The sequence below is a fragment of the Rossellomorea aquimaris genome (assembly GCF_020171925.1).
Classification (GTDB): domain Bacteria; phylum Bacillota; class Bacilli; order Bacillales; family Bacillaceae_B; genus Rossellomorea; species Rossellomorea aquimaris_F.
Genome location: NZ_JAIVAR010000001.1, coordinates 173,015 through 230,685, shown reverse-complemented (window position 1 = coordinate 230,685; position 57,671 = coordinate 173,015). Strand labels below are relative to the sequence as shown.

The following is a 57,671-nucleotide window of genomic DNA, read 5'->3' as shown; positions in this document are numbered from 1 at the left end:
AGGTGACTTCAAGGAAGCCGACTCAGCAATGTAATCCGTACGATCCGATCGATCGGTCAATACATCACGTATGATGGAGTTTGTTACGTGTAACGCAATGTAGTTCATCATGATCGTGACGATGACTTCATGAACGCGATACTTTGCCTTCAATAATCCAGGGATGAATCCCCATAAGGCACCTGCTAGTGCAGCTGCAATGATTGCCATAGGCAAATGAATGATTTTTGGCAGATCATCAAAAGCGACCCCGACCCATACAGAAGCCATCCAACCTACAATCAATTGTCCCTCTACACCAATGTTGAAAAGTCCAGTTCTGAATGCGAAGGCCACAGCCAGTCCAGCTAGGATATAAGGTGTCACCTGTCTGATGGTTTCACCTACATAATAAATATCACCAAAAACCCCGAGCCATAAAGCTTTGTACCCTTCTACAGGATTATAACCGCTGACAAGCATGATGATTGTTCCAACTATGATGCCTAAAAGGACAGAAATGACCGGGATTAATATGTTTGTTAATCGATTAGACATGTGCGTTTTCCCCCGTTCCCTTTCCTTTTGAACCTGCCATCAATAGACCGAGTTCCTGTTCGGTTGTCTCTTTCGGGTCTACGATGGCAACGATTGTACCTTCATAAATGACGGCAATACGATCACTGACATTCATGATTTCGTCCAACTCAAATGAAAGCAACAATACCGCTTTCCCATTATCCCTCTGTTCTATCAACCTTTTATGAATGAATTCTATTGCACCGACATCCAGTCCACGTGTCGGCTGGGCAGCAATTAACAGATCCGGATCACGGTCGATTTCCCGGCCGATGATCGCTTTTTGCTGATTACCGCCTGACAATGCGCGTGCCAGCGTGTATTCGGTCGGTGTACGTACGTCAAATTCGCCAATCAGTTTCCTTGCCTGATTATAAATGTTTTTATAATTCAAAATCCCCTTACTTGAATATGGCTTTTGATAGTATGTCTGAAGAACCATATTCTCGCCAATAGGAAAGTCGAGTACCAATCCGTGTTTATGACGGTCCTGAGGAATATGTCCCAGTCCGGCTTCGTATATATTCCTTGGCTTCATGTTCAAGATTTCCTTGCCATTGAGTTTGATTGATCCACTATCCGCTTTGTGCAGGCCAGTGATTGCCTCGATCAGTTCGGTTTGACCATTGCCATCCACCCCGGCAATCCCTAGGATCTCTCCTGCCTTGACTTCCAGGCTCAAGTCTTTGACGATCGGCACATTCCGATTATCCTTCACGTTCAAGCCTTTCACTTCAAGAACATTCCCGGCAGGTGATGCGTCCGTTTTTTCTGTCTTGAATGTCACTTCACGCCCCACCATCAGGCTGGCAAGATGATTCGGATTCGTTTCAGAGACTTTCACTGTCCCGATCCCTTTCCCCTTCCTGATAACGGTTACATTATCACACACTTCCATAATCTCTTTTAGCTTATGAGTGATGAGAATGATTGATTTCCCCTCTTTGATCAAGGTTTTCATGATTTGAATAAGTTCTTTGATCTCCTGCGGGGTCAAGACTGCAGTCGGCTCATCGAAGATCAGGATGTCCGCTCCCCTATATAACGTTTTAAGGATTTCGACCCGTTGCTGCATACCAACTGAAATTTCTGAAATTTTCGCAGAAGGATCAACCTTCAGTCCGTATCTTTCGGATATTTCCAATATATCTTTTTCTGCCTTCTTAATATCGACGGATGCTCCAGATTTAGGTTCACGTCCAAGGATGATATTTTCCGTGACCGTAAATGTATCAACAAGCATAAAATGCTGATGCACCATCCCAATTCCGAGATCATTCGCGATGTTCGGGTTGGTGATATTCACTTTTTCACCTTTGACTCTGATTTCACCTTGCTCCGGCTGATAAAGTCCAAATAAAACGTTCATAAGCGTTGACTTACCTGCACCGTTTTCACCAAGAAGCGCGTGAATTTCACCTTGTTTCAGCTGGAGGGTGATATTGTCATTTGCCACGATGCCGGGGAATTCCTTACGGATGTTCAACATCTCAATTACATAATCCATTGCTTTCACTCCTTGCTTTGGCTGGGGATAATACATTTAGTAGTTAGAGGTCAGACCTTGATTCTTCATAAAAAAAGGGGTATCCCCTTTTAAAACTCTAAATGAAAGATAGAAGGAATCTTCTATGCTTCAATTAAAGTTTTAAACTTTTAAAATTCTACGAAACCATCCCATTCGGATTAGTTCGAAATATCCAGGATCTTTCTAAAGAAAAAGGGATAAGAGGCCGGCATTCCATGGCCCGCTTATCCCGGTTTGTGCTATTTGAGGATTACTCTGCAGAGAAAGATTTCGCTTCATCTAGAGATTCTGGAACTTTGATATCTCCGCTTGCGATTTTTTCTTTCCACTCATCCACTTTCGCCATAACTTCATCTTTGTTTGAAAGTTCAGTGTTAAGTTCAGCAAGACCTACACCATCTTCGTTAAGACCGTATGAAATGACTTCGCCACCAGGGAAGTTACCTTCCTTTGCCTTATTTGAAAGGTCTAGAACTGCGTTATCAACACGTTTCAAAGAAGAAGTCAATACGATGTTATGGTCTCCAACTTTACCTTCAGCGGATTGATCAGAGTCAACACCGATCGCCCAGATTTCACGGGATGGATCCTTTTCCTTTAAGTCACGTGCTTCTTTGAATAAACCATTACCAGTTCCACCCGCTGCGTGGAATACAACATCTGCATTTTGAGAATACATTTTAGAAGCGATTGTCTGACCAAGTTCAGCTTTATCAAAAGCACCAGCATAATCAGAAATAACTTCAGCATCAGGATTAACGGCTTTTACACCAGCTAAGAAACCAGAGTGGAAGCGCTCGATTACAGGAATCTCCATCCCACCGATGAATCCGATTTTGTTTGTTTTAGTCGTTAGGCCAGCTACCACACCAGCAAGGAAAGATCCTTCCTGCTCTTTGAATGTGATGCTTGCAACGTTTGGCTGTTCCACTACAGCATCCACAATCGCAAAGTGTGAATCTTTTTGCTGCTGCGCGATATCATTGATTGCGCCTTCCATTAGGAAGCCAATTCCATATACTAAGTCAAAATCTTGACGAGCTAATGTGTTTAAGTTTGTAGCATAGTCTGCATCAGATTGAGATTGAAGGTAATCATAACCTTGTTTCCCTTTTTCCAACCCGTTCTCTTCACCGAAAGCTTTTAAACCTTCCCAAGCTGATTGGTTGAACGATTTGTCATCTACTCCACCAACATCCGTAACCATTGCTACTGTGAATTGATCTTCTTTACTCTTGCCTTCACCAGATGAACCTTCTTCTTTATCACTTGAACCACATGCACCTAAAATCGTACCTGCTGCAAGAACGAAAGACAGCGCTAAACCAAATTTACGCTTTTTCACCGAGAGTACCCCCCAAAAAGTTTGTTGTAATAAATTAGTAGTAAGATTGATTGCTAGACACGCTTTCTTAAGACATGGAAACTGAATTTGTCCGACCTGAAATAATTCACTGAATATAGAATCGGCTCATCATTCTCGTCAAAATGCATTTGTTTGAGAACGAGTAAGGCCGTTTCAGGTTCACAATGAAGGATCGGGGAAATCTTATCATGATAACCAAGCGGTTCAATCTGCGCGACAGCATGTGTGATCCTTCTATTCTCCCGTTGTTCCAATACAGAGAAGATCGAATTATCTTCGTGTGTGAAATTGCGGGTCAGAATCCGCTCGGGGATTTTGTCCACACAATACACGACTGGTTCACCATTTGCTGTTCGAACACGTTCAACCAAAATCATGTCTTCCTCTTCCTCGAGTTGAAACCTCTTCAGATCATCCTCAGTTGCGTCTTGAGTACTTGAGCTTAAGAAAATGGTTCCTGGCTCCATCCCAGCCTGTATGATCATGTTGGATACACTGTTCAACTGCTCAATCCCTGATGTGAACAGGGGTTTAGCGTTTACAAACGTACCAACACCATGTCGGCGGATTATGACACTTTCTTCCTCAAGTATCCTCAGCGCTTCCCTGAGGGTCGCCCTGGAAACACCCAGCTGTTTGGAAAGGTCAAATTCTGAAGGAAGTTTTTCTTTTTCTTTATAAACCCCTGCATCAATATCCTTTTTCAAACGGTCAATAACTTGTAAGTATAAATGTCGATTGTCTGTTTTTATCGTCACTGGAACCACCACCAATTTTTCTCAAGACATCAGACCTCTGATGTATATCTTTCCTACTAATCGAAAATACTATAACACTTTTTATTTAATAAATAAATAGCATTATGTGATTTTGTCGAAAAAAAAGAGCAATATGGCAATTCAGAAAACTATATTGGTAAATAATAGGCTAAAAATCCTATTTTTTTAAAGTAAACATGAAGATTTTTTCAATAACTTTACATAAACAGCCTTTTTCACGATTTTGTTAACAAAAACGAAACAATCAGTCACTATATGTAAGCGCTTTTATTAGTATAACACATTAGTGGATAAACTGAATTGGAATCTTTTGCAATCGTTTTCCTTTCTTCCAAAACCGCCTGATTACCTCTGTTTTTTTTCATTATGCCCCATAATTTTTTGGTCCTTTTCTCACCTTTCATCGAACGACATATTTTCACAGATTCCATCAAAAAAAGTGAAGCTCCACCTGGAACTTCACTTTCTAAGCTGTTTATATCATGCATTTTGTTCTTCTGAAGGTTTCCCCACCAGGACGGTTCTCGGCTTACTGCCCTCATAAGGTCCAACGACCCCTCTGACTTCCATCTCATCAATCAATCTGGCAGCCCTTGTATAGCCGATCCTGAATCTCCTTTGAAGCATGGAAACAGACGCGGTCTGCATCTCTGCAATCAATTGGACAGCATCTTCATACAATTCATCCTCTGCTTCCCCACTGCTAGCTTCTTCTGGAATATCATCCGGGATCATTTCTTCCTGATACTGCGCCTTTTGTTGTGAAATAACGAAGTCCACCACTTCTTCCACCTCTTCATCCGATAAGAAAGCACCCTGAACCCTTGTCGGCTTTGAGGCACCTACCGGCATGAAGAGCATATCACCACGACCCAATAGTTTCTCGGCACCTCCCGAGTCAAGTATGGTCCTTGAGTCGGTTTGGGATGATACGGCAAACGCGATCCTTGAAGGGATGTTCGCTTTGATCACCCCGGTGATGACATCCACTGATGGCCTCTGGGTAGCGATAATCAAGTGGATACCAGCTGCACGGGCCATTTGGGCCAGCCTGGTGATGGCATCCTCGACATCGTTTGAAGCCACCATCATCAAATCGGCCAATTCATCGACGATAACGACAATATATGGAAGCAGGGGCTGCTTCTCTTCATTTTCGATATTTTGTCTTTTCACATAATCATTATACCCTTCTATGTTCCTCGTACCTGTGTGGGAAAATAATTCATACCTCCGCTCCATCTCACTGACTACTTTCTTCAATGCCTGTGATGCTTTCTTCGCGTCGGTCACAACAGGTGCGAGCAAATGCGGTACTCCATTATAAACATTTAGCTCGACCATCTTAGGGTCGATCATCATCAGCTTAACTTCATGGGGTTTTGCCCGCATCAGGATGCTTGTTATGATTCCATTGATGCAAACACTCTTTCCACTTCCGGTTGCTCCTGCCACAAGAAGATGGGGCATCTTATTCAGCTCTGCGAGTACAGCTTCCCCTGTTATGTCCCTACCCAGTCCTATCTGCAGTTTCGAGTCAGGCTTATCATGCTGTTTTGACTCGAGCACTTCACGTAAAGAAACCATCGCAACTTCAGAATTCGGCACTTCGATCCCGATAGCTGACTTTCCTGGGATCGGTGCCTCGATTCGGATATCTTTAGCTGCCAGTGCCAATGCCAGGTCATCACTCAAGTTTACAATCCGGCTCACCTTTACGCCCACATCCGGATGGACTTCGTATTTGGTGACGGCAGGGCCCAGGTGGACCTGAGTGACTTTTGCTTTCACACCGAAACTTTGGAAAGTCCTTTCAAGCTTAGCTGCATTTGCATGGATCAACTGATACTCATTGCTTTGGTCCGTTTGTTTAGGACTTTTCAATAATGCAAGGGATGGAAGCTTGTAATCTTTATTTTCCACTTCAGTGAACGTGATTGGAGGAGCTGTATCCACTTCACTCTCTTCATCCTTCATATTTTGAGCTGATGCTTTTTTCTCGTCTTGCCCGTTTGAAGGGGTCAGGACCTCTTTCTCAGGGGTTGTTCCCCCATAAGCTCTTTCTGCGAAGTTCGAAATAATCGGTTCCACTTTTTTATCTTCCTGTTGATCAGGTAGCTCGAGCGCAGGCTCTTTCTTCACTTCATCTTTACCTTTTGGTTTTTGCGGTTTTTCTGCCTTTTTCTTTTCTTTCGATTCCTTCCATTCATTCATATCATTTTTGAAGGCCTCCCACTGGCCTCCCAAAAACTCACGGAAACGGATCCCAAATTTACCAAGTACCTCACCGAGTGACTTCCCTGTTACCAGGATGATCCCGATGATGATGAACGTCGCACTTACGATTCTCGCTCCTTGTGAATCGAACAAAAAATAAGAAACTGCGAACAGTACGCTTCCAATCATGCCTCCACCGAGGTCCGACGTACTGGTTTCACCATTGACATCCATCCAAAACAGGTCCCACGTATTCATGATCACACTTGGGTTATTAAACGACCCTTCATTGGATAATAAATCGAATAATTTCACATGGCTCAATAGTAAAAAGCTTGCGATAATAATATAAAGTCCAATTAAACGACGGCTGAACAACAGCGGTACCTCACGCTTGATCATCAAATATCCAGCAATATACAGTACCCATAATAACGCAGCCATATACCATTCTCCAAGAAAGAAACGAAAGAAGAACACGAATGCCTTTCCTACCGCTCCCAGTTCAATGATCGAAATCAAACTCAAGGCTACCAGGGCAAGGCCAGTGATTTCATACTTAATTGTTTTCTTCAGGGTCGTACTTGTTGTGGAACGCTTCTTTCTCTTTTTTCGTTTTGCCAATTGCTTCACCTAAATTCTTTAAGTTCTTGGTTGTGCTATGTAATTGAAGAAAGGGCTGATCACTTGCGGCATTTCACATTGCCTAAGGTGTCAGACCCTTCACGTCAAAAGTATGTTTGATGGTACGAATATGTTTCTTCCACATTTATTATAGCATATCCAATATTTACAGAGAATCCTCTTTATTTCTTAAAACGTGATATATTCACCTGGACAAATTGTCCCGTCCAGATAATGGGCCGGGTCACTACTCATGATCCGGACGATTCTGTATCGATCATCAGCTTTCTGCACCAGCATGGGGATCCCCTGATGTTCCATCATCATCTGTCCAGTGAATTCTGATGCATCGGTCGGATAGATCTGTTCTTGAGGAACGGTCGTATATAAAATCATTGAATCAACCCTTCTTTTTCATCGCTTTGCTTCTTGATTTCAATCAATTCATTCAGTTTCTTAATGGCAGCACCAATTCCCCCGATTCCGTCAATCAAGCCATATTCGACTGCATCATCACCGACTACATTCGTTCCTATATCACGTGTCAGGTTGCCTTTGGCGAACATCAGGTCCTTGAATGCTTCTTCAGAAATATTACTATGTTTTGTGACGAAGCTAACAACGCGTTCCTGCATTTTGTCAAGATACTCAAACGTTTGCGGTACACCGATGACTAGACCAGTGAGACGCACGGGATGAATCGTCATCGTCGCCGTGCTGGCAATGAAAGAATGGTCACATGAAACAGCGATCGGCACCCCGATGCTGTGCCCTCCTCCCAAGACGACGGATACAGTTGGTTTTGAAAGGGAGGCAAGCATTTCCGAAATGGCAAGTCCCGCTTCCACATCTCCGCCGACTGTGTTGAGGATGACCACTACCCCTTCGATCTTAGCATTTTGCTCTATGGCTACAAGTTGAGGAATCACATGTTCATATTTTGTTGTCTTATTTTGTGGTGGCAGCTGCATATGTCCCTCAATCTGCCCTACGATGGTCAGGCAATGAATATTGGAATCCTGTGAAAGCTGAGGTACATTCGTCTGTCCCAGCTGCTGTATCTTTTCCATCAGTCCGGATGGTTTGTCTTTACCATCCTCTTCTGCTTTATTTGGCTGATCCTGATTCATGTTTACATGATTCTCCTTCATGTCGTCATCTCCTTTTTATTCCACATCTCTTGTTATTATTCAAAGAAGAGACCTTTTTCATACTATCAATCGTACCCTCAAGAACAAAGTTCCCACTTAAAAATCAACGTCCACATCTCCCTTCGTATACCGCTTTCGATCATATATCTGTACGCACCCAAAAATAAAAAGCTATTTGCTTAAAAAAGCAAATAGCCTTTTATCCTGTATCAATCGAACCGTTTCTTTTTATACTTCCATGATGATCGGTAAAATCATCGGTCTTCTTCTTGTTTTATTGAATAAATAATAATTTAACTGATCCCGGATATCCTGTTTAATCGCAGACCATTCAAACGACCCTTTCTGGAGATACGTTTGGACGACGTCACTGACGATTCCCGCAGAACCTTCAATCAAAGCCTCAGATTCACGGACATATACAAAGCCACGGGAAATGATTTCAGGTCCTGCTACGATGGATTTCGACCTGCGATTGATCGTCACTACAACCGTAAATACACCGTCCTCTGAAAGCAACTTCCGGTCGCGGAGGACAATATTGCCTACGTCCCCTACTCCACTTCCATCAATAAGGACATTCCCTGCCTGCACTCTGCCACTCATCTTCATTCTTCCATCTTTGTACTCCAGCACATCTCCCTTATCCAAGATGAAAATCCGTTTGTACGGGAGCCCTATATCATGTGCGAGCTTTGTATGCGCAACGAGCATTTTGTACTCACCTTGGATTGGGACAAAATGCTTCGGTTTCATGATATTCAGCATGAACTTCAAATCTTCTTGACTGCCATGACCGGATACATGCACCCTTTTATTGGCGGTCAGCACTTCTGCACCTGCCCTGAATAACATATCTACCGTACGCCCTGCGATGACTTCCATCCCAGGAGAAGGTGTCGCTGTAATCAGGACGGTGTCTCCTGATTGAATATTCACGAGCTTATGTGATTTCTTGGCCATACGCTGCAAAGCTTCAAATGGTTCCCCCTGAATGCCTGTCGCTATTATGACAATTTCATCTTCTGGATGATTCGCAATATCATCGAGAGGAATGATGATTTCATCACGTGTATGAAGGTAGCCAAGTTTAAGTGCAACATCATATACCCTCTTCAGACTTTTTCCTACTACTGCCACTTTGCGGTTATTTTGTTCCGCAGCATCGAAGACCTGTTGCAGCCTGATCAGGTTGGATGCAAAGCACCCTACAATGATTCTCCCTTTAGCAGTCCGGAAAGTGTCTGTTAACTGGTTGGCTATGACGGCTTCAGATGTCGTATATCCAGGTCGTTCCGCTTCAATGCTATCCGACAGTAGGCACAGGACGCCCTTCTCTCCGATTGCCGCCATTTTCCCAAGGTCCGGTCTGTAAAGATGCTTGGCTGACTGGTCAAATTTAAATTCACCTGTATGGACAATCACACCTTCTGACGTGTGGATACATACACCGACAGAGTCTGGAATACTATGTGTTGTCCTGAAGAACGATACCTGCACACCATCAAATTTCAGGAAACTGTCGGAATGAATATTGAAGAATTTCGGTTCTTCATGCATCTGTTCGTCTTTTAAACGGGCCTTCACCAAAGCGTTTGTCAGTTTCGTGCCATAGACAGGTGCCTTGATCCTCCTTAACACGTATGAAACAGCCCCTATGCTATCTTCATGTCCATGAGTAAGGAAGATCCCCTTCACTCTTTCTTTATTCTCGATGAGGTATTGGATATCTGGAATGACGATATCAATGCCCAGCATTTCGTTTTCAGGGAACATCAGACCTGCATCAATGACGAAGATCTCGTGGTCGACCTCCACCACGTACATGTTCTTCCCTATTTCTCCTACCCCGCCTAAAGGGATTATACGGATAACTTCATTTTTTGTCTTACTCACAATTATGTCCTCCTATGTTGTGCTTCCCCGATCTAATATCAGTCAGATCCATTATACTTCATAGCGATTTTTCATTACAACCAATTTTATCCTCACAAGGAATAGATAGGTACCGCAATGTTCTACTGGAAAAGTCGAAGTTTGCATCAAATTACTACATAACTATTTCGATATGACTTTATGAATTCCTTTATTTTATTATGTATTTTTATTAAGTTTGGTCTCACAACCATTGCTCTTGTCGATTTGCCAACAATATACAAGCCTCACTCCGTTAACTAGTGGAACCTTCTTAATTCAATGCGCGTTCTGATAGGGGCCATTAAAAAAATCCGAACGTATTTGAATTCTGTAAGAATCTCAAATATGTCGTCCGGATTTTTAAATCGACTAAGACCGTATTCTCTTAAAGCGTCTTAAGCAAAGAACTAAGCTTGCTTCTCTCCGCTTCGGTCAGTGGAATTAACGGTAGACGTACCGAGCCTACATCAAGGCCCTTCAATTGCAGTGCAGTTTTGACCGGTGTCGGGCTAGGGCTTGTAAAGAACCCTTTCATCACTGGTAATAGCTTTTGGTGGGCTCTCGCAGCTTGTGAGATATTGCCGTCGAAGAAATATTGGATCATTTCCTGCATTTCTTTCCCTACAATATGTGAGGCAACGGATACAATACCGTTTCCGCCGATTGATAAAGTTGGGAGAGTCAGCCCATCGTCACCACTGTATAGCGCAAAGTCGTCTGGCGTGTTAGAAATGATCTCTGTCATCGCATCCAAATCACCACTTGCTTCCTTGACAGCGATAATATTATCAACCGCGGATAATCGGATGATTGTTTCCGGGGCTACGTTCACGGAAGACCTGCCTGGTATATTATAAAGCATGACGGGCAAGGAAGTTGATTCCGCGATCACTTTGAAGTGCTGATACAATCCTTCTTGGCTCGGTTTATTGTAGTATGGGGCCACGAGCATGATTGCATCCACACCAGCTTCCACTGCTTTTTTCGTCAATTCGATGGATGCATGGGTATTGTTGCTTCCTGTTCCTGCAATCACAGGAATCCTGCCATTGACGGCTTTTACCACATGACGGAATAAAGCAACTTTCTCTTCTTTCGTAAGCGTTGGAGATTCTCCGGTTGTACCTGCTACCACAAGGGAATCGGTACCATGATCAATCAAATAGTTGATAAGTTGAGTCGTTTTTGCAAAATCGATGTTACCTTTATGATCAAACGGCGTGACCATAGCGGTTGAAACACGGCCAAAATTCAAGCTGTACACTCCCCTTTATATAAATAATTCTATCCTACTTTAAATGTGCTATGGGGCTTTTCTAATTGAAACGTATCATGAAGTACATTCACTGCACGCGTCAAATCACTTTCTTTAACAAGCACCCAAATCGTCGTATAACTATCGGCAGATTGAAGAATACGGATACCATTATCCGATAAGGACGTAACGATTGCTGAGGTGACACCAGGAACACCGGTCATCCCTGCTCCTACGATGGATATCTTCGCACATTCTTCTTCTATAACCGGTTCATATCCCTTTTTCCTTAATATCTTAATCGCCTTTTCAGCAAGCGATGAAGCGACGGTGTATACGACTCCCCTTGGTGAAATGTTTATGAAGTCCACACTGATCCCTTCAACAGCCATTGCTTTGAACACTTCTGATTGTAAATTATACTGATCCTTTTTGGCGAATACTTTAATTTGCGTCAATTGATTCACATGAGCAATCCCAGTGACGGGATGGTTCCTGAATCCCTTATGTGCCCTCGTATTTTCAGCAGAGGTCACCAACGTTCCTTCTTCTTTTGAATAGGTAGAACGAATACGGATCGGGATATTTGAGTTCATGGCGATTTCAACGGCTCTGGGATGGATGACTTTTGCACCTTGATAGGCCAAGTTACAGACTTCATTATAAGAGACCACGGAAATCGGCCTTGCTTTTGTAGAAATCCGGGGATCCGCCGTCATGATCCCTTCAACATCCGTAAAAATATCAATATAATCCGCCTTTAGCGCAGCACCTAGGGCAGAAGCTGATGTATCGCTTCCACCTCTGCCGATTGTTGTGATATCCCCGTCTTTCGTCGCTCCTTGAAACCCCGCCACAACGACAGCATCGTGGGTTTGGAGTTCATTTGAAAGACGAGTACAGCGCATTTCCAGTATTTTAGCGTTGTTGAAATCACGGTTCGTGATGAATCCTGCCTGAGCACCGGTCAACGCAGTAGAATTGATGCCACTTTCAAGCAGCATATTGGAAAATACAAGACTGGAGATGATTTCTCCACATGAAAGCAATAAATCCTGTTCACGTTTGCTGACCCTTGTATCTGCCCCTCCAATTAATGATAATAATGAGTCCGTGGCATAAGGTTCTCCCCTTCTTCCCATTGCAGAGACAACCACCACTACCTTATATCCGTTCTCGATCGCGTCTTTAATATGTCCAAGTGCCTTCTTACGGCTTGCTTCATCGCGTACGGATGTTCCACCAAATTTTTGAACGATCACTTTCATGACTACACCTCATTGTCAATGTTCAAGAGGTATGGAAGGAACGAATGGCATGATTATAGAATGCGACTAGTAGCACGATCCTCTTTAATTATTTCACTAATCCCAGCTTTACTAAACTTTCTGCGATCTGCACAGAATTCCATGCAGCACCCTTTAACAAATTATCCGAAACGATCCACATATGGAACCCTTTATCTTCATCCAAGTCTTTACGAACCCTTCCGACAAACACATCAGGCTTTCCAACTGCGTAAGCAGGCATTGGGTAAACCTGCTCCCCTGGCACATCTTCAAGCGTCACACCAGGCGCATCAATCAACAACCTATGCAGATCTTTGACTGTGACGTCTTCATTGTCTATTTCAATATATACACTTTCAGAGTGACCTGTTACAACTGGAAGCCTCACACATGTTGCGGAAACTTTAAGTGTTGGCATGTGCATGATCTTCTTTGTTTCATTGATCATCTTCATTTCTTCAAACGTAAAGCCATTCTCCTCGAACTTATCAATCTGAGGTATCGCATTGAACGCAATCTGGTAATGCTTTTCATCCGATTTTACAGGAAGTACCGCGGGACTGAACGATTCTCCATTCAAAATGGCCTGAGACTGTTCGTGAAGTTCATCAATTGCTGCCGCACCCGCTCCTGAAACTGCCTGATAGGTGGAAACGATCACTTTGGATAAACCATATTCTTTCCTGATTGGTTCTAGCGTTGCCACCATTTGGATTGTCGAACAATTCGGGTTGGCAATGATCCCATTATGGAGTTTAATGTCTTCTTCGTTTACTTCCGGAACGACTAGAGGGACATCGGGATCCATTCGGAAGGCGCTAGTATTATCCACTACGATTGCACCTCGTTTAACTGCTTCTGGAGCAAGTAGCTTTGAAACGCTTCCCCCTGCACTGAATAACGCAATATCCACACCTTCGAAGCTTTCTGGCTTTGCTTCTTCCACTGTCCATTCTTTTCCTTTAAACGTGACGGTTGAACCTGCAGAACGCGCAGAAGATAGCAATGTCAATTGTTTGATTGGGAAATCCCTTTTCTCTAATGTGTTGAGCATCTGTTGTCCGACTGCTCCAGTGGCACCAACCACTGCTATATGAAAACCACTTGTATTCAAAATTCTTTCTCTCCTTCCAACCGATATGTTTCTCATAGTAGTCATAAACGTTTTAGTCATTTACTATAATAAAGGTTATTTTAACATAAACAATTATTTGACAATAGTGGTTTTTTGGATGAATTTATTCGACTGCATGAAAAGAAGGCCATCTGACGAAGAGATGATAGCCTTCTTTTCATTTAATCTAAGAACCTTTCGATAATGACTGGCTGCAATTGTTTTCCTTCAATAGCTGCCTCTATCGTTTCCTGGATGAGAGTCATCCTTGCCACCATCGATTTTGGTTTACCTTCTGGAGCATCTTGGCCGAATGGGATGAAATAGATATCCTTTGTGGACATTAACCGCATAAGATTCATTCCATTTAAGCCGAGTGCATCATTTGTAGAGATTCCCAGTACGACCGGCCTGTGATTGCGGAGTGTCGCTTTCGCTGCCATCAGCACAGGCGAATCTGTCATGGCATTCGCGAATTTACTCATTGAATTACCCGTCAATGGCGCTATGACCATACAATCGAGCGGGATCTTCGGACCCAGGGGCTCTGCCTTGACAATCGAATCAATCACTTTATGTCCAGTAACATTCTCGATTCGCTTTATCCAGTCTTCTCCCTTTCCGAACCTGGTTTCTGTATTCATTACAGTTGAAGTAACGATCGGCATGACTTCCGCCCCGTTATTCACCAGTCTTTCAATTTCTGGGAATACAGCATCATAGGTACAGTGTGAACCAGTCAATCCAAATCCGATCCTTTTCCCTTTCATACTCAATCTAAGCTCTCCTTTCCAGAATCAAAATCTTCTTCAAGAAGCTGTGCCAAAACATTGGCTAATATTTGTCCGGCAGATTTCGGGGCTACAATTCCAGGCAACCCTGGTGCAAGCAGCGCTTTAATTCCACGTTTTTCTGCATATCTGAAATCTGTACCGCCGGGCTTCGACGCCAAATCAATGATCAGTGTATGTGGAGGCATTTTGGCAATGACATCTGCTTTAACAATGGGTGTGGGAATTGTGTTGATGCAAATATCACAGTCTTCTACCTCTTTTGATAGTTGATTAAGATGGAATGCTTCCAATCTCATTTCCGTAATCCTGGCCAGATGCTCACTCTTTCGTGCACCAACTTTCACTTTCGCACCTAGGTTACTGAATGTTCTGGCTACACTCATTCCAACTCTTCCAAGTCCCAAGACGACGATGGTCGAGCCGTGTAAAGTGAAGTCCGTATGTTGAATTGCCATCATAATGGTCCCTTCGACTGTAGGAATGGAATTATAAATGGCGACATCGTCTCTCTCAAATAATTGAACAAGCTTCCGGTTTGTTGAATCTACTACTTTATCCAAGTATTTATTGCTAATTCCTGAATAGATCGTACAGTGCCCTGGCGTTTGAGATACGATTTCTTCAGTCAGAAAAATCTTCTCATTCGAAAAGATCGTATCGATTTCTCCTTGTAGATTCGTGCCGGGTACAGGTAAAATAATGGCGTCTATTATGGAGAAGTCTAATTCATCCAACTTTTCCTTTGTTGCCCCTGTAAAGGCATGATCTAATTGTTCAAATCCAACCAGAGAAATCTTCGCATCCAGCTCAGTGAGCTTGCGAATGATCTCCAGCTGACGAGCATCTCCGCCTAGAACTGCGATCTGCATTCCGGTCAACATCACTGCTTTCACCTTCTTTTTACATAATCGCTATTCTAAATCCCTTTTCACTTCAACAGTGTATGTTATCGAGTATGAATGGGTGAAAAGAAAAGCGGAGGGGCTTTGCACAGAGGCGTGGGGCATAAGACGAAGTGGCCATGAAGGCGCTCTTTGCCTTCTTGGACGGTTTGGCTTATGACCTGTGCCTCTAAGCCCCGGAGCTGGACAAAAGAAAAGCGGAGGGGCTTTGCCCAGAGGCGTGGGGCATAAGACGAAGTGGCCATGAAGGCGCTCTTTGCCTTCTTGGACGGTTTGGCTTATGACCTGTGCCTCTAAGCCCCGGAGCTGGACACTAGAAAAGCGGAGGGGCTTCACCCAGAGGCGGGCGAATCCGTATTTTTCCCAAACAAAAAAAGAGGAAACGGGATATTCACCCGTTCCCCCCCTTTTCTATTTTTAACGCTTAGTCGTTTGAGACTTCCAGAATGATCATGTCTGTGCCAATTGTCCGGATGTGATGCCACGGGACCTTGATTTCCCCTCCCTGCTTACGCATCCACTTGCCAGTCGGGATGACAAGAGCATGGATTTGCCCTGTTTGATCATTGAACTCTAAATCGGTATGACCGAGCACTCCCAATCTTTCAGCTTTCCGATAATCTACAATCTCTTTACCACTTAGCTCGCTTAACCTCATTGAAATCAGTCCTTCCATACGCTCTGTAGTACAATGTATACATTGTCCATGAATTTTAGAAGGCTTTCTTTCCATTTCCCTCTACCTGCCCATACTGAGGTTATCACACAAAAAAACAGAGCAGGCTGCCGCCTGCTCATCGAAATGATTATTGTCTGATATTCTTAGGTAGATTCCCGTCAGGACTGATTAATGAAACAGCATAATCATCTGTAAAGATCTCCATTGCAAGACGGTTCACTTTTTCCATCGTCACTCCATCGATTTCCTCGACGATTTCATCCAGGCTCCGGTGACGTTTCAATAATAGTTCGTTCTTACCATTACGGCTCATGCGGCTATTCGTGCTTTCAAGGCTTAGCATCAGGTTGCCTTTCAACTGTTCTTTGCTGTTGGTCAACTCTTTGGATGTGATGCCTTCTGCTTTTAAGTCCTTCAATGTTCCATTGATTGTGTCGAATAACTGATCCAATTGATTCGCACCGGTTCCTCCGTAAATGGTTACCATACCGCTGTCTTGATAGGCTGAATGATAAGAAAATACCGAGTATGCCAATCCTCTTTGTTCCCTGACCTCTTGGAATAAGCGGGAGGACATGCTTCCACCGACGATATTATTCAATACAATCAGATTATAGATATCACTGTGACCGATTTGAAGACCGTCGAACCCTAGGCATAGATGAGCTTGTTCAGTGTCCTTTTTACGTGCGGATTTATTGTAATGGAAGGATGGTTGAATCTTTGCTTCCGGTCCTTTACCACCTTCATATGAACCAAATAATTTTTCAACGTCTTTAATGAAGCTTTCATCCACATTTCCCGCAATGGAAACGACCACTTGATCAGGTGTATACATTTCATGCATGTATTGCTTCAATTTTTCTTTATTGAACGTGCTGAGTGTCTCTTCTGTACCCAGGATCGGGTATCCAAGAGGATGCTCCTCATAAATCGCTTTACTCAGTAAATCATGCACAATATCATCTGGCGTATCCTCATACATCTTGATCTCTTCATACACCACATTCTTTTCTTTTGCCATTTCATCTTCATCAAACGCTGATTCGAAGAACATATCGGATAATGTATGTAAGGCATATTCTGCATGATTATCGAGCACTTTCGCATAGTAACACGTATATTCTTTAGAGGTAAATGCATTTACCTGTCCACCGATGCTATCGAAGGATTCAGCTATTTCTCGAGCTGATTTTGTTTTCGTCCCTTTAAAAAACATATGTTCAAGGAAATGTGAGATTCCGTTATTATCAACATCTTCATTCCTTGAACCTGTTGCAATCCAGATTCCAATCGCAACTGATCGCACGGTAGGTATTTCTTCTAATACGATTCTTAGTCCATTTTGGCAAGTATGCTTCTTTATCAAAAAATGTTCCTCCTATTCGTGGTGCAGCAAATTATGAGCAGTATGACCATTTTACTGTTGGGCTGGATTATCTAGTTCTTCAATGATTCTTTCTTCTTTGAACAAACTTGATATTGGTCCCATCCTCAAATGTTTATCCTTGATTTGTATAATCAAGCTGTTTAACGAATTTGCCGTTGAAGCGGTCGGATGCATGAGGATGATGGCCCCTTTATGCAGCTTTGACATCACGCGGTTGATGAGCACATCCGGACTTGGCTTTTGCCAATCGATTGTGTCAACACTCCACATAATCGTTCTCATATCCATATCATGGGCAATTTTCACCACTTCATCCCTGTAACTGCCACTTGGGGGGGCAAACCATTTAACTTTTTCACCTGTTGTGACTTCGATGATTTCATTGGTTTTCTTTAATTCATCCACTGCTTTGGATGTTTCCAGCTTTTCCATGTTCGGATGCGAATACGAGTGGTTGCCAATTTCATGCCCTGCATCTACGATCATCTTCGCTAACTCAGGATTGTTCTTAACCCACCTTCCCTCTAGAAAAAAGGTAGCATAAACATGATGCTTTTTCAAAGTAGCGAGCATATCCGGGATATATTCATTCCCCCATGCCACATTAATGATGAAAGATACCATCGGTTTTTCAGGATTGCCTCTATAAATCGGAGATGGCGGGAGATCTCCTAAATGCTTTTTCGGTGGTATTTGTTTGTACACCAGCTTATCTTCAGAGAACACCCGGTCATTCTTCATATTATTAAGCGATTCCTTATAATCGATCTGTATTCCGTTATAACCAGGTGTCGCCTTCCATACAGGATCAATCACTGCATCCTTTGCAGGGATCGATTTACTCTTTGCTGCTTCCTTTATTCTATGGGATAAGTCTTCGGTACCCATGTCGCCGCTTACTGGTACAGCATCCTGCTTTAAGCTTTGAACATATTGGCTCGATAATGGGTTCTCAACAGCCAATAAAGTCAGAATAGCAATTACAGATATTCCAATCAAGTATTTTTTTCCCAACGACGCTCACCTTCCTTCCATATTAACATATGTGCATGGTGGACAAGGTAGAACGCCATAGAAAAAGGCTATCCGCCGGGAAAAATATACCCCATACAGGACAGCCTTTCATTCATTGCAGTTATGCTTGATTTTGTTCCTCTTTTTCACGTTGCTCTTTCAGTACAGCTTTTCTGGAAAGGTTCACCCTTCCTTGATTATCCACATCAAGAACCTTTACAAGGATCTCATCGCCGATTGAGACGACATCTTCAACTTTCCTGATGCGCTCTTCAGCGATTTCAGAAATATGAACCAATCCGTCTTTACCAGCAAAAATTTCTACGAAAGCACCGAATTTTTCAATTCGTTTCACTTTTCCAAGATACATTTGGCCAGCTTCAACTTCTCTTACAATATCTTCAATCGTCTTCTTCGCCACTTTATTCATTTCTTCATCGGTTGAAGAGATGAATATGGTTCCATCTTGTTCGATATCAATCTTAACGCCTGTTTCATCAATGATCTTATTGATTTGTTTACCGCTCGGTCCAATAACATCACGGATCTTGTCAGGGTTGATATGCATCGTAAGGATTTTAGGCGCATATTGAGAAAGGGATGATCTTGACTCACCCAGTGTTGCAAGCATGCTGTCAAGGATTTGCATTCTACCGATCTTAGCTTGCTGAAGCGCTTCTTCAAGGATCTCTCTCGATAAACCTTCAATCTTGATATCCATTTGAAGGGCTGTAACACCTTTGGAAGTACCTGCTACCTTAAAGTCCATGTCGCCAAGGAAATCTTCCATTCCTTGAATATCAGTAAGAATGGAATAATGTTCACCCGATTTAACAAGACCCATTGCAATACCCGCTACTGGAGCTTTGATTGGCACACCTGCATCCATCATTGCAAGAGTACTTGCACAAATACTCGCTTGGGATGTAGAACCATTGGATTCAAGAACTTCCGATACTAGCCTGATTGTATAAGGGAAATCCTTTTCATTTGGAATGATCGGCTCAAGGGCGCGCTCTCCCAATGCACCGTGTCCGATTTCACGACGACCCGGTCCCCTGATCGGTCCAGTTTCCCCTACGCTGAATTGAGGGAAGTTGTAGTGATGCATGAAGCGTTTGGATTCTTCGATTCCCAATCCATCAAGAATCTGAACATCACCCAATGCGCCTAGTGTACAAATGCTGAGTGCCTGGGTTTGTCCACGTGTGAATAATCCGGAACCATGCGTTCTAGGCAGAAGGCCGACTTCAGAAGATAGCGGTCTGATTTCATCTACTTTACGGCCATCAGGGCGCACTTTTTCTTCTGTAATGAGACGACGCACTTCATTTTTAACAAGTTTATCAAGGACTTTCTTTACTTGCTTCAATGTGTCTTCATCTGCTTCTTTTTCTTCAAAAGATGTGATGACGTTATTTTTAACAGCAGTGATCGCTTCCTCACGTGCATGCTTTTCCTGAACTTGAATGGCAGGGATCAATTCTTCTTCACAGAGTGAGCGAATTTCAGTCTCCAGCTCCTGATCAAGTTCGAAAAGCTTGATTTCCATCTTCTCTTTTCCGACTTTTGCAACAATCTCTTCCTGGAATGCCACTAAGCGTTTGATTTCTTCATGACCGAACATAATGGCTTCAAGCATCGTCTCTTCAGGAACTTCATCTGCCCCTGCTTCCACCATGTTGATGGCATCTTTCGTTCCTGCAACTGAAAGATGGATCTCACTTTTCTCAAGCTGTTCGACAGACGGATTGATGATGAACTCACCATCAACAAGTCCTACGATCACTCCAGCAATCGGACCTTCAAAAGGAATATCTGAAACCGATAGGGCGAGTGATGAGCCGAACATTGCAGCCATTTCTGACGAGCAATTCTGATCCACACTCATGACCATGCTGATGACTTGAACTTCATTTCGGAAACCGTCTGCAAATAATGGACGGATCGGACGGTCAATCAAACGGCTCGCCAAGATTGCTTTTTCACTTGGACGCCCTTCACGTTTGATGAAACCTCCAGGGATTTTCCCTACTGCATATAATCTTTCTTCATAGTTTACTGTCAACGGAAAGAAGTCAAGCGGCTTCGGTTCCTTAGACGCAGTTGCACTACTAAGCACTGCTGTATCTCCGTAACGCACCAATACTGCCCCGTTGGCTTGTTTAGCCAATTGGCCTACTTCCACCGTTAATTCTCTTCCAGCCCAGTCAATGGAAAAGGTCTGTTTAGTTTGTTCCATATAGTGTACCCCTCTCTTTATACATCACTTAAAGGGTGTCGGATTAACCTTACCCGTAATTAAACTATCTCGGTAATCTATATCATGCACGAAAGTGCCGTTATATTCAAATAAGTATGTGTGACCATGTTAGTGAGAATGCAATATTCATCCTGTCTCTGCAGTGCTCTGACTGATCACTTCCTGCGAACCGTTCCGACAGCTTTTGCAGGCTTTTCTTATTATGTATTTTAGACAAAAAACCGTCATGTACATACTATTAAAATGAAAACACTATAGGATAAAAGCAAATATCCTGGTGGCTCATACAAAGATTTCCACTTGTAAAAACTAAAGAAAAAGCGGGAAATATTCCCGCTTCCTTGTCTCTGATTATCGACGTAAACCTAATTTGTTAATTAACTCACGGTAGCGTTGTACATCTTTCTTACGTAGGTAAGATAAAAGATTACGACGGTGACCTACCATTTTTAGAAGACCACGACGAGAGTGGTGATCTTTCTTGTGAACGCGCAAGTGATCGTTCAGGTTGTTAATTTCTTCTGTTAGGACAGCAATTTGAACTTCTGGAGATCCAGTATCGTTCTCATGTGTTTTGTATTCACTGATAAGTTCGTTCTTACGCTCTTTAGTGATAGCCATCCTTTTCACCTCCTATTGATTTCTTTCAAATCCCCGTTTACCGAGCATACGTTGGTGATTCGTGATGCCAAGCAAAGGTTCATTTCATACGCTTCTTAGAATACTACTTTATTCTACAAAAATCAAGTGATAACCTCAAATTTCCGAAAAGAATCTGATGGCAGTCTCCTTGTCCTGTTGAATCTGGGCAATCAACGCCTCGATCCCTGAAAATTTCTGCTCATCTCTTATTCTCTCATACCACTCGATAAATACCTCTTCTCCATAGATGGAAGAGTGAAAATCGAAAAGATGTACTTCAATAGATAAAGAATATTCATCAGGATTTTTGAATGTCGGCTTAAAGCCGATATTGCAGACACCTTCATACCATTCATCATGAATTTTCATGCGCACGGCATATACCCCGTTCTTCGGAACCAGGTACGCATAAGACATCTCGATATTCGCTGTGGGAAACCCAATTTTCCTTCCCCGTTTATCCCCATGGATAACAGTACCCCTCATCCTGTAATGCCTGCCCAGTAGCTGTGAGGCCTTGCCTACCTCCCCTTCTTTCAGACATTCACGTATCAGGGTCGAACTCACTTTGTCTTCATCTTCCGAAAGCTTCGGTACAGTGGTATAAGTGAATTTCTCTCTTGAATGGAAAGGTAGGGTTTCCATTGTTCCCTTCCCCATCCTACCATATGAGTAATCAAAGCCTGCGACGACATGGGATACGTTCAAGTCGATGATATATTGATCAATAAACTCCTGTGGAAGAAGGCTTGCAAACTCAGAAGTGAATCGGACGACGAAGAGATAATCGACACCCAGGTCCCTGATGAGTTCCTTTTTATCTTCAAGAGGGGTGATGTATTTTATATGCTTATGTTTATGTCCCAGCACCACTGAAGGGTGCGGGTCGAAGGTCATCACTGCACTTTGCAGGTGATTTTCCCTTGCTGTTTCGACGGCTGTCTTGATTACTTGCTGATGACCTTTATGAACCCCATCGAAATACCCAAGAGCCAGCACCAGGGGAGGGAACTGATCTTCACTAAAGGAGTGAGGATGATGTACAGTTATCAATTTCACAGTCATTCACCTTTTTCACTAGTCATTGAATAGGACTTTAACAGGCTTTATGATCTCAGCTTTATCGGGGTGGCGCTTGTAAATAGCAATTGCACGGCCATCCTGCTCCATCACCACTTCTGAATCCTGCGGCCAATCCTTAGGCTCATCCAAACGTGAACCATTCTTCACTTTCTTTGCTAATGTATCATTAATTACCATTTTCGGCAAATGAGAAAGCCCCAGTTCGAGAGGGAAAATCAGTTCCTCTGCCCGATCACTATTCACATACTCCTCTACTTCTTCGAATGTAAAACACTCTTCCTCGGTAAAACTTGCGGACCTTGTTCTGGTTAAAGCAGACATGTGCGCAGGATAGCCCAATTTCTTTCCGATTTCAACTGCAAGCGTCCTTACATACGTCCCTTTGCTGCAAGATACTTTAAACTTGAAACGGGGATGTTCTCGATCTAATCGATCCCATGAGCCTAAAAGCTCCAGCTCATGGATATGGACCTTCCTTGATGGCCTTTCAACCTCTATTCCTTGACGAGCATATTCATAGAGACGTTTACCGTTCACCTTAACGGCAGAAAACATCGGGGGAGTCTGGATGATGTCTCCTGTAAACGCCCCAAGCACCTCCTCAACACTACTTCTGTCAATCTGGCCCTCGACCTCTTTGCGTTCGACTACATCGCCCCACGCATCTTCCGTAGTCGTTGAGTATCCCAGTGTCACTTCACCCTCATACGTTTTTCCTGCATCCGTTATATATTCGGCAACCTTTGTTGCCCTTCCGATGCATATGGGCAGTACACCCGACACTTCCGGGTCGAGAGTACCCGTATGACCAACTTTCTTCGTGCGGAGCAACTTCCTCAACTTAAACACGCAGTCATGAGAAGTCATGCCCCTCGGCTTCCATAGCGGTAAGATACCGTTCATTTCAAAACCTCCGTTCATGATAACAACTATTGATCCGTAACATCCATCTTTCGATTTGCTTCTTTGGGTTAAAGAAGCACAAACAAAAGACTGATCCTCACGAAAATGTTTCCCGTTTGGATCAGTCCTTTCATTTTACTCGTCTTTATTCTGTGAATCCTCTTCAGGTTCATCTTGAACTTTTCGAAGTAAAGTTTCAATGTGATTACCATATTCGATCGATTCATCAAACTCAAAAATTATTTCCGGTGTTTTACGAAGGCGGACTCTTTGTCCAACTTCAGATCGGATGAATCCTTTCGCCTTCGCAAGACCCTTTAAAGTATTCTCTCTTTGGTCTTCCCCGCCAAGGACGGTAATGTACACCTTTGCCTGCTGGAGGTCCCCGGAAACCTGTACATCCGTAACTGTAACGAATCCAATACGAGGGTCTTTAATTTTGCGTCCGATAATATCGCTGAGCTCTTTCTTCATTTGCTCGCCAACTCGATTTGCACGATGGCTCATCAATATCACCCCATGATTTTTGTCATTAATCTATGAACCGTGAGTTTTCCTAATAGAATTCCCTGGTTGTATCGATTCGTTCCCATTCGGGGAACGAATCGATAAAATTCAGTGCACGATCCATTTCCTTTTCACTGGAAGACTTCGAGGATGCCACTGTGACAAGGGCAATCCTTGTCCTTTGCCATACATCCTGATGGTCGACTTCTGAAACGGAAACGTTGAATTTCTGTTTTAAGCGGGTAAGGACCCTTTGTAAAACAGCTCTCTTCTCCTTCAAAGAGTGAGAATCATGAATCAAGCACTCACATTCAACATATGTGATCATTTACGAGTGATTTCCTCCATGACATAGGCTTCGATTACATCGCCCTCTTTAACGTCATTGAAGTTCTTGATCGTAATACCACATTCATATCCTTTCGCAACTTCCTTGGCATCATCCTTGAATCGTTTAAGAGCATCAAGTTCACCTTCGAAAATCACAACGCCGTCACGGATCAAACGCACGCCAGAATCACGTGAGATTTTACCTTCGGTTACATAACTTCCTGCAATCGTACCGACTTTAGACACTTTGAACGTTTGACGAACCTCTGCTTGACCAATGATTTTCTCTTCATATTCCGGATCAAGCATCCCTTTCATCGCGGATTCGATTTCTTCCATCACTTTGTAGATGATTCGGTGCAGACGGATTTCGACACCTTCCGCATCCGCAGCACGCTTCGCATTTACATCAGGACGGACATTGAATCCGATGACAATGGCATTTGAAGCTGAAGCAAGCGTGATATCAGATTCGTTGATCGCTCCAACACCTGTGTGGATGATGTTAATCTTTACACCTTCAACTTCTATCTTCAATAATGAAGCGGCCAATGCTTCGACGGATCCTTGTACGTCAGCCTTTAGAACGAGGTTAAGATCCTTCATTTCACCCTGTTTCATTTGCTCAAACAGATTTTCCAGGCTAACTTTGGATTTTTCCCCACGCTGAGCCTGTAGTGCTTGTGATGCACGTGATTCACCGACAGAACGAGCCGTTTTCTCATCTTCGAAGACGACAAAGCGATCACCCGCCTGAGGGACATCATTCAAACCTGTAATTTCTACAGGGGTAGAAGGACCGACTTCTTTCACACGACGGCCAAGGTCGTTTACCATTGCACGTACACGGCCGAATGTGTTACCAACGACGATCGGATCTCCTACTTTCAGTGTACCATTCTGTACTAGAAGGGTTGCTACGGAACCACGTCCTTTATCCAATTGAGCTTCGATGACGGTTCCAAGCGCCAGACGTTCAGGATTTGCTTTCAACTCTTCCACTTCACTTACAAGGACGATCATTTCAAGAAGGTTATCGATACCTTCACCTGATAAAGCTGATAGCGGAACGAAGATCGTATCCCCACCCCACGCTTCAGGAACAAGTTCATATTCCGTCAGTTCCTGCATGACGCGGTCTGGATTCGCGGCTTCCTTATCCATTTTATTCACTGCAATGATGATTGGCACTTCAGCTGCCTTGGCATGATTGATTGCTTCAACCGTTTGAGGCATGACACCATCATCAGCAGCAACAACAATGATTGCAATATCCGTGACTTGAGCACCGCGCGCACGCATCGTAGTGAAGGCGGCATGTCCAGGTGTATCAAGGAACGTAATTTTCTTTCCGTCCACTTCCACTTGATAAGCACCGATATGCTGAGTGATCCCGCCTGCTTCCCCGGCAGTGACCTTCGTGTTACGAATGGAATCGAGTAGTGTGGTTTTACCGTGGTCAACGTGTCCCATGATCGTTACGACAGATGGACGCTCCTCAAGCTGATCTTCATTATCTTCAGTGAAGTAAACACCAAGATCTGTTGCATCAATCTTGATTTCTTCTTCAACCTCTACCCCGTATTCACCGGCGATCAATTCAATTGAATCTTTATCAAGCTCCTGATTGATCGTAGCCATCACCCCGAGCATGAAAAGCTTCTTGATGATTTCAGAAGGTTCTTTATGAAGCTTCTTGGCAAGTTCCGCTACCGACAGAGATTCAGAAAAAGTAATCTTGGATGGAAGCTCCTTTTTCTTTGCAGGCTGCTGTTGTTGAGGTGCCGGCTTAAAGTTTCTGTTCGGCTTATTGTTTCTATTATTTTTATTTTTTTTGTTGTTTTGATTATTATTGTTATTGAAAACCTTTTTCTCCTTTGACTGTGACTGTTGATCGTACTTTTTCCCTTCACGGCTTTTCGGTGAGGACTTCACCTTTGCCTTGTTGGACGATTCCTCTTCCTTCACAGTATTATTTCTTTTTTCCCCAGTACTTTTCTGTTCCTTGGAATTCCCTGAGAACATTGAATCCAGCTTCTTCACCGTGTCGTCTTCTATTGTTGCCATATGATTTGATACCTCAATATTCAATTGCTTCAATTTAGTAATAACATCTTTGCTTGAAACATTATATTTTTTTGCATATTCATAAACACGCATCTTGCTCATATGTTCACCCCCATTGAGATTCAATCGAGCATTTCGGATAATTTATCGGCAAAGCCGGCATCGGATAATGCAACGACCACCCTGGCATCTTTCCCTATGGAATGGCCAAGCTCATAACGGTCTTCCACAAGTCGGACCGGTACGTTATATGACTTGCATTTATCCGTAACTTTCTTATACGTATTAGAGGATGCATCTTTAGAAAGAATCACGAGCTTTGCACGACCGCTCCTGACTTCCTTTATGACCAACTCTTCACCTGAAATAATCTTACGTGCCCGATTTGCCAATCCTAAAAGTGACATCCAACGATCTTGTTTCATACGCTAAATGCTACTCCTTCTCTACAAGGCTGATCAATTCATCATAAAGAGAATCGTCAATCTTTGTCTGTAATTGATTGGCTAAAGTATTCTTCTTCTTCGCCTGCAGAATGATCTCTTTGTCCTTTGACAGGTAAGCACCACGCCCCGATTTCTTTCCAGTGGGATCAATGGATACTTCGCCCTCTTTCGAACGGACAATCCGTATCATTTCTTTTTTAGGTCTCATTTCCCCCGTTGCCACGCATTTGCGCAACGGAATCTTTTTATTAGCGCCCACGATTTTCACCTCTTACTCTTGATCTTCGTCATCGAAATCAATGTTTAAAGGTTCGTCATCATACTCTTCCTCTTCGTCTTGTGGAAGAAACGCTTCCTCGCGCGGGTATAATCCAAGCTCACGCGCATCCGTTTCACTCTTGATATCGATCTTCCAGTTTGTGAGTTTAGCTGCAAGTCGTGCATTTTGTCCACGTTTCCCGATTGCAAGGGAAAGCTGATAATCAGGTACTACCACTCTCGTTGCCTTATCTTCTTCATTCACTTGGACATCAAGGACCTTAGAAGGGCTTAACGCGTTTGCCACAAATGTCACAGGATCTTCAGACCACTGTACGATGTCAATCTTTTCACCTTTGAGTTCATTGACGATCGCTTGTACACGAGCACCTTTTGTTCCTACACAAGCACCGACCGGGTCGATTTCAGAATTTTCAGCGTGGACCGAAATCTTTGAACGGTCACCAGCTTCACGAGCAACTGATTTGATTTCGACGGTACCATCAAAGATTTCAGGCACTTCAATCTCAAATAATCGCTTCAGTAAACCTGGATGTGTGCGGGACACATAGATCTGAGGACCCTTGGTCGTTTTCTCGACCTTCGTGATGAAGACTTTGATTCGGTCATGAGGTTTATACGTTTCATTAGGCATTTGCTCACTTACAGGAAGGAGGGCTTCAATCTTGCCCAATGCGACATAAATGAAACGGTTATCCTGGCGCTGGACGATCCCTGTCATGATATCTTCTTCGCGGTCAACGAATTCGGAGTATATGATTCCGCGCTCAGCTTCCCTTACACGCTGAGTCACAACCTGTTTAGCGGTTTGAGCAGCGATCCGACCGAAGTCTTTCGGTGTGACCTCGAGTTCGACTACATCTCCGACTTCATAACCAGGGTTGATTTCTCCAGCGTCTTCTACGGAGATCTCAAGGCGTGAATCAAAGACTTCATCCACTACTTCCTTACGTGCAAAGACCCTCATCGTACCCGTTTCAAGGTTCAGGTCTACACGGACATTCTGTGCCTGGTTAAAGTTTCTCTTATAAGCAGAAACCAAAGCTGCTTCGATTGCTTCGATGATTACATCTCTCGCAATGCCTTTTTCTTTCTCTAAAACAGTTAGAGCATCTAATAGCTGAGTGCTCATGGTGGTGTCATCCCCCTTTATAATACGGTTGTTTCCTAATTAGAATGTAACAGCCAATCTTGCTAACGCTACTTTGTCTGCTGGAATCTCAACCTTCTTTTTACGTGTTTTGATTGTGACTTCCAAAGATAGTTGTTCGGAAGAATGGGATAGCAATGTACCTTCGAATGCCTTCTCCCCATCAATCGGTTCATACGTTTTCACGTAGACGTTTTTCCCGATTGCCTTTTGAAAGTCCTTGTCATTTTTCAAGGGACGTTCTGCACCTGGCGAAGATACTTCCAAGAAATAATTGTGAGGAATCGGATCGATTTCATCCAGCTTCTCACTTAATCGTTCGCTGACAATTCCACATTCTTCAATGTCAACACCTGAATCCTTATCGATGAATACACGAAGGAACCAATTGGAACCTTCTTTTACGTATTCCATATCGATCAGTTCCAATGACATATCCTCTAGGATAGGTGAGACAAGTTCTTCTACTAGTGTAATAATTTTGCTCATACTTACCTCCTGGTCTATATGAAAATCTTGCACCAAGACTAGAAATAATCCTTAAAAAACTCCCTGTAATAACGAAAGAGTGGGGTGCGACCCCACTCTTCTGCTTAGAGCTATCTTTAGTATTTCCAATAAAAATATACCATAATCAACATGTTTATGCAAACAATTCCCTTATCGGAGGCCTAAAACAGAGATAGTTGATTCTTGTCAGGTAAACTTTCCAGACAACCGTGATTATCCAGATACTCAATGATCGTCTTTGAAACACGGCCTCTTTGCTGCAGATCTTCTTTCGACAGAAACTCCCCGTCTTCTCGTGCCTTCACGATATTGATCGCCGCATTGGTACCGAGACCAGGGATGGAATTGAACGGTGGGATCAGTGAATCGCCATCAATGATGAATTCCGAAGCGTGAGATCTGTATAAATCTACTTTCTGGAATCTGTAGCCGCGCTCACACATTTCAAGGGCCAGTTCCAATACCGTCAGCGTGTTCTTTTCTTTCGGCGAAGCATCCAAGCCTTTACTGTTGATCTCCTCGATCTTTGCACGAACAGCCTGTGATCCCCTCACCATCGCTTCAATATCAAAGTCTTCCGCACGGACGGTAAAATACGCAGCATAATAAAGAAGTGCGTGGTGGACCTTGAAGTAAGCAATCCTCACTGCCATGAGAACATAGGCGGCAGCATGGGCTTTAGGGAACATGTACTTAATTTTGAGACAGGAGTCGATATACCAATCCGGGACTCCATTATTCTTCATTTCTTCAATCCATTCATCTTGAAGCCCTTTCCCTTTACGTACAAACTCCATGATTTTAAATGCAAGGGAAGGTTCCAATCCTTGATAGATCAAGTAGACCATGATGTCATCACGACAACCAATCACTTCGCTCAGGTTACAAATATTATTGTGAATCAGCTCTTGTGCATTTCCAAGCCACACATCGGTTCCGTGTGAAAGGCCGGAGATCTGGACGAGCTCCGAAAAAGTAGTCGGCTTTGTATCTTCAAGCATTTGTCGAACAAATCTCGTACCAAACTCAGGTATGCCCAGGGTCCCTGTTTTACACATAATTTGATCTTCCGTGACTCCAAGCGTCTCTGTCCCGCTGAATATTTTCATCACTTCAGGATCATCCGTCGGGATCGTTTTCGGATCGATACCCGATAAATCCTGGAGCATACGGATGACGGTTGGGTCATCGTGTCCAAGTATATCGAGTTTCAACAAGTTATCGTGGATGGAATGGAAATCAAAATGTGTGGTTTTCCATTCAGATCCTTGGTCATCTGCAGGGAACTGAATCGGAGAAAAATCAAAGATATCCATATAATCAGGGACTACGATGATTCCGCCAGGATGCTGACCTGTCGTACGTTTTACACCTGTACAGCCGCTCACCAGCCTGTCTATTTCCGCTCCCCTGATTTGAAGTGCATTGTCATTCGCATAGCCTTTGACGTAGCCGTATGCCGTTTTTTCAGCGACGGTTCCGATTGTACCTGCACGATATACGTTATCCTCGCCAAACAGCACTTTTGTATAGTTATGTGCCTGTGGCTGGTATTCCCCGGAGAAGTTCAAATCGATATCGGGGACTTTATCCCCTTTGAAGCCAAGGAAGGTTTCAAAAGGAATATCGTGACCGTCTTTTTTATATGCATGTCCACAATCCGGGCAATCCTTATTCGGAAGGTCGAATCCTGAGCCGACAGAACCATCATCAAAGAACTCGGATTTCTTGCATGAAGGACAGACATAATGCGGAGGCAGCGGATTGACTTCCGTGATTTCCGTCATGGTCGCTACAAAGGATGATCCAACCGATCCCCTCGAACCGACAAGATAACCATCATCCAAAGACTTCTTAACCAACTTATGTGAAATGAGATAAATGACCGCGAATCCGTGACCGATGATACTCTTTAACTCTTTTTCCAATCTCGCTTCAACAATTTCAGGCAATTCGTCGCCATAAATGCTCCTGGCCATCGCATAACTCATCCGGCGCATCTCTTCATCCGCGCCTTCGATTTTAGGAGTATAAAGATCATCTTTGATTGGCTTGATCACTTCGACCATGTCAGCGATTTTATTTGAATTGTCCACGACAATCTCTTTGGCTTTGTCTTTTCCGAGAAACGAAAAACAGTCAAGCATTTCATTCGTTGTCCTGAAATGCACGTCAGGTAACGTATGACGGTTCAGCGGATTGGCCCCTCCCTGTGATCCTACAAGGATCTGCCTGTAGATCTTATCCGTCTCATTGACATAATGGACATTTCCAGTCGCAACGACCGGTTTATTCAGCTTCTCGCCAAGCTCCACGATATTCTTAATAATGTCTTCAAGGTTCTTTTGGCTTTGTACAAGGTCAAGTTCGATCAGATGCTGATACACTTCTTTCGGATGCACTTCCAAGTAATCGTAAAACTCTGCCGTCTCTTGGACTTCTTCTTTACCTTTTTGCATCATTCCTTCGAACACTTCACCTTTGTCGCATCCGGACCCCACTAAAAGGCCTGAACGGTATTTCTGCAGTTGTGAACGAGGAATCCTCGGCACCCGGTAGAAGTAGTGCATATGTGATATCGATACTAATTTATACAAATTCTTGAGGCCTTCCTCATTTTGTGCAATCAGCGTACAGTGGTATGGGCGGGATCGTTTATATGCATCGCCTTTACCCATATAATCGTTCAATTGATTATGGTTCTTGATGCCTTTCTCAAAGGCATCTTTTAGCATCTTGACCAAAAGATATCCAGTTGCTTCCGCATCATAAATCGCCCTATGATGCTGTGTCAATTCAACATCGAATTTCTTGGCGAGTGTGTTCAGTCTGTGGTTCTTGAATTGTGGGTATAGCAGCCTAGCAAGCTCTAATGTATCAATGACTGGGTTGGAGGATTTTGCTAGCCCCGCTTTCTGATAACCCGCATTCAAAAAGCCCATGTCGAAGGATGCATTGTGTGCAACCAGAATATCATCCCCGACCCATTTATCGTAATCACGGAGGACATCATTGATTTCTGGCGCGTCACGTACCATCTCATCCGTAATGCCCGTTAAATCAATCGTAGTTGCAGACAATGGGTGATGAGGATTCGCAAATGATTCAAACCGATCAATGATCTCACCGTCCTTGATCTTAACGGCAGCAAGCTCGATGATCGTATCATAAACAGCAGACAAACCTGTTGTCTCAACGTCGAACACAACATATGTGGCATCTTCGAGTTCTCGATCAGTTTCGTTATACCCGATCGGCACCCCATCATCGACAAGATTTGCTTCAAGTCCATATAACACCTTGATATCGTTTTTCTTACTTGCACTAAATGCTTCGGGGAAAGACTGAGCGACTGCATGGTCAGTGATTGCTATCGCCTTATGTCCCCACTTCTTTGCTTGTGAAACAAGGCTTGCAACTGAACTTACTGCATCCATCTGGCTCATTGGAGTATGAGCATGCAACTCGACCCTTTTTTCATCCGAAGGTGCAGTATCAAGGCGAAGCACCGGTTTGATTTCATTCACATCGTTGGCGATCATGACAAGATCTCTGACGAAGGTATCATTTTGGATGCTTCCACGACATCTCACCCACATGCCTTTTTTCATGTTATTCATGATGGCAGCATCTTCTTTATCTCTTGAGAACATTTTGACGAGGATGGAGCTTGTGTAATCCGTCACTTTGAACGTCAATAAGGTTCTACCGCTTCTAAGTTCCCTCGTTTCACAATCAAATACGTAGCCTTCAATCGCTATGCGTCTTTCCTCATCATATATTTCTTCAATCTTACGGAAATCGGCATCGTCTTTAATTGTAAGGCCAAGCATGAATGGACCGCTGGGAGCTTCTGATGCCACTTCCTTCTCGGCCTTCTCCATTTCGATGAGGGCTTGCTGTGCCCTTTCTTGATCTTCCTTCATTTTATCTTCAAGGAATTTTTTGTAATCATCATTCTGTTCCTCGATTTGAGCAACTTGCGCATCGAGAACCAATTTAGGGAAACCGAAGCCTTCGAATGCTGAAGAGATGATTTCACCGTACTTCCTCTTTAACTGCGCAGCTTCTGTATCATTCGTTGCCTTTACAATGATTTTATTGCCGATCACTTCAGGTTTTTGGTTATTCAACAGCTTTAACAATGGCGGGGAGATTCCGTCAATTTCTTTGACACACTCACTCCAGTAATCCAATATGGCTTGCTCTGTTACATTCATATTCAGAACTTTGAGGCTGAAGCTGACATTGGCTATATGTTTGAATGAAGTTTGAAGAGCAAGGGAAAACCTGCTCCAAACCTTACATGGAATCATCTCTTCCAATGTAAAATGAAAATGCCATTTTCTTTCGCTTCTATATACGGATAGTTTTTCTATTTCAGCATTGTTAAAGTATTTTACGAAAGCATCTTCCGTCAGTCCCAATTGCTGAAGCAATAGCTGAAATCGCTCTTTTTTGCCCAGGGGCTTTCCTTCCATCTCTTATTCCCCCATTTCCTTACTTGTATTTTTCTTGTCTACACAAAAGTCACAGTCCTTCAAAACTGAAGAAAAGGGCTGACTAATGATGATCAGCCCTTCTTTTATTCAAGTGTAATCGAAAGCCGTTGTTTAATCGTGCATCCTATGTCGGAAGCAAGAATCAACAGCGTTGTAATTCCCTATTTTGATTGTGATGTCAATAAATCTGTCAAAGTAGCTAGCAATTCGTCTTTATGAACCTCAAGCATTTCACCCGTTTTCCTGACCTTTACCTCAACGATGCCTTCTGAAGCTTTCTTTCCGACTGTTACCCTGACTGGAAGTCCGATTAGGTCTGAATCAGCAAATTTTACACCTGGTCGTTCAGCCCGGTCATCCATTAACACGTCGAAACGATTATTCTTTAGTCCATCATAAAGCTCATGGGCAAGGGCTGACTGATGGTCATCTTTCATATTGATTGGAATCAGGTGTACATCATATGGTGATAAGTTAGTTGGCCACACTAGACCATTCTCATCGTTGAATTGTTCTGCCACTGCTGCAAGTGTACGGGAAACACCGATTCCGTAGCAACCCATGATGATTGATTGAGAACGGCCATTTTCATCGAGATACGTACTATTCATGCTATCAGAATATCTGGTGCCTAGTTTAAACACGTGCCCCACTTCAATGCCTTTTGCAAAAAGGATCGTACCTTGTCCATCAGGAGAAGGGTCACCTTCTTGAATAAAGCGCAAGTCTCCGTATGCCTCAACAGTAAAGTCGCGTTCCGGGTTTACATTCAATAAGTGCTGACCATTTTCGTTAGCACCTGCAATGCCGTTACGGATATACTTTATCGCATGATCAGCAACAATCTTTATCTTGCCATCCAAAGTACAAGGGCCAATGGACCCTGCTTCGCATCCAATGATTTCATTCATTTCCTCTGCCGATGCAAGTTCAACCGTGTCGGCATTTAAGAAGTTCTTTACTTTAATATCGTTTATTTCATGGTCTCCTCGTGAAAGAACCAACACGAATTCTTCGTCGACCTTGAATAGTAAAGATTTGATACAATTTTCTTTTTCAGTATGGAGAAATGCCGCTACATCTTCAATCGTTTTGATTTCAGGTGTCGACACTTTCTGGATCTCCTTCTGTTCCTCATCAGAATAGGAATAAGATTCCATCACCTCTGCCATTTCAATATTGGCAGCATAAGATGATTCATCTGAATACGCAATTGTGTCTTCCCCTACTTCCGATAATACCATGAATTCATGTGTGTCTTTACCGCCCATAGCGCCTGAATCTGCGATAACCGCCCTGAAGTTCAATCCGCAGCGAGTAAAGATATTCGTATATGCCTGAAAAATCTCCTCATATGTTTCATCCAGGCTTTCAGCCGATGAATGGAAAGAATAGGCGTCCTTCATGACGAATTCCCTGCCTCGAAGCAATCCGAACCTCGGACGTTTTTCATCGCGGTATTTTGTTTGAATTTGATAAAGGGTCAATGGAAGTCGTTTGTATGATTTGATTTCATCTCTAATGATGCTTGTAATCATCTCTTCATGCGTGGCACCTAACGCAAATTCACGGGCATGCCTGTCATTCATGCGCATCAATTCAGGACCGTACGTCCCCCATCTTCCGGACTCTTTCCATAATTCAGAAGGTTGCAGAGCAGGCATCAAGAGTTCAGCTGCACCAATCGCATCCAATTCTTCACGGACAATCTCTTCTACCTTTTTCAGGACTTTCTTCCCCAGTGGGAGAAAACTGTATATCCCACTCGCGTTTTGCCTGATATATCCGGCACGCAGCAATAGCTGGTGGCTCTTGATTTCAGCATCGGCAGGGATTTCTCTAAGTGTTGGGATCAGTGTGTTTCGTTGCTTCATTTATTAGCACCTCGGTTACAAGTAAAATTTTATCGTAATGGTTATGTAAGGTTATAAGAAAAGAACGGAGATACCTCCATTCACTAGTCTATTTTAGCTTAAATGAACAGGCAGTTCTACCCTCTTTTTTTGCTGTAAGGGGGTAGTAACTGCCTGTAATTCCTTTTCTATCCTTGTAGCACTGTTAAACATCGCTGTTTATCTCCGTTCAACAGCTGGAACGGTTTAATCAACCATTTACTTTAACAGACCCTTCCTTCTGAAAGGAGTGATCATTCTTATAAGAAGAAGCGTTGAATATCATTCCATGTTACAACGAGCATCAGCACCATTAGAAGAGCGAATCCTACAAAATGGACCATCCCTTCCATTTGGCGATCAACCGGCTTGCCACGCACTGCTTCAATGGCGAAAAATAATAACCTTCCACCATCCAAAGCCGGGATCGGAAGTAAATTCATAATCCCCAGATTGATACTGAGAATGGCTGCCCATCTCATTAAATAGAAGATACCCGATTTCGCGACTACATCGGTAGATTGGTAAATGCCAACAGGTCCAGATAAGGCATCAATCGAGAATTCACCTGACACAAGTTTACCCAGAAGGACAAAAATCATCTTTGTCCACTCATACGTCTGCTCCGCGCTATTTGTGACGACTTTCAACGGAGATTTCTCGACCGGGCTATGTACACCGATGATTCCGATTTCCTTTCCTTCAATCTCTTGCGGTTTAGGAGTAACGGAAATTTCCTGTGTGGAGCCATTACGATCTACCGTGAATTTCAGTTCATCACCCGGATGTTGCTGAATGACTGTTACAATATCTTCCCAAGTCGATATCTCTTTCCCATCGATACTTTGAACAACATCATTCTTGGCAAGCCCCGCTTCCCTCGCTGCACCATCTTCAGTCAAGTTCCCAAGTACAGGATCATTTGTCGGGACACCTTGTAATAATCCGACAAGCAAGAAAATAAAAAATGCCAGGATGAAATTGAACAGCGGGCCGGCAAAGATCGCCATTGCCCTCTTAGGTAAAGACTTAGATGCAAATTGTCGATCCCACGGGGCTATCTGTGTCTCTACCCCATCTTCAACAAAAACTGCCTCCCGGGAGATATCAAATCTCTTAAGAACCTCATCGTCGTCCTCTTCATATCCACGAATATAAAGGTCGTGCTCAAGGTCGGCCTCTTCCACCTCAATGACGCGTATATTCGGATAGCGGTCCTTATTATTGAGTACCACTTTCTTTATCTTCTCATTTTGATCCATTACGAGACCGATCCTATGTCCGGCCTTCAACTCGACCATTTCCGGATCCTCTCCTGCCATCCGGACAAATCCCCCTAGGGGCAGCAGCCGTATCGTATAGGTTGTCTCATCCTTCTTGAATGACAATACTTTCGGACCGAAACCTATCGCAAATTCACGGCACAGAATCCCTGCACGTTTAGCGAAGATCAAATGACCAAGTTCGTGGAAAAATACCAATGCACCAAAAATAACGATAAAGGCAATTACAGTTTGCAAATGAAAAACCACCTTTTTTAAAACCTGAATGTCCCAGGCCTGTTAAATATGAACGTCTGTAGAAAAACCTGTCCTTATAATACTACGTTGCTTCTCATGTATTCATGCACAACGCTTTAACCTACCCACTGTGAAATCGCCAATCTTGTCCTTTCATCGATTTCACGGATGGTATCGAGGTCCGGGTTCTGTATCACTTCATGTTCATTCAATGCTCTTTCAATCATGTCCTCAATAGCAAGGAATGAAATTTTATCCTCTAAGAATAAAGCAACAGCTGCTTCATTGGCAGCGTTCAACACCGTTGTCATGCTTCCACCCATCCGGCCGGCTTCATAAGCGAAGCGGAGGCATCGAAAACGATCCATGTCCATCTTCTCGAAGTGTAGCAGGCCAATCTCAGCCAAGTCCAGCCGCTTTGCACGTGGTCGTTCAAAGCGGTCTGGATAGGTTAATGCATATTGGATGGGTACACGCATATCCGGGGTTCCAAGCTGGGCCATCACGGATGTGTCATGAAACTGAATCATGGAGTGGATGATGCTCTCCCTATGCTGAAGCACATCGATCTTATCATAGGGAATGTTAAATAACCAATGTGCCTCTATCACTTCAAGTCCCTTATTCATCATCGATGCTGAATCAATGGTAATTTTGGCACCCATCGACCAGTTGGGATGATTTAATGCCTCCTTGACGGTTACACCGACAAGCTCTTCCCTTGTACGGTCCCTGAAGCTCCCCCCAGAAGCTGTGATGATAAGCTTTTCTATGTTTTTATCCTGTTCGCCTTGCAGCGCTTGGAAGATGGCGGAATGTTCGCTGTCCACCGGTAATAAGGAAACGCCTTTTCTCCTTGCAGCCTCCATGACGATATGACCTGCCGTCACAAGGGTCTCTTTATTAGCGATGGCAATGGTTTTTCCGGATTCGATTGCCTGGAGAGTGGGGTTCAAACCGACACTGCCAAGCACAGCATTCACCAGAATGTCAGCATCCTGATGACAGGCTACTTCGATCAACCCTTCTTCACCATACATCACTTTGACACCTGCTGGCATGTCGCTCTTCAAGGTCTCTGCGTCTTCTTTTCTTTGTACCGAAACCAATGAAGGAGTGAATTCTGCTATCATCTTTCTCGCTTCATTGATATTACGTCCCACAGATAATGCAATCAGCTTGAAGTCATGCGGATGCTCCCTGATGACATCAAGCGTCTGGGTGCCAATCGATCCGGTTGCACCCATTAAACTGATCTTCTTCAAAACTACCACTCCTTTTAATAAGCACCGTTAAAATATTTTCATGCTATTCACCGATTGTACTCGTTGTCATGCATATCCTGGTTGTGTGCCCGGACAATTTCTTATAGCAGAAAATAAAGAAGGGGCAGAACAAATAATAGGGAGTCAAATCTGTCTAGCATCCCACCATGCCCCGGCAGGATATGGCCTGAATCCTTCACTTTATAATGACGTTTCAATGCTGATTCAACCAGATCTCCCATTTGACCGAATATTGACAAGATGGCAGTTACCACAATAAGCTTTGGAATCGACATATCCAGATCAGTGAAGAACGTCATGACTACTCCTACGATGACAGCGCATAACACTCCTCCAAGAAAACCTTCCACTGTCTTATTGGGACTGATGTCTGGCCAAAGCTTTTTCTTCCCAATCGCCTTTCCGATAAAATAAGCACCGGAATCAGTGGCCCAGATAATGAACAATGCGTAAAATACGAATTGTACACCCTCACCTAAGCGAATCTCCATAAAGTAATGGAAACCGATCCCGATATAAAGAATGCTAAGTAAAGAGAAAGCTACGTCATCATACGTAAATCGATTCTTCGTGATGACGGTATAGGTCAAGAAAATCAAGACAGCAAAAAATGAAAGCTCAATCTTCGTATAACCAATATAATGGATAATTCCTATGTAAAGCTCAGGGATCAAAAACACCCAAAGCACCGCAAGTGCAATCAACCCCGGTATGGAGTACACTTTCAGTCCCCTCATTTTCAGCGCTTCATACAGACTGACAGACGCAATGAGGTACATTAAAAGGATAAATGGTGATTTCCCATACATGATGATGGGTAAAAACACTGCTGCTGCAACGACTGCAGTTATGATTCTTTGTTTCATCAGGATTCCTCACTTTGTAACCCGCCGTATCTCCTTGAACGACCTTGATATGCTTCAATTGCTTCGACTAATTGTTCTTTGCCGAAATCCGGCCATAAACATTGAGTGAACCAAAATTCGGTATAAGCTAATTGCCATAACATAAAGTTGCTCAATCGGATCTCTCCGCTAGTGCGGATCAGCAGATCTGGATCTTTTAATTCTTTTGTCATTAAATAATTTGAAAATACTTCCTCATTCAACTTTGTTTCATCTAGTATACCATTCTGGACATCTTTTAAGACATGCTTGATGGATCCAAGTATCTCAGCACGGCTGCCATAATTCAAAGCAAAGTTCAAAATCAGGCCATCATTATCCTTGGTGGCATCAATCGCCTTATTGACTGCCTTCAATGTGTGAGAAGGAATGGCTCCTTGATCCCCCATCATTTTCACTTGGACATTTTCTTCAATCAGTTCAGGCAGGAATGTCCCGAGGAACTCTTCTGGTAGCTTCATTAAGAATTCGACTTCCATCTTGGGACGTTTCCAATTTTCGGTTGAGAATGCGTATAGTGTCAGTGCTTCAACACCTAATTGATTAGCGAGTTTCGTTATTCTTCGTACACATTTCATCCCTTCATGGTGACCGGCTACCCTTGGAAGTGCTCTCTTTTGTGCCCAGCGGCCGTTTCCATCCATAATGATCGCTATATGACCCGGTATTGGGTGATTTGATAATTCCTTGAAACGCTCATCAACATCTTCAGTATTCTGTTGTCGTTTCCATTGTTTAAGCTTGTTTAGCATAAGATTTCCTCCACCAACAATCCAAAAAATATTTACCTTTACTATCATATCAAAAAACAGGGAAGATATCTTCAAGAAAATCCGTTATGCTACAATCTCCAATTCTGACTCTCGGGTGGTCCTGAATGGAATCCACCTTCATACCCTTCATGAATATTCTCTAAATGGGTATGAATTGAAAAGGGGCTGTCCGATAAGGAATTTGATTTCGCTCATCGGACAGCCCCTTAAATTGAAAGAGTTGATTAAACTTCTAGAATTTCTTTTTCTTTATCTTTCGCGATATTATCGATTTTCACAATGCTATCATCTGTAGCTTTTTGAACATCGTCAGAGTATCCACGAAGATCATCTTCAGTGATATCTCCATTTTTCTCTTTCTTTTTCAAGTCGTCATTTGCATCGCGACGGATATTACGGATTGCAACCTTCGCATCTTCAGCTTCTTTTTTCACGAGCTTAACAAGCTCTTTACGACGTTCTTCCGTCAAAGCTGGGACAACGATACGAATGATATTACCATCACTTGTCGGTGTGATTCCGAGATCTGATTTCAGGATCGCTTTCTCAATATCACCTAATGAAGATTTGTCATAAGGTTGGATGACAAGCATTCTTGCTTCAGGAATCGAGATCCCTGCAAGTTGATTGACAGGAGTTGGAGCACCGTAATAATCGACTGTGATCTTATCAAGTAATGATGCATTGGCTCTTCCTGCACGGATGCTTGCTAGTTCACGAGAAAATGTTTGAATGGCTTTCGTCATTCTATCTTTTGCATTAGAAATGATTGTATTTGGCATTATGCTTTCCCCCTAACTATTGTTCCGATGTTTTCGCCTGTAATGGCCCTCTTAATATTACCGTCTTCCATAATCGAGAATACAATTAGCGGAATATCATTGTCCATACATAGCGAAGAAGCAGTGGAATCCATGACTGCAAGACCTTCTTTTAACACATCCAAGTAAGAAAGCTCATCGTACTTAACCGCTGATTCATCTTTCTTCGGATCCGCTGAGTAAACGCCATCCACATTATTCTTAGCCATCAGGATGACTTCAGCTTCGATTTCAGCTGCACGCAGGGCTGCAGTTGTATCAGTTGAGAAGTAAGGATTTCCAGTACCCGCTGCAAAGATCACGACACGCTTCTTCTCAAGGTGACGGATCGCTCTTCGTCTGATATAAGGTTCTGCTACCTGTCTCATATCGATGGATGTCTGGACTCGTGTTTCGATTCCAATCTGCTCAAGGCTATCTTGGAGTGCCAAGGAATTCATGACGGTAGCAAGCATCCCCATATAGTCTGCTGATGCACGGTCCATTCCCATTTCACTACCTATTTTACCACGCCAGATATTACCGCCGCCAACGACAACGGCAACCTCAACACCAAGCTCAGCAACTTCTTTTACTTCTTCTGCCACGTTTTTAATAACTGAAGGATTGATGCCAAAACCGTCATTTCCAGCAAGGGCCTCTCCACTCAGTTTAAGAACGACACGTTTGTATTTAGGAACGCTCATGGGAACCTCCATATGTAATAGATTTTTTCTTGAAAAATAGGGAACACACTAGGTGTTCCCTACCAAAAATGTTTAGGTTAATCGAATTACTTCTTAACTTGGCTCATTACTTCTTCAGCAAAGTTGTCTTGACGCTTCTCAAGACCTTCACCAACTTCATAACGGATGAAGTCAGTTAGTGTAGCTTTGTTGGACTCAAGATATTGACGTACCTTTTGATCAGGGTTCTTAACGAACGCTTGGTCAAGGATGCAGATATCTTCGAAGTATTTTCCAAGGCGGCCTTCCACCATTTTTTCAACGATGTTTGCAGGCTTTCCTTCATTCAAAGCTTGTTGCTTTAGTACTTCACGCTCACTCTCTACTTCTTCAGCAGATACTTGATCGCGAGACACATATTTAGGATTTAACGCAGCTGCATGCATCGCAACATCTTTCGCTACGTTCTCATCTGTCGTTCCTTCTACCACTGTAAGAACAGCAATGCGGCCACCCATGTGCAGGTACTCACCAAATGCCGCGTTATCGCCTTTTGTACGGATTTCAAAACGACGAAGTGTGATTTTTTCACCGATTTTAGCGATTGCTGCATTGATGAATTCAGACACGGAAGAACCGTTAGCCATTTTTTGATCCATCGCTTCTTCTACAGAAGCCGGCTTTTCAGCTAGTAGGTGAGAAGCCAGTTCGCTAACTAGGTTTTGGAAGTTTTCATTTTTTGCAACGAAGTCAGTTTCCGCGTTCACTTCAAGGATGATCGCAGTATTCCCTTCGCTAGTGATGAAAGTAGTTCCTTCAGCTGCGATACGATCAGCTTTTTTAGCTGCTTTCGCGATTCCTTTTTCACGAAGGAAGTCAATTGCTTTGTCCATATCTCCGTCTGTTTCTGTTAACGCTTTTTTACAATCCATCATACCAGCGCCAGTTTTTTCACGAAGTTCTTTAACCATTTGTGCAGTAATTGCCATAGTGGGTTTCCTCCTTAGTTTAACTATGTAGACTAAAATCTCCTTATACAGTCAGTAGTCAGTATGGGCGATTGTCCCATATTTGATTCCATATCCATAAAGAGATCCGTCATAAAAACGATGACCCTTGAATTAAGGGCACCGGTTGGTCATACTCTTTAAAAAAAGGTGATAGGGGAAAGACCCTCTTATCACCTTTCTTTTCATTACTCAGCTGCTACAGCTGCTTCTTCACCTTGCTTAGCTTCAAGGATGGCATCTGCCATTTTACCAGTAAGAAGCTTGACTGCACGGATCGCATCATCATTCGCAGGAATGACAACATCGATTTCATCAGGATCACAGTTTGTATCAACGATACCCACGATAGGGATATTCAATTTGCGAGCTTCCGCAACAGCGATACGCTCTTTACGAGGATCGATGATGAATAATGCGTCAGGCAATGTGTTCATATCTTTGATTCCGCCTAGGAATTTAACCAAGCGCTCATGCTCTTTCTTAAGTTGAACGACTTCTTTCTTAGGAAGGACTTCAAACGTTCCGTCTTCTTCCATCTTTTCGATTTCTTTAAGACGCGCAATACGCTTTTGGATTGTTTCGAAGTTAGTAAGTGTTCCACCTAACCAACGTTGGTTGATGTAGTACATACCCGCACGTTCTGCTTCTTCTTTAACAGACTCTTGTGCTTGTTTTTTAGTACCAACGAAAAGTACTTTACCGCCGTTTCCAGCTAGTTCTTTCACGAAGTTGTAAGCTTCTTCAACCTTCTTGACAGTCTTTTGAAGGTCGATGATGTAGATGCCGTTACGCTCAGTGAAGATGTATCTCTTCATTTTTGGGTTCCAACGGCGAGTTTGGTGTCCGAAATGTACACCAGCTTCTAGTAATTGTTTCATAGAAATTACTGACATGTGTGTTTCCTCCTAATGGTTTTAATTTTTCTCCTCCGTTTCTGTCATCTTGCAGCAGAAACTATCCTTGTCGGACAGCACCATCCACTCAATCGAGAAACGTGTGTAATCACACCATGAATACTATAGCACACCTCTTGAATCCTAGCAAGAGATTCTTGCTATTTTCGATTGAATTTAAGGAGCAGTTCGATCTCCGTTTTCCCTTTTCCAAGTTTTTGGGCGATTTCCTCCAGGGTAAAACCAGATTCCTTCATGTTCTGAACCTGATGGAGCAACGTTTCGGCTTCGGAATGTTCCCTGTCATCCGGCATTACCGGGATCCACCCTGTATCCTGATCTTGTGGATCCTCTGTTAAAGGTGGCCTTTTGTACGCTTTCGAAGCGTTCAACCGTTTAGTAGAAAGGGCTACGGGCGCTTTTCCCTCATCTGGTTCCGTTGTAGCGTGGAAGTGGGTCTCATCAGCCGATCCTGTGCCCGTTTCCCTGCTATCCTTCATGCTTCTAATAAACCGTTCATTTTCTTCTTTCATTTCGAGAAGGTAGGTTGAGATGGTTTCTTCCATTTCTTGAAGCATCCTGCCTTGCTTCTTTTCTAAGTCGATGAACCTGTTCTGCCTTGTGTAAAGGATGATGACGGCAAACAGGCAAACGATATTAAGTAGGAATGATATAAAAAATAAAAAAGTAGTCATACGATCACCTGTTATCTATATTTTTAAAAGGAATTGAAGAGATAACCAACCCCATTATATCAAGAGCTCTTTTCGCAAAGTTTGTTTGGTATGTCGCAGCACCGCTGTTAATTACCGTGCAAGACTTCGCTTTCCGCGGGTAGCCCGTGAGCCTCCTCGTCACTTACTGCCCTAGGAGGCTCAACTCACGCCCCAGGAAAGCGAACACCCGGAGCACAATTCAACCACTATTTGCTCCTTCTAAAGCAACGCTGTCTACGAAAACTTCCTTATCAAAAGACTTAAGAAAAGTCATTCAAAAAGACTGTTCTGTCATTTACAATGCCGAACAGCCTTCATTGAATTTATATGTAGTCAACCTGAATAATCTATCTTCTTACCTTTATACGGGTGTTCTGGGGTACAATCCTTTTCTTGGTGGATTCCAGCTGACGGTATACTCGGGGGTTGGTCATTGACGATCCCATTGTGGAGGACGGCATCCCCTTTTTGCTCCATCTGAGTTGCCGTATGCCTCTTCTTCTTCAACTCTTTTTCCAATTCGATTCCTGCTGCAGTTTGCACTAGAAGATGATCTGCGTGCTGCCTCTCGACCTGTTTGGCAGCATCAAATGTTCTTGGAAGTGCGATTTGCAATTCTATTGCCTTTAAACTCATATAGAAAACCTCGTTTCAAACGATTAAGAGCTTAATAGATTCCGCAACTTGAAAATGGCTTTGGAATGAATCTGAGAGATCCTTGATGTCGATAAATTCATGATTTCACCGATTTCCGTCAGTGTCAATTCTTCCTTATAGAATAAACTTAACACAAGTTGTTCCTTCTCGGAAAGGTCTTTGATTGTACGTTCCAATTCAATCAATCCCTCCCCTTTCAATACTTCCTCCTCTGGGGAGATCGATTTGTCATCTTTTAGGGAATAGGTCTGAGTTTCATGATCATCATCCGTCAACTGATCGTCCATTGACAGTACATTTGCGAAGAAATGCTCATTCGTTACTTGATAAACATCCTCTGTGGACATATCCAACTCTTCCGCAACTTCTTCTGCAGTGACATGACGGAGGTGGCGTTGTTCCAGTTCAATCATCTTCGCTTCAATCTTTTTTGCTTTATCCCTTGTTGACCTAGGGAGCCAATCTTCCTTCCTTAAACCATCGAGTATGGCTCCCCTGACACGGAAGGATGCATAAGTATCAAATTTTAAATCTCTTGAGGGATCGAATTTCTGAAGGGCGTCAAGTAATCCCATCAACCCAAGACTTTTTATATCTTCTCTCGAGACGCTTTTCGGCAGACCGACTGAAATCCGGGCAACATGATAAGTCACTAACGGCATATATTTCTTCACTAGCACATCACCAGCTTGCATATCGCGGCTCTTTACCCATTTATCCCAATAATAATGTTCTTCGTTTCGAGCGGATTGCTGAGACATAAGACTCCTCCTCCTATCTTTTTCTTTCGATATTAAATCGTTTTCGTTCCCTCGTTTACCGTTCGTACTTGAAGCGTACAATCAGAAACAAAGAATTCGATGGTCCTTCCTTTGTTCCCTCCCACATCTTCACCTATGATGGGGATGTGATTGCTCAGCAGGCGCTCCTTTACCGCTTCTACATTGCGTGGACCGATTCTCATCAGTTCACTTTTCGAGGAAAGTTGAAACATCTGGGCCCCTCCGGCCATTTTACATTTCAACCTGTTCAGTCTCGCGCCAAGCCCCATCAATTGACAGATTAACTCATCAATACCGGAGTCTGCGTATTTAGCAGGGTTCACACTGCCCTCTTTCGCAATGCCTGAACTGGGCAGCATGACATGGACCATACCTGCAAGCTTCACGTATTCGTCATATAAAACAACACCAACACATGAGCCTAGTCCCGAAGTGCGGATGGAACCATGCCCTTTCACAATATTCATATCAGCAATACCGACTTTGACGACAGTTTGAAGATCAATCATTCTTCAACTCCGAGGGATCGAAAAATGATTTCGAGAGAGTCAGGGTCGGGAAGAAGAAAGAAATGACCATTTACGTCTCCCGAATCAACTGACTCCACTTCGCGTAAAGCCGTATCAATCACAATCGCATAGTCGCTTACTTGCGAGATTTCAATCAAGCCAAATCCGATGATCGCTCCTGCCATATCCACGGACAAAGACGGGACTGATGGCAATAGGTTGAGGCCGGTAAAATCCGATAATGATGATAAATAGGAACCAGAAAGGATATTACCCAATTCCTGCATGGCTGACATGCCAATGTCTGAAGGGGTGGATGAATGGAATGAGAAACATTCATCCTGAACCATAGACCTGATGAAATATGATGCCTGTTCAATTCCAAGCATAAAAAACATACTGCCGGGTGCATCACCTTCTATTCTCAGAAAAACACTGACCACTACATTGTCGGGTCCTCCTGCCAAATCCATCATTTCATCAAAAGAAACGATTTTTACATTCGGGACCTTCATATCGATTTGTTTGTCAAGCAAGGTCGATAATGCGGTTGCAGCATGTCCTGCACCGATATTGCCTATCTCTTTTAAAACATCAAGATGCAAAGAATTTACCTTTTGTTCATATCCCATAACTTCTCTCCTATAATGTTTCGAGGATCTTGTCCAAGTGAAGTAAGATCAGCAGTCTCCTGCCTTGTTTCACAACGCCGCCGATATATTCTTCCTCCACTGACCCAACCACCTCTGGGGGAGGTTCTATACTTCCCTTGCTTACATCCAGTACGTCATTCGCTGCATCGACAATCAATCCAACTTCTTTATCCTGATGACCCGCTATGATGATGCGTGTAGATTCGGAACTACTAGTGGATGGCAATCCGAACTTGGATCGCAGGTCGATGATCGGCGTCACAACCCCACGTAAATTTATGACACCTTTTACATGTGCCGGGGTCTTCGGAACCCGTGTAATATATTGAAGTTTCTCAATCGATCTTACTTGATTTACCGGAATCGCGTACTCCTTATCGAGTAATTGAAATACAATCAGCTTAAGTTCTTCTGTTGATACGGTCATTTCACTCACAAGCACTGCCCCCTATTTGATTAATGCATTACAATCAACGATTAACGCTACCTGTCCGTCCCCTAGTATAGTGGCACCAGAAATGGCGAACACATCCGTTAAGTAATTACCCAGTGATTTTAAAACGATTTCTTGTTGGCCGATAAAGGAGTCCACAACCAATCCTGCCATCTTTTCACCTTTTCTAACAATGACAACGGAATGGAATTCATCTCCTTCATCCATTTCTTTAGGGACTTCAAAGATGTCTTCAAGAAACACGAGTGGTACTACTTTTCCCCTGAAATCGATCACTTGCTGGTTATGTGCCTTCATGATATCGCTTTTCTTAATGATGGCCGTCTCAATAATGGATGATAGCGGTATTGCATATTTCTCTTTCTCGATTTCAACGAGCATGACGGAAATGATCGAAAGCGTTAATGGTAATTGTATCGAGAACAGTGAGCCCTTTCCTTCTGTTGAATCGATCGTGATTGAACCACCCAATGATTCGATCGTTGCCTTTACGACATCCAGTCCGACTCCCCTGCCGGAAATATCCGATATCTGTTCAGCAGTGGAAAAGCCCGAAGCTAAGATCAATTCATAGATTTGGCGATCTGTCAGCGTCGATGCCGTCTCCTTCGTTACGATTCCTTTTTGGATCGCTTTTTCCAATACCTTTTTGCTGTTAATTCCAGCTCCATCATCTTCAAGCTCAATAAAGACGTGATTTCCGCTGTGATATGCCTTGAGTACGACCGTTCCCTCTTCCGGCTTACCATTTCCCCTGCGGATCTCAGGTTTTTCAATTCCATGATCGATCGCATTTCTGATTAAATGAACAAGAGGATCACCGATTTCATCGATGACAGTCCGATCCAGCTCCGTTTCTGCTCCGATGATTTCGATGTTTATTTTCTTATCCAAATCTCTCGCAAGTTGTCTGACCATGCGAGGAAAACGGTTGAATACCGTTTCGACAGGAACCATCCTCATATTGAGGATGATATTTTGCAAGTCTCCTGATATACGAGTCATCTTCTCTACCGTCTCATTTAATTCCGGGTGATCAAGTTCCCTGGATATTTGCTCGAGTCGGCCGCGGTCAATGACAAGTTCCTCGAATAAATTCATCAAGATATCCAATCGTTCAATGTTTACCCTGATCGTTTTGCTGGAGGATGCAGCTTTATTCGATTCTTTCGAAGAATTAGAATTCTCATTGCGTTTTTCTTCTTTTGCAGGAGTGACCACATCCGTTGCTACAGGCTTTTGTTGTTCTTCCTCACCTGAAGATGCTTGTCCATTTTGAAAATGTTGAGGCGTCACTTCTGAAACTTCTACTCTATCAACCTCTGACACTTTCAACACTTTCTGTTGAAGGTCATGTTCATTTTCATTCGTTATGATCGTAACCGTGAAGGATTGATCGAATTGTTCCTCTTCCAATTTATCAACCGTTGGTTCAGACTTAATGACTTCCCCGGACTTTTCCAGTACTTCAAAAACCATGTATACCCGTGCTGCCTTCAAAAGGCAATCATCCCTCAGCGATACGGAAAGCTCAAAACATTTCATGCCTTGTTCATAAGACTGTTCGATCACAGTCTGTTCATAGGCTTCGTAGTTGATCGAAGACCGGGACTCTTCCATCACGCTAACTGCCGTCTCTTTCTCAACGATTTCTTGTGAAGAAGGTAAACTTTCCCCGCTTTCTATTAGCTGAAGCAACGTGACGACCTCAGTCACATCTCTCTTTCCGTCTCCCCCTCCAGCAATGGAAAGCACCATTTCTTCCAAGTCGTCGACCGCTTTAAATACAACATCGAGAATTTCTGGTGTGACGCTAATCTTTTCATTCCTGATGCCATCGAGCACATTTTCCATTTTATGCGTAAGATTGGCAAGGTCTTCATATCCCATCGTTGCAGACATCCCTTTTAATGTATGGGCTGCACGAAAGATTTCATTGACAATTGACAGGTCTTGAGGATTTTTTTCCAATTCAAGCAATGATTCATTACAAGCTTGAAGATTTTCTTTACTTTCTTCTATGAATACTTCTAAATATTGACTCATTTCCATGTGATCCACACCTCTCTACACCATGTAGTTCATTATTGATTGAGCAATTTCCTCGACATTCACCACTTTATCCGCCAAATTCGCGTTAACGACGGCTTTTGGCATACCATAAACGATGCATGTTTCCTGCGATTCAGCAATCACCTTTACATGACCGGATTCTTTCAGCTTTGCTAAGCCTCGTGCACCGTCTGATCCCATCCCGGTCATGATGACTGCTATCATATTGTAATCCCGGATCGTACTGACTGATTCAAAAAGCACATCGACTGACGGCCTATGGCCATTTCTGGGATCTTCATCCTTCGACAGAATGACGCTGGCCGACTCCTTCGTTTCTGCAATTCTCATATGAAATCCTCCGGGCGCTATGTAAGCCGTGCCATTTTCAAGCTGTTCCCCATGTGCTGCTTCCTTCACTGTAACGTCGCAAAGTGAGTTTAAACGTGTGGCCAAGGACTTCGTGAAGCCGGCAGGCATATGTTGGACAATGAGCACTGGCGCTTGGATGTTCGAAGGCAACTCGGTTAAAACGTGCTGTAATGCCCTCGGTCCCCCGGTTGATGTTCCAATCAAAATGATTTTTTTCTTTTTGTTGTCGATGAAGCGGGATGCGCGATCTCCTTGACCTTGAAAGTTACCTCCCTTGGTTGTGGCCTCTACCTCAATAAACTTTCTACTTGGCCCTGAAGCAAGTGAATGTTGTCTGTCCACAAGTTTAGCGACAGAAACTCCACTGGCGGAGAGCACCTTACGGACAATTTCTTCCTGGATGATATGTAAATCGAGTGAGATTGTTCCCGAAGGCTTCGCGACGAAATCCACGGCACCAAGCTGAATGGCTTTCACTGTTTCCTCTGTACCCTCTTTTGTTGTAGAAGAGAGCATGACGACTGGTAAAGGATATTCAATCATTATTTTCTTCAACGCATCGATTCCATTCATGATCGGCATTTCAACGTCTAACGTGACCACATCAGGATGTAGTTTCTTTATTTTAACGAGGGCATCTTCGCCATTCCTAGCCGTCCCCACGACTTCAAGCTCTTCCGAGGAAGAAAGGAATTCAGTAATCAGCTTTCTCATGAATGCTGAATCATCAACTACCAATACTTTTTTCTTCAATTACCTTACCTCCTGAAAAATAAATTTCTAATATTTTTCAAGAACGAAGACTTCTCTTCTTGATGTTTGAGTTTTTCAGATTGTAGCAGAAAACTGCTTGAAATAGCCTGCAAACTAAGTGAAATCGGTGACCGGGGGAAAGCCTTTATCAATGGGGTCTGCTCGCTCACAGCCCGTCTGACTACCGGGTCTTCCGGCAGGACCCCTAAAGAGACAATCTCTTTATTCAAGAATCTCCTTACGGTTTCCTGAAGCCTTGAGATCGTGACCATCCCTTCGTGTTTATTGATTGCCCGATTACAAATAAGATAAAATTCTTTTCCGTCATCCCTTAAATGGATATATTTCATCATGGAATAGGCATCCGTAATCGAGGTCGGCTCAGGGGTCGTCACCACCAAAATGTCCTCCATCGTCAATAGGAGGTCCAATGTCTCCCTGGTTGCGCCTGCTCCCATATCAAAAATGATGTAATCATACTCCAAGACTAAATAATCGAGAGCTTCATAGAACCGTTCGAGCTGATCTTCCTTCCACTCGACTATGCTTTTCAGTCCATTGCCGCCACCGATATAGGAGATACCATGAACATTGCTACAAATGACGTCCTGTAATTCCAGTTCTTCATTCTCGATATAATCCATTATCGAATACTTATGATGGGTCCCCAACAGCAAATGGATGTTACCCATCCCTATATCCATATCAAATAGCATCACTTTTTTATCGGCTTTTCCCAATAGGATGGAAAGGTTGGTAGATATATTCGACTTCCCGACCCCTCCTTTTCCACTGACGATCCCTATTGTTTTCGCAGGGGTAGTTGAGTCAAGAAGCATTTTTTGTCTCAATTTATACGCTTGATCTTTCATAGTTGAATCCTTTCAGGAGTAATTCACCAATTTTCGCAGCGTTTGCTTCTATTATATCCTCGGGGACATTCTGGCCAGTTGTCACATAGCCGGCACCAGTCCTGGTACGTTCCATGATATTGACCATCGATCCATAGCTCGATGTTTCATCGAGCTTTGTGAAAATATAACGACTGATGTTGATGGATGAAAACTGCTCAATGATTTCTTTCATATCATCCTCTTTGCTCGTTAGGGATAATACAAGGAACGTCTCCATATCACGCTTGAAATCAATGATTCTGTGGAGATCTTTCACATATTTCTCATCCCTGAAATTCCTCCCGGCTGTATCAATGAACACATGATCATAGTCTTTGAATTTATCTACTGCCTTTTTGAAATCTTCAAGCTTATAAACTACTTCCACCGGGACATTCAATAACCCCGCATATGTCTTTAATTGCTCGATGGCTGCAATCCTGTAAGTATCCGTTGTGATGAAGCCGACCTTCATCCGTTTATCAATGACGGCCTCGGCAGCCATTTTTGCAAGGGTGGTTGTTTTCCCTACACCCGTAGGACCAAGCACATTGATGTATTTATTCTTATAACTGACACCGCCCATCGGTAAATCAGCGAGGAATCCAGAAAGAAAGCGTTTCAGTTCGTCAAGGACGGAATCTTCAAGTGCCTGTCCACTTTCATCGAACGAGTCGAAACGTTCTTGAAGATATTCCCCTGCTTGCATAAGGAGCGACTCATGAAGGCCCTGTGCCTGTAAATGAAGCAACGGTTCACGAACGACTGGATGATATTGAATGAATTCATTACTTGCTGTAATGGATGCAATCATACTTTTTAACTGTTTCAGCTCTTCTTGAACGGTTTCACCGTCAGTATCTTTCTTTGCATGATGCTGCATTTTCTTAAAAGATGTATCTTCTGTGATGGGAGGTTGTGCCTTCAAGCGTTTCAGCTCAGCCTTCTCCCGTTCAATCCCTGGATCGGCTGCAGCAATCACTTCCACCATTTTCTTCCTGAACAAACCGAATATCCCGCCTGTATGAGTCACTTTAGAGTTCAGGATCACTGCCTCATCACCAAGGTCGTTTCGAACCTTTTTCATGGCCTCGTTCATCGTTGGCGCCACATATTTTAATACCTTCAATCTACATTCACCACCCCAACACTTTGTACTTCGACGTTTGCTTCTAATTCATTATAGGACAGTATGGGAACTTGCGGAAAATACCTTTCCGTCAACTGCCTTACATACATTCTTACAGCAGGAGAGCATAGGATGATCGGTGATTCCTCCATTAATGATAACTGTTCAATTTGAGAGGCTGTGGATTCCAGCACGCGCTGGGAATCATTTGGATCCATGGACAAATAGTTGCCATGTTCTGTCTGTTGAATGGAATCCGCGATCATCTTTTCAACTTTCCCTGAAACCGTGACCACTTTCAAAGAGGTATTTTCCTGCACATATTGATTGGTAATTTGCCTTGCAAGTGCCTGCCTGACGTATTCTGCAAGCAAGTCTGTATCCGAACTCATCTTGGAGAAATCCGCCAGCGTCTCAAAGATAATCGGAAGGTTGCGAATCGATACATTTTCCCTCAACAGCTTGGCAAGCACCTTCTGAACTTCTCCGACCGATAATGGGTTTGGAGTGACCTCTTCCACCAGGATTGGATAAGTTTCTTGTAGATGATCGATTAATTGTTTTGTTTCCTGTCTCCCCAGTAATTCATATGCGTTGGTCTTGATGACTTCCGTAATATGGGTGGAAACGACTGAAGGAGGATCCACAACCGTGTAGCCGAATATTTCGGCTTGTTCCTTCATGTCTTCGGATATCCACTTGGCAGGAAGCCCGAATGATGGCTCGATGGTATCGATACCTTCAATCGATTCATCCTCTACCCCCGGGCTCATGGCTAGATAATGATCAAGCAAAAGTTCACCACGGGCCATTTCATTCCCTTTTATCTTCAACCGATACTCGTTGGGCTGGAGCTGTATATTGTCCCTGATTCTCACGACAGGGATGACCAACCCTAATTCGATTGCCAGTTGCCTTCTTATCATCACGATACGATCAAGAAGATCCCCTCCCTGATTCGTGTCGGCAAGAGGGATCAACCCATACCCGAACTCGAACTCAATTGGATCGACATTGAGAAGGTTGACCACGCTTTCGGGACTTTTCATTTCATCCGTTTCAACCTCTTCTTCCATTGCGGCAATTTCTGATTCGCTTTCTCCAGGGGTGCGGGAAAGCATATACCCGCCGAAACCGAGTGCAGCAGCGATTGGGATCGTCAGGATATCCTCGATGGGCGTGGCCACTCCTAGCATGAAAATCGTGAAAGCTGCAACATAAAGCATGAAAGGATAAGCTAACAGCTGATTCATGATGTCCTGTCCAAGATTTCCTTCGGAAGCTGCCCGTGTAACAACGATCCCTGTGGCAGTTGAAATCAGTAATGCTGGTATTTGGCTGACGATTCCATCTCCGACCGTAAGCAAAGAGTATTTCGTGGCAGCTTCGGCTATCGGAAGCCCTTGTTGGGTCATCCCGATGATGATGCCAAAGATCAGATTGATCATCACGATGACAATCCCTGCAATGGCGTCACCTTTTACAAACTTAGAAGCACCATCCATGGCTCCATAAAAGTCCGCTTCCCTGCTTATTTTATCTCTTCGATGCCTGGCATCGTGTTCAGAGATCATACCTGCATTCAAGTCTGCGTCTATACTCATCTGTTTTCCCGGCATAGCATCAAGCGTGAACCTGGCTGCAACTTCGGATACACGTTCGGATCCCTTTGTGATGACAATGAATTGAATGACAATCAGGATGACGAACACAACGAGCCCAACTAACACATTCCCCCCGACAACAAATGTTCCAAACGTTTCCACAACGCCCCCTGCTTCTCCTTTACTAAGGATTGATCTCGTTGTGGAAACATTTAGACCGAGTCGAAAGAGCGTGAGCAATAATAACAAAGACGGAAATATTGAAAATTGTAAAGGTTCATTCATATTCATCGACGTTAGGAGTACTAAAAGAGCAAGCGAAATATTAATGATGATCAAAACACTCAACATCCAGGATGGAAACGGGATGATAAGCATCGCAACAATTAATATGACACTGGCTAAAACGGATAAATCTCTTGCTGACATTCTATTTCTCTCCTAACTTTCTTACAGTTTGTTTTTGATCCTGTAGACATATGCCAGTATTTCGGCAACCGCCTTGAAGAATTCCTCAGGAACGGTATCCCCGATTTCAGCAGCATCATAAAGGGATCTTGCAAGTGGACGATTTTCCACCATGATTACTTCATTTTCTTTTGCAATATATTTGATCTTCTGAGCCAGATAATCCACTCCTTTCGCGACAACATAAGGGGCATCCCTCTTGTTTTCATCATATTTCAATGCGATGGCGAAGTGAGTGGGGTTGGTGATGACCACATCAGCCTGCGGTACCTCCTGCATCATCCTGCTCATGGCCATTTCCCGTTGGCGCTGTTTGATCTTGGACTTGATCAAGGGGTCACCTTCAATGTTTTTATGCTCATCTTTCAAATCCTGTTTGGACATCCTGATATTCTTTTCGAAATCGTATTTCTGATAGAGAAAATCGAAAACGGAAAGAAATAATAGAGCCAGAGATGCCACAATGCCCATCTGAACAGCCAGCTTGGACATCGTTACCAGAGAATCTCCGACCGACTTAAATGAGAGACTTAGAACTTCCTCAATATTGGTCCATAAAATGACGAACGTGACAGCACCGATGAATGATATCTTCAATATTGATTTCAACAACTCCACGATGGCTCTGAGGGAAAAGATCCGTTTAAACCCTTTGATTGGATCGATTTTTTCAAGTTTCGGCTGGAGAGGTTCGGTTGTAAACATAACCCCTACCTGAATATAGTTGGACACAAGACCGGCCACCAAAGCAACAAGCATGATCGGTCCAAGCAGCAGCGCAAGTTCTTTCATAAGATCCATGGTTATGACCTGTACAGTGTTTTCCGTTAGCTCCATCAGCATGTATTCCTGAAAGGAGTGACGAAATAAATCAAATACAATCGTACCGATATAAGAGGCACCAAATGTCAAAAATAAAAATACGGCTAACAGGATGATGGCGGTATTAACATCCTGACTTTTGGCAGTCTGCCCTTTCTTCTTGGCATCTTCCCTTTTTTTCGGTGTGGCTTTTTCAGTCTTTTCACCACTGAAGAACTGTAAATCTAATGCTAACCATTGCACGCTACGAGCCTCCAATTAACTTCATTAAATCTCTCATTGACAGGAACATCATTTCGAATAACTGCTGCATCACCTCGAACATGACGCCCATTACGATGAACAAAACCAAGAATGACACGGCTATTTTTATCGGGAATCCAACAACAAAGACATTCAGTTGCGGAACGGTCCTTGCTACAATTCCCAATGCCACATCCACCAGAAACAGAGTGGCTACTACAGGAATGGCCATTTGAAAGGCAATAACAAACATGGAATTAAATGTCTTCACAACATATTCAACGAGCGTACTATTACCGAAAGGAATCCAAGCACTGTCGATCGGCACCAGTTGATAGCTGTAAAAAATCCCATCCATGATGAGATGATGACCGTTCAATGCAAGCAGCAATAAAAGTGAGAATGTATATAGATACTGCCCCATCAACGGGCTCTGAGCACCTGTCTGGGGATCGATGACATTTGCAATGGCGAATCCCATCTGAAAATCGATGAATCCCCCTGCGATTTGGATGGCGGAAACAATCATATATGCTACAAATCCAATCAATAAGCCAACCATCGCTTCTTTCATCACAAGCAGAAAGTATTGGCCATTTATCTCAAACGCTTTCGATTCAACCGTATAATACATCACCCAGGAAAGAACCAATGAAAAGGCAAGGCGATGTTGTGCAGGGATGTTTCGATATGAAAATAATGGCATTGTGACAAAAAATGCTGAAACCCTAACAAATACAAGTAGAAAGACCGATAATACCGGTACAAGGTCTTCCATTCCGTTAACCTACAAACCTTGTTAAGTCAGAAAAGATTTGTGAGGAATACGTGACGATCTTGGTCAGCATCCATGGACCGAAAAAGACGATCCCAATCAAAACTGCAACGATCTTCGGGATAAATGCCAGTGTTTGTTCCTGAATCTGAGTGGTTGCCTGAAAGATACTGACAATCAGCCCCACTACAAGGGCAAGAAGTAAAAGAGGTCCAGAAACGACCAGGGTCACATATATTCCGCGTTCAGCTAAAGCGATCACAGATTCGGCATTCATAAAACTCACCTACTTAAAAACTTTCTAATAAAGATTTAATGACTAAGTACCAGCCGTCTACCAATACAAATAGCAATATTTTAAATGGCAAAGAAATCATGACGGGAGGAAGCATCATCATCCCCATCGACATTAATACGCTCGCTACCACCATATCGATCACGAGGAATGGGATGAAGATCATGAACCCGATCTGAAATGCCGTTTTGATTTCACTTAAAGCAAATGCAGGAACCAGCGAGGTCATCGGGATATCAGAGATGGATTCCGGCCTCTTTGCACCTGAGTAATTTAAGAAAAGCTCTAAATCTTTCTGTCTTGTATGCTTACTCATAAACTCTTTAAAGGGTATGGCCGCTTTATCATAAGCTTCTTCAAGATTGATTTCTTCATTGAACAGTGGCGTCAATGCCTCGTCATTAACCTCTTGGAATGTCGGGGCCATGATGAAGAACGTCAGGAACAGAGAGAGACCGATCAACACTTGGTTAGGCGGCATTTGCTGTGTTGCCAGTGATGTCCTGACAAAGGAAAGGACGATCATGATCCGCGTAAAAGATGTCATCAGGATCAGTATGCTAGGTGCCAGTGAAAGAACCGTAAATAATAATAGCAGTTTTACACTTGTGGAGACGGTATCCGCAGAACTGCCATTAAAGAACTCCATAAATTCATTCATCTGACTTCTTCTCCTTATTCTTTAAATCTTCGAGAAGCCTTTTTCTTCCCTTGCTCATCTCCTCTAGTTGATTTTTAAGGTGTGATTGAAATGAACCGGAAGATGAAACTGATTGTGAACCTTTAATTTTTGTCATCAAAGTCGAGATCCGTTCTTTCGCTGCAACCTGAACCCCATTGTTCCCATCCCCATAATGAGATAGAATCTCTTGCTTTTCTTGTTCGTCCGCAATCTCCTTTAAAAGCTGTATATCTTCACCGACACCCAATACAAGTACCTGGTTACCTACCTTTACTACCTGAACGGATCGGTTCCCTCCAAGTGGCGCCCCGCCTAAATGATTGATCATTTTCGTCTGCTGAAAAGATCTTCCTTTTTGATTGATGAATTTTAATAGGAAATAAATAAGTGCCACCACGAAAATCAAGGCGAAAATCATCTTCACATAGTCAAAGAACGTCACTTCGGGTGTGCCCGCTGTTACGGTATCATCTTTCGATTGATCCGCTTGTCCTTTACTTTCATCATTTGTTTGAGGTTGTTCATACCAATCATTCACGGATTTCATGCTCGCAAGCACTGGCGCATGTCCAGCGCCTACAAGCATTAAAATCATGAATACACTAACGAATAGTTGAAGCTTTTTATTCAATCCATACACCTTCTTAGAAATCTGTTAACTTAATGCTTTTTGGATCGCTTCGATCACACGGTCTGCCTGGAACGGCTTCACGATGAAATCTTTTGCGCCTGCCTGGATGGCATCAATGACCATCGCTTGTTGCCCCATGGCGGAACACATGATGATT

At 43.2% G+C, this 57,671-nt stretch carries 54 protein-coding genes (2 of these 54 running past the window's edge); all 54 read right to left on the bottom strand.

Annotated elements, in window-relative coordinates:
• Window positions 1–537, bottom strand: partial view of an ABC transporter permease gene (locus tag LCM10_RS01150; RefSeq protein ID WP_224873995.1) — the 5' portion only. It extends 513 nt beyond the left edge of the window; the window shows 537 of its 1,050 coding nt (coding positions 1–537); its start codon is at window positions 535–537; its stop codon lies off the left edge, out of view.
• Complete coding sequence (locus LCM10_RS01145; protein ID WP_224873994.1) at window positions 530–2,065, bottom strand: ABC transporter ATP-binding protein; 1,536 nt, start codon at window positions 2,063–2,065, stop codon at window positions 530–532. Before LCM10_RS01145 ends, LCM10_RS01150 begins: the two co-directional genes overlap by 8 nt.
• Before the next feature lie 271 nt (window positions 2,066–2,336).
• Complete coding sequence (locus tag LCM10_RS01140; RefSeq protein WP_224873993.1) at window positions 2,337–3,431, bottom strand: BMP family lipoprotein; 1,095 nt, start codon at window positions 3,429–3,431, stop codon at window positions 2,337–2,339.
• Between the two features lie 53 nt (window positions 3,432–3,484).
• Window positions 3,485–4,210, bottom strand: coding sequence for a GntR family transcriptional regulator (locus LCM10_RS01135; RefSeq protein WP_224873992.1), 726 nt, complete (start codon window positions 4,208–4,210; stop codon window positions 3,485–3,487).
• Between the two features lie 501 nt (window positions 4,211–4,711).
• The gene (locus tag LCM10_RS01130; protein WP_224873991.1) at window positions 4,712–7,072 is read right to left on the bottom strand and encodes a DNA translocase FtsK; all 2,361 of its coding nucleotides are present in this window, start codon (window positions 7,070–7,072) and stop codon (window positions 4,712–4,714) included.
• A 189-nt stretch (window positions 7,073–7,261) separates the two neighbouring features.
• Complete coding sequence (locus tag LCM10_RS01125) at window positions 7,262–7,468, bottom strand: YlzJ-like family protein (protein ID WP_224873990.1); 207 nt, start codon at window positions 7,466–7,468, stop codon at window positions 7,262–7,264.
• Window positions 7,465–8,202 (bottom strand): ClpP family protease, encoded by a 738-nt coding sequence (locus LCM10_RS01120; protein WP_224875562.1) that lies wholly within the window; start codon window positions 8,200–8,202, stop codon window positions 7,465–7,467. The genes LCM10_RS01125 and LCM10_RS01120 overlap by 4 nt, the downstream gene beginning before the upstream one ends.
• 249 nt (window positions 8,203–8,451) lie before the next feature.
• On the bottom strand, window positions 8,452–10,119 hold the full coding sequence (locus tag LCM10_RS01115) for a ribonuclease J (RefSeq protein WP_224873989.1): 1,668 nt from the start codon (window positions 10,117–10,119) through the stop codon (window positions 8,452–8,454).
• Between the two features lie 406 nt (window positions 10,120–10,525).
• Window positions 10,526–11,395, bottom strand: a complete 870-nt coding sequence (dapA, locus tag LCM10_RS01110; protein ID WP_263621350.1) for a 4-hydroxy-tetrahydrodipicolinate synthase — start codon at window positions 11,393–11,395, stop codon at window positions 10,526–10,528.
• A 29-nt stretch (window positions 11,396–11,424) separates the two neighbouring features.
• Window positions 11,425–12,663 carry an aspartate kinase gene (gene dapG, locus LCM10_RS01105; RefSeq protein WP_224873987.1) on the bottom strand — a complete coding sequence of 413 codons (1,239 nt, stop codon included), beginning with the start codon at window positions 12,661–12,663 and terminating at the stop codon, window positions 11,425–11,427.
• Between the two features lie 88 nt (window positions 12,664–12,751).
• Window positions 12,752–13,834, bottom strand: a complete 1,083-nt coding sequence (gene asd / locus LCM10_RS01100) for an aspartate-semialdehyde dehydrogenase (RefSeq protein ID WP_224875561.1) — start codon at window positions 13,832–13,834, stop codon at window positions 12,752–12,754.
• Between the two features lie 146 nt (window positions 13,835–13,980).
• Complete coding sequence (locus LCM10_RS01095) at window positions 13,981–14,574, bottom strand: dipicolinate synthase subunit B (protein WP_224873986.1); 594 nt, start codon at window positions 14,572–14,574, stop codon at window positions 13,981–13,983.
• The gene (gene dpaA, locus LCM10_RS01090; protein ID WP_224873985.1) at window positions 14,571–15,473 is read right to left on the bottom strand and encodes a dipicolinic acid synthetase subunit A; all 903 of its coding nucleotides are present in this window, start codon (window positions 15,471–15,473) and stop codon (window positions 14,571–14,573) included. The genes LCM10_RS01095 and dpaA overlap by 4 nt, the downstream gene beginning before the upstream one ends.
• 445 nt (window positions 15,474–15,918) lie before the next feature.
• Window positions 15,919–16,152 (bottom strand): YlmC/YmxH family sporulation protein, encoded by a 234-nt coding sequence (locus LCM10_RS01085; RefSeq protein WP_224873984.1) that lies wholly within the window; start codon window positions 16,150–16,152, stop codon window positions 15,919–15,921.
• Between the two features lie 148 nt (window positions 16,153–16,300).
• Entirely contained in the window at window positions 16,301–17,542 is a 1,242-nt protein-coding gene (locus LCM10_RS01080; RefSeq protein ID WP_224873983.1) for a M16 family metallopeptidase, read from the bottom strand.
• Between the two features lie 51 nt (window positions 17,543–17,593).
• On the bottom strand, window positions 17,594–18,577 hold the full coding sequence (locus LCM10_RS01075) for a polysaccharide deacetylase family protein (protein ID WP_224873982.1): 984 nt from the start codon (window positions 18,575–18,577) through the stop codon (window positions 17,594–17,596).
• A 121-nt stretch (window positions 18,578–18,698) separates the two neighbouring features.
• Window positions 18,699–20,819, bottom strand: coding sequence for a polyribonucleotide nucleotidyltransferase (gene pnp / locus LCM10_RS01070; RefSeq protein ID WP_224873981.1), 2,121 nt, complete (start codon window positions 20,817–20,819; stop codon window positions 18,699–18,701).
• 372 nt (window positions 20,820–21,191) lie between these two features.
• The gene (gene rpsO / locus LCM10_RS01065; RefSeq protein WP_032088789.1) at window positions 21,192–21,461 is read right to left on the bottom strand and encodes a 30S ribosomal protein S15; all 270 of its coding nucleotides are present in this window, start codon (window positions 21,459–21,461) and stop codon (window positions 21,192–21,194) included.
• A gap of 135 nt (window positions 21,462–21,596) precedes the next feature.
• Complete coding sequence (gene ribF / locus LCM10_RS01060) at window positions 21,597–22,541, bottom strand: bifunctional riboflavin kinase/FAD synthetase (RefSeq protein ID WP_224873980.1); 945 nt, start codon at window positions 22,539–22,541, stop codon at window positions 21,597–21,599.
• 18 nt (window positions 22,542–22,559) lie between these two features.
• Complete coding sequence (gene truB, locus LCM10_RS01055) at window positions 22,560–23,468, bottom strand: tRNA pseudouridine(55) synthase TruB (RefSeq protein WP_224873979.1); 909 nt, start codon at window positions 23,466–23,468, stop codon at window positions 22,560–22,562.
• 135 nt (window positions 23,469–23,603) lie between these two features.
• On the bottom strand, window positions 23,604–23,975 hold the full coding sequence (rbfA, locus tag LCM10_RS01050; protein WP_224873978.1) for a 30S ribosome-binding factor RbfA: 372 nt from the start codon (window positions 23,973–23,975) through the stop codon (window positions 23,604–23,606).
• A gap of 49 nt (window positions 23,976–24,024) precedes the next feature.
• Window positions 24,025–24,303 (bottom strand): DUF503 domain-containing protein, encoded by a 279-nt coding sequence (locus tag LCM10_RS01045; RefSeq protein WP_224873977.1) that lies wholly within the window; start codon window positions 24,301–24,303, stop codon window positions 24,025–24,027.
• Complete coding sequence (gene infB, locus LCM10_RS01040; RefSeq protein ID WP_224873976.1) at window positions 24,300–26,474, bottom strand: translation initiation factor IF-2; 2,175 nt, start codon at window positions 26,472–26,474, stop codon at window positions 24,300–24,302. The genes LCM10_RS01045 and infB overlap by 4 nt, the downstream gene beginning before the upstream one ends.
• A gap of 20 nt (window positions 26,475–26,494) precedes the next feature.
• A complete protein-coding gene (locus tag LCM10_RS01035) occupies window positions 26,495–26,797 on the bottom strand; it encodes a YlxQ family RNA-binding protein (RefSeq protein WP_224873975.1) in 303 nt (100 codons plus the stop codon).
• Window positions 26,798–26,807: 10 nt separating this feature from the next.
• On the bottom strand, window positions 26,808–27,077 hold the full coding sequence (gene rnpM / locus LCM10_RS01030; protein ID WP_224873974.1) for an RNase P modulator RnpM: 270 nt from the start codon (window positions 27,075–27,077) through the stop codon (window positions 26,808–26,810).
• Window positions 27,078–27,089: 12 nt separating this feature from the next.
• Entirely contained in the window at window positions 27,090–28,229 is a 1,140-nt protein-coding gene (gene nusA, locus LCM10_RS01025; protein ID WP_224873973.1) for a transcription termination factor NusA, read from the bottom strand.
• 39 nt (window positions 28,230–28,268) lie between these two features.
• Entirely contained in the window at window positions 28,269–28,736 is a 468-nt protein-coding gene (rimP, locus tag LCM10_RS01020) for a ribosome maturation factor RimP (RefSeq protein WP_224873972.1), read from the bottom strand.
• A 182-nt stretch (window positions 28,737–28,918) separates the two neighbouring features.
• Window positions 28,919–33,238, bottom strand: a complete 4,320-nt coding sequence (locus LCM10_RS01015; RefSeq protein WP_224873971.1) for a PolC-type DNA polymerase III — start codon at window positions 33,236–33,238, stop codon at window positions 28,919–28,921.
• A gap of 182 nt (window positions 33,239–33,420) precedes the next feature.
• Window positions 33,421–35,133: a proline--tRNA ligase gene (locus tag LCM10_RS01010; RefSeq protein ID WP_224873970.1), complete on the bottom strand. Its 1,713-nt coding sequence runs from the start codon at window positions 35,131–35,133 to the stop codon at window positions 33,421–33,423.
• Window positions 35,134–35,411: 278 nt separating this feature from the next.
• Complete coding sequence (gene rseP, locus LCM10_RS01005; protein ID WP_224873969.1) at window positions 35,412–36,671, bottom strand: RIP metalloprotease RseP; 1,260 nt, start codon at window positions 36,669–36,671, stop codon at window positions 35,412–35,414.
• Between the two features lie 116 nt (window positions 36,672–36,787).
• Window positions 36,788–37,936, bottom strand: a complete 1,149-nt coding sequence (gene dxr / locus LCM10_RS01000) for a 1-deoxy-D-xylulose-5-phosphate reductoisomerase (RefSeq protein WP_224873968.1) — start codon at window positions 37,934–37,936, stop codon at window positions 36,788–36,790.
• Between the two features lie 101 nt (window positions 37,937–38,037).
• On the bottom strand, window positions 38,038–38,823 hold the full coding sequence (locus LCM10_RS00995) for a phosphatidate cytidylyltransferase (protein WP_224873967.1): 786 nt from the start codon (window positions 38,821–38,823) through the stop codon (window positions 38,038–38,040).
• On the bottom strand, window positions 38,823–39,614 hold the full coding sequence (locus tag LCM10_RS00990; protein ID WP_224873966.1) for an isoprenyl transferase: 792 nt from the start codon (window positions 39,612–39,614) through the stop codon (window positions 38,823–38,825). Before LCM10_RS00990 ends, LCM10_RS00995 begins: the two co-directional genes overlap by 1 nt.
• Before the next feature lie 245 nt (window positions 39,615–39,859).
• Window positions 39,860–40,417 (bottom strand): ribosome recycling factor, encoded by a 558-nt coding sequence (frr, locus tag LCM10_RS00985; RefSeq protein ID WP_224873965.1) that lies wholly within the window; start codon window positions 40,415–40,417, stop codon window positions 39,860–39,862.
• Complete coding sequence (gene pyrH, locus LCM10_RS00980) at window positions 40,417–41,142, bottom strand: UMP kinase (RefSeq protein ID WP_224873964.1); 726 nt, start codon at window positions 41,140–41,142, stop codon at window positions 40,417–40,419. Before pyrH ends, frr begins: the two co-directional genes overlap by 1 nt.
• Window positions 41,143–41,228: 86 nt before the next feature.
• Window positions 41,229–42,110, bottom strand: coding sequence for a translation elongation factor Ts (gene tsf, locus LCM10_RS00975; RefSeq protein ID WP_224873963.1), 882 nt, complete (start codon window positions 42,108–42,110; stop codon window positions 41,229–41,231).
• A 206-nt stretch (window positions 42,111–42,316) separates the two neighbouring features.
• A complete protein-coding gene (gene rpsB, locus LCM10_RS00970; RefSeq protein WP_224873962.1) occupies window positions 42,317–43,024 on the bottom strand; it encodes a 30S ribosomal protein S2 in 708 nt (235 codons plus the stop codon).
• Between the two features lie 161 nt (window positions 43,025–43,185).
• Window positions 43,186–43,719, bottom strand: a complete 534-nt coding sequence (locus LCM10_RS00965) for a hypothetical protein (protein ID WP_224873961.1) — start codon at window positions 43,717–43,719, stop codon at window positions 43,186–43,188.
• Window positions 43,720–44,073: 354 nt separating this feature from the next.
• Complete coding sequence (locus LCM10_RS00960; RefSeq protein ID WP_224873960.1) at window positions 44,074–44,376, bottom strand: hypothetical protein; 303 nt, start codon at window positions 44,374–44,376, stop codon at window positions 44,074–44,076.
• A gap of 23 nt (window positions 44,377–44,399) precedes the next feature.
• Window positions 44,400–45,158, bottom strand: a complete 759-nt coding sequence (locus LCM10_RS00955) for a FliA/WhiG family RNA polymerase sigma factor (protein ID WP_224873959.1) — start codon at window positions 45,156–45,158, stop codon at window positions 44,400–44,402.
• 32 nt (window positions 45,159–45,190) lie between these two features.
• Window positions 45,191–45,688: a chemotaxis protein CheD gene (locus LCM10_RS00950; protein WP_224873958.1), complete on the bottom strand. Its 498-nt coding sequence runs from the start codon at window positions 45,686–45,688 to the stop codon at window positions 45,191–45,193.
• Complete coding sequence (locus LCM10_RS00945) at window positions 45,685–46,320, bottom strand: chemotaxis protein CheC (RefSeq protein WP_224873957.1); 636 nt, start codon at window positions 46,318–46,320, stop codon at window positions 45,685–45,687. The genes LCM10_RS00950 and LCM10_RS00945 overlap by 4 nt, the downstream gene beginning before the upstream one ends.
• 10 nt (window positions 46,321–46,330) lie before the next feature.
• Window positions 46,331–46,768 carry a chemotaxis protein CheW gene (locus LCM10_RS00940; protein WP_224875560.1) on the bottom strand — a complete coding sequence of 146 codons (438 nt, stop codon included), beginning with the start codon at window positions 46,766–46,768 and terminating at the stop codon, window positions 46,331–46,333.
• Window positions 46,769–46,789: 21 nt separating this feature from the next.
• Window positions 46,790–48,847 (bottom strand): chemotaxis protein CheA, encoded by a 2,058-nt coding sequence (locus LCM10_RS00935; protein WP_224873956.1) that lies wholly within the window; start codon window positions 48,845–48,847, stop codon window positions 46,790–46,792.
• Between the two features lie 15 nt (window positions 48,848–48,862).
• On the bottom strand, window positions 48,863–49,933 hold the full coding sequence (locus tag LCM10_RS00930; protein WP_412103369.1) for a protein-glutamate methylesterase/protein-glutamine glutaminase: 1,071 nt from the start codon (window positions 49,931–49,933) through the stop codon (window positions 48,863–48,865).
• A gap of 44 nt (window positions 49,934–49,977) precedes the next feature.
• Window positions 49,978–50,844, bottom strand: coding sequence for a MinD/ParA family protein (locus LCM10_RS00925; RefSeq protein WP_224873954.1), 867 nt, complete (start codon window positions 50,842–50,844; stop codon window positions 49,978–49,980).
• Window positions 50,825–51,994 carry a flagellar biosynthesis protein FlhF gene (flhF, locus tag LCM10_RS00920; RefSeq protein WP_224873953.1) on the bottom strand — a complete coding sequence of 390 codons (1,170 nt, stop codon included), beginning with the start codon at window positions 51,992–51,994 and terminating at the stop codon, window positions 50,825–50,827. The genes LCM10_RS00925 and flhF overlap by 20 nt, the downstream gene beginning before the upstream one ends.
• The gene (gene flhA, locus LCM10_RS00915) at window positions 51,991–54,027 is read right to left on the bottom strand and encodes a flagellar biosynthesis protein FlhA (RefSeq protein ID WP_224873952.1); all 2,037 of its coding nucleotides are present in this window, start codon (window positions 54,025–54,027) and stop codon (window positions 51,991–51,993) included. Before flhA ends, flhF begins: the two co-directional genes overlap by 4 nt.
• A 21-nt stretch (window positions 54,028–54,048) precedes the next feature.
• Entirely contained in the window at window positions 54,049–55,131 is a 1,083-nt protein-coding gene (flhB, locus tag LCM10_RS00910; protein WP_224873951.1) for a flagellar biosynthesis protein FlhB, read from the bottom strand.
• Window position 55,132: 1 nt separating this feature from the next.
• Window positions 55,133–55,909, bottom strand: a complete 777-nt coding sequence (fliR, locus tag LCM10_RS00905; protein WP_224873950.1) for a flagellar biosynthetic protein FliR — start codon at window positions 55,907–55,909, stop codon at window positions 55,133–55,135.
• Window positions 55,910–55,913: 4 nt separating this feature from the next.
• The gene (gene fliQ, locus LCM10_RS00900; protein ID WP_224873949.1) at window positions 55,914–56,183 is read right to left on the bottom strand and encodes a flagellar biosynthesis protein FliQ; all 270 of its coding nucleotides are present in this window, start codon (window positions 56,181–56,183) and stop codon (window positions 55,914–55,916) included.
• A gap of 13 nt (window positions 56,184–56,196) precedes the next feature.
• A complete protein-coding gene (fliP, locus tag LCM10_RS00895; protein ID WP_224873948.1) occupies window positions 56,197–56,862 on the bottom strand; it encodes a flagellar type III secretion system pore protein FliP in 666 nt (221 codons plus the stop codon).
• Entirely contained in the window at window positions 56,855–57,514 is a 660-nt protein-coding gene (locus LCM10_RS00890; protein WP_224873947.1) for a flagellar biosynthetic protein FliO, read from the bottom strand. The genes fliP and LCM10_RS00890 overlap by 8 nt, the downstream gene beginning before the upstream one ends.
• A 24-nt stretch (window positions 57,515–57,538) precedes the next feature.
• A protein-coding gene (locus LCM10_RS00885; protein WP_224873946.1) for a response regulator crosses the window boundary here: on the bottom strand, window positions 57,539–57,671 show its 3' portion. 230 nt of this gene lie beyond the right edge of the window; only the last 133 of its 363 coding nucleotides appear in the window; the start codon falls outside the window, past its right edge; its stop codon occupies window positions 57,539–57,541.

Bases quoted from the DNA above. Each gene is read 5' to 3' on its own strand.
- LCM10_RS01145 (WP_224873994.1), bottom strand. From the start codon at position 2,065: ATGGATTATGTAATTGAGATGTTGAACATCCGTAAGGAATTCCCCGGC.
- LCM10_RS01125 (WP_224873990.1), bottom strand. From the start codon at position 7,468: ATGATTTTATATACGACCGTTCCTCAAGAACAGATCTATCCGACCGAT.
- LCM10_RS01120 (WP_224875562.1), bottom strand. From the start codon at position 8,202: ATGAATCAGGATCAGCCAAATAAAGCAGAAGAGGATGGTAAAGACAAA.
- dapG (WP_224873987.1), bottom strand. From the start codon at position 12,663: ATGAAAGTGATCGTTCAAAAATTTGGTGGAACATCCGTACGCGATGAA.
- asd (WP_224875561.1), bottom strand. From the start codon at position 13,834: ATGAGAAACATATCGGTTGGAAGGAGAGAAAGAATTTTGAATACAAGT.
- dpaA (WP_224873985.1), bottom strand. From the start codon at position 15,473: ATGTTGACCGGAATGCAGATCGCAGTTCTAGGCGGAGATGCTCGTCAG.
- LCM10_RS01085 (WP_224873984.1), bottom strand. From the start codon at position 16,152: ATGAGGTTAAGCGAGCTAAGTGGTAAAGAGATTGTAGATTATCGGAAA.
- pnp (WP_224873981.1), bottom strand. From the start codon at position 20,819: ATGGAACAAACTAAACAGACCTTTTCCATTGACTGGGCTGGAAGAGAA.
- rpsO (WP_032088789.1), bottom strand. From the start codon at position 21,461: ATGGCTATCACTAAAGAGCGTAAGAACGAACTTATCAGTGAATACAAA.
- truB (WP_224873979.1), bottom strand. From the start codon at position 23,468: ATGAACGGTATCTTACCGCTATGGAAGCCGAGGGGCATGACTTCTCAT.
- rbfA (WP_224873978.1), bottom strand. From the start codon at position 23,975: ATGAGCCATCGTGCAAATCGAGTTGGCGAGCAAATGAAGAAAGAGCTC.
- LCM10_RS01045 (WP_224873977.1), bottom strand. From the start codon at position 24,303: ATGATCACATATGTTGAATGTGAGTGCTTGATTCATGATTCTCACTCT.
- infB (WP_224873976.1), bottom strand. From the start codon at position 26,474: ATGAGCAAGATGCGTGTTTATGAATATGCAAAAAAATATAATGTTTCA.
- LCM10_RS01035 (WP_224873975.1), bottom strand. From the start codon at position 26,797: ATGAAACAAGATCGTTGGATGTCACTTTTAGGATTGGCAAATCGGGCA.
- nusA (WP_224873973.1), bottom strand. From the start codon at position 28,229: ATGAGCACTCAGCTATTAGATGCTCTAACTGTTTTAGAGAAAGAAAAA.
- rimP (WP_224873972.1), bottom strand. From the start codon at position 28,736: ATGAGCAAAATTATTACACTAGTAGAAGAACTTGTCTCACCTATCCTA.
- LCM10_RS01015 (WP_224873971.1), bottom strand. From the start codon at position 33,238: ATGGAAGGAAAGCCCCTGGGCAAAAAAGAGCGATTTCAGCTATTGCTT.
- LCM10_RS01010 (WP_224873970.1), bottom strand. From the start codon at position 35,133: ATGAAGCAACGAAACACACTGATCCCAACACTTAGAGAAATCCCTGCC.
- LCM10_RS00995 (WP_224873967.1), bottom strand. From the start codon at position 38,823: ATGAAACAAAGAATCATAACTGCAGTCGTTGCAGCAGCAGTGTTTTTA.
- LCM10_RS00990 (WP_224873966.1), bottom strand. From the start codon at position 39,614: ATGCTAAACAAGCTTAAACAATGGAAACGACAACAGAATACTGAAGAT.
- frr (WP_224873965.1), bottom strand. From the start codon at position 40,417: ATGCCAAATACAATCATTTCTAATGCAAAAGATAGAATGACGAAAGCC.
- pyrH (WP_224873964.1), bottom strand. From the start codon at position 41,142: ATGAGCGTTCCTAAATACAAACGTGTCGTTCTTAAACTGAGTGGAGAG.
- tsf (WP_224873963.1), bottom strand. From the start codon at position 42,110: ATGGCAATTACTGCACAAATGGTTAAAGAACTTCGTGAAAAAACTGGC.
- rpsB (WP_224873962.1), bottom strand. From the start codon at position 43,024: ATGTCAGTAATTTCTATGAAACAATTACTAGAAGCTGGTGTACATTTC.
- LCM10_RS00965 (WP_224873961.1), bottom strand. From the start codon at position 43,719: ATGACTACTTTTTTATTTTTTATATCATTCCTACTTAATATCGTTTGC.
- LCM10_RS00960 (WP_224873960.1), bottom strand. From the start codon at position 44,376: ATGAGTTTAAAGGCAATAGAATTGCAAATCGCACTTCCAAGAACATTT.
- LCM10_RS00955 (WP_224873959.1), bottom strand. From the start codon at position 45,158: ATGTCTCAGCAATCCGCTCGAAACGAAGAACATTATTATTGGGATAAA.
- LCM10_RS00950 (WP_224873958.1), bottom strand. From the start codon at position 45,688: ATGATTGATCTTCAAACTGTCGTCAAAGTCGGTATTGCTGATATGAAT.
- LCM10_RS00945 (WP_224873957.1), bottom strand. From the start codon at position 46,320: ATGGGATATGAACAAAAGGTAAATTCTTTGCATCTTGATGTTTTAAAA.
- LCM10_RS00940 (WP_224875560.1), bottom strand. From the start codon at position 46,768: ATGACCGTATCAACAGAAGAACTTAAGCTGATTGTATTTCAATTACTC.
- LCM10_RS00935 (WP_224873956.1), bottom strand. From the start codon at position 48,847: ATGGAAATGAGTCAATATTTAGAAGTATTCATAGAAGAAAGTAAAGAA.
- LCM10_RS00930 (WP_412103369.1), bottom strand. From the start codon at position 49,933: ATGAGAAAGCTGATTACTGAATTCCTTTCTTCCTCGGAAGAGCTTGAA.
- LCM10_RS00925 (WP_224873954.1), bottom strand. From the start codon at position 50,844: ATGAAAGATCAAGCGTATAAATTGAGACAAAAAATGCTTCTTGACTCA.
- flhA (WP_224873952.1), bottom strand. From the start codon at position 54,027: ATGTCAGCAAGAGATTTATCCGTTTTAGCCAGTGTCATATTAATTGTT.
- fliR (WP_224873950.1), bottom strand. From the start codon at position 55,909: ATGGAAGACCTTGTACCGGTATTATCGGTCTTTCTACTTGTATTTGTT.
- fliQ (WP_224873949.1), bottom strand. From the start codon at position 56,183: ATGAATGCCGAATCTGTGATCGCTTTAGCTGAACGCGGAATATATGTG.
- fliP (WP_224873948.1), bottom strand. From the start codon at position 56,862: ATGAATGAATTTATGGAGTTCTTTAATGGCAGTTCTGCGGATACCGTC.